We start from the raw sequence: 55,139 nt of genomic DNA, 5'->3' as shown, positions 1-55,139 counted from the left end.
TTCAGAGTTGCAGCTATGTCGGCAACTCGCTCGAGCGCCAAACGCCTCGTTGCACCTCATTCCCCTTTCGGCTTCAACGCCCTTTTAGCTTTCCGGCTGCGTACTGATTCGGCTCGCAATGGCTTTGAATCGGCTCGTCCGCGCGACTCAATGACAGTTCGCATGGCGGCCGCGCACCCGTACATTATTAAAATACAAATGCAAAACAAACATATTCATCATTACAACGGCTATGCCGTTCAACCTTCGGCGCACCGTCTGCCCGATGGCACCTTCTCGTCCAACCTGCTGCTCGAACGCGCTGACAGCGCGCGCGCGGATGGCCTCTACCAGTTCTATTCGCTCGACTACTTCGCCGACGAAGAACAGGCATTGGAGCATTCCGCACGTTGGGCACGCGAGTGGGTCGATACGCGCGGTTGACGCCACGATAAGCGCGCGAAGTCAGAAGCTCTGATCTATTGCCGCTTATCGTCAAAGCACAGGCCAGAACGGCCACGCTTTTCCTGCCCAATTTATCGGCACGCGGATAAAGAATCCGCTTCGACAGCCGTTATGCGAACTATGGCGCGGCCTCGCCCGCGCTCCCTATTTCGCGCTCAACGCACTGTCGAATCCGATAAATGAACCGTCTGACACTAAAACAGAAGTTGTGGGTGCCCCTGCTGCTTTGCTGGGTAGCGCTGCTGATCGTGACCGTCGTCAACGCGCTCGAAGCGCGTAGCGCACAAATGGACGCGCGTCGCTCGGCGCTTGCCGACGTCACGGACATGGCGGCGTCGATCGTCGCGGACTACGCGAAGCAGGCGGACGCCGGCAAGCTTTCCGTCGACGACGCGAAGCAGCAGGCCATTGCCCGCGTGACGGCACAGCGTTATGGCAAATCGGGCTACGTGACGATCGTGCGCAGCGACTCCGTAATGGTCGCTCATCCGATGAGCCCGCAGCTCAACGGCAAGGACATGAGCGGCTTTCGCGACGCCAAGGGCACCGCGCTCTATCACGACATCGCAGCGGCGGGCGGCTCGTCGGCCGGCTCGGGCTACCTGCGTTACTGGTGGCCAAAACCCGGCGAGACCAAACCCAGCGAAAAGATCGGCTACGTGAAGCGCTTTGCGCCGTGGAACTGGGACTTCATCGCCGGCGCCTATATGGACGACATTCAGGCGCAGTTCTACGAGACGCTGCTGCGCTCGGGCGGCATGCTGCTCGTACTCGGCGTGCTCGTGTCGTTCGTCGCGTCGCGCGTGGTGCGCAATGTCTCGCATTCGATTGGCGGCGAGCCGTCCGCGGCGGCGCAGATCGCCATGCGCATCGCTCGCGGCGACCTCGCGACGCCTATCGACTTGCGTCGCGACGATACCTCCAGCCTGCTCTTCTCACTGCGCGAGATGCGCGATCAGCTCGCGGCCACCGTCGCGCGCATCAAGAATTCGGCCGAGACGATCACGGTTGCTTCCAAGGAAATCGCCGCGGGCAATCTGGATCTGTCCAGCCGCACCGAAGAACAGGCGGCGTCGTTGCAGCAAACCGCCGCCAGCATGGATGAACTCACCAAAACTGTCACGCAGAACGCGGACAACGCGGCGACCGCCTCCGAACTCGCGAAAGACGCGTCGAGCATCGCGGCGCGCGGCGGCGAGGTTGTCAACGACGTCGTCGAGAAAATGGCCGGCATTACCGATAGTTCGCGCAAGATCGGCGAGATCATCAGCGTGATCGAGGGCATTGCGTTCCAGACGAACATCCTCGCGCTCAACGCCGCGGTCGAAGCCGCGCGCGCCGGCGAAGAAGGCCGCGGTTTCGCGGTCGTCGCGGGCGAAGTGCGCAATCTCGCGCAGCGCAGCGCGACGGCGGCCAAGGAAATCAAGGTGTTGATCGACCAGTCCGTCGAGCAGGTCGGCGAAGGTTCGACGCTGGCCGGCAAGGCCGGCAGCACGATCGGCGAGGTCGTTGAGGCCGTGGGTCGCGTCACGGCGATCATGAACGAAATTTCGGCGGCGTCGAAGGAGCAAAGCTCGGGCATCGGCGAAGTGAATCTCGCGATTCGGCAGATGGACGACGTCACGCAGCGCAACGCCGCGCTTGTCGAGCAGGCCGCGGCCGCCGCAGGCTCGCTGGACGAGCAGACCGAGCGGCTGCGCGAGGCCGTCGCAGTGTTCAGGGTCGGGCAAGCCGGCTGATCTTTACCGACGACACACGCACGCCCACACGTTTCTCGCACGCATAAAAAAAGGTGCCGCGAACGGCACCTTTTTGTACAACAAGCAGCTTCTGGTGAAGCTTAGAAGCGGTGACGCAGACCGACCGTAGCAGCCGTCTGGTTCTTCGACGACGACGGAGCTTGCGTGATATCGCCGCTGTAGATCGAAGCGACACCGCCGTCGCCCATTGCGTGCTGGTACACGGCTTGAGCGTAGACGTCCGTACGACGCGACAGCGAGTAGTCAGCCTGCAGGCCGATCTGGTGGTAACGAACCGAGGTCGAGCCACCGTTTGCGGCAACGCCATAGCCCTTGCCGTCGGTGAACGTGTACGCCACGCCCAGGCCGAGAGCCGGCGTCAGGTTGTACTTGCCGTTGACTTCGTAGTTGTTAGCGCGCAGCGATTGCTGAACACCTGCAACGTTGTCGATACGCGATTGCGTCCATGCCAGACCGACAGTTGCCGGGCCGAACGAGTACGAACCTGCCGCGCCGAATTCGCGCTGACGGAAGTTGCCCGTCAAGCCTGCGAACGCGCCGTCCGAAGCGCCGCCGTTGCTAGCCGTGCCTGCTGCGTTCGTTGCGCCCGGGTTGTTCTGCTGTGCGTAAGCAGCGCCCAAACGCAGACCTTGCCACTGGTAAGCAGCGCCCAAGCTGTATTCGCGGTTGTTTGCGAATGCGCCAGCCTGGTTCGAGAAGCCGTACGTGCCGCCGAACGTGAAGCCAGCGTAGTTAGCGCTCGAGTACTTGACCGAGTTGTTGACTGCGAAGCCGCCGTTCGTGTTCAGGTTGTCGTTGTTGAACGGGTGCGCGAAGTACGTGCCGCCCCAGCTGCCCGTTGCGGTCAGCGGTGCCAGGTAGTCTTGCGCTGCGTCGTATTGACGGCCCAGCGTGACCGAACCGAATTGCGCGCTCGACAGACCGACGAATGCCTGACGGTTGAACATGCCGTTGTTGTTAGCGAAACGGCCGTTGTTGATGTTAAAGCCGCTTTCCAACGTGAAGATTGCCTTCAGGCCGCCACCCAGGTCTTCCGAACCGCGCAGACCGAAACGGCTCTGATCGATGCCGCCGCTGCCGGCTGCCCACTTCGAGTTGTGAGCAACGTTGCTCGTGTAGGTCACGCCAGCGTCCAGCAGGCCGTACAGGGTAACGCTGCTTTGTGCGTGAGCAACGGATGCGAACGATGCGGCAACCGCAACGACGATGAGACTCTTTTTCATGCGTGGGACTCCTGTTCGATAAATTTTCGTTGGGGAGCGGGACCAGCCTCGGCGGTGCACGGAGGCGCCGCCGCCCTTGACGCCGCCCCGTTCTGGGACGGCCGGGCACCCTTGAAACGAAGCGTGAGTGTAGGGGGTCACCCTAATAGCGGCGCGCGCAATTCACGCAACACGGTCTTGCCCGATCCGCAATAATCGAACGGCCGTTTCCGCTAAGTTATTGTTTTTGGAGAATTAACCGGAATAAGGGACAGGCGGGCCGACTGCCTTCGCCATAAAATATTTGCAACTTTTCAATAACTCAAGTTGCGCAAATGCAACAGGTTGTAATACGCGCGAAGCAATACGGGGAGCAGGCGGGCAATTAACCGCTCGCGGAGTCTGCTTATTAATTAAGCAGCATTGCCAGCGGGTAATGCGCGGTTAGGTTTATTTACGAATTCCGGGAACTAAATCGAATTAATACTGTCTTCTCGCGTGGATTGCCTATTAAAACCGTATCCAGTTCTCGCGCAGAAAATGAAAAGCCGCCCATTAGGCGGCTTATTGCGGTTGCGGAATGACGCCGCACTCACATTATTCGATGCTGATAAGTGAATGATAAGTGAAGCCTTCAGCACGGGCGTTGCCCGGAGGTGAACTGCGGCGCCGACCGCCGCGTGACAAACCCGGTGCTGAAAGCGGACGGCAATGCATCGAACAGCCTTCCATCTACATTAACGGCACGGCCGTTCGCCTTTTCACGAGTAGTTTCCCCAATTCCGTCGGCTGGACTCCGTGATCTAGGAGTCGTCTTCGGGCAGCCCGAGCGCGTCCTCGTCCTCCGGGGAACTGCCGGGCGCCAGCGGATCGGTGTCGGGCGGCGTGTCCGTCAACGGACGTGGCTGCTCTTCCGGCGCATCGAGCGGCTGGTTCGACGGGTCGGCAATGGGGTCGATGGTGGGATCGGTTTGCATGGTCAGCCTCCTGCGGATGGGAACATCTCCCACCCTGAGCCGCGCAACGGCTATTCCCGCTGTGTGCCGCTTCAGCGGCTTGGGCCGAAGCCCTTGATCGTCGATGTAGAAACTGCGCTTGCGCGTAGCGGAAATTTCCCGCGTCGTTGCTGCGGCGACATTCCTTTAAGGACGATCCGCGCCGGACGTCGTCGGATTATCGGCGGCGCCTGTCAGAAAAGGCTCCAGCCCAAACAGCCACGCAAAGCAGAACGTGATGCACGCCAGCAGGCTGAGTTGACGCGACGGCGCACTGTCGACGACGCCGTGCAACGGCGTGACGAGCACGGGCTGGGACTGTGAAAACTCTGTAGCGGTCTGGTCTTGTGGCATGGCGGTTCTCGTTATTTGACTTCTATCTGTGCGCCGAGCTTTAGCAAGGTGCGTGCCGCGCTTGCCACTGTTCCTATTAGCGCTCGAGGTCGGTGTTTACCCGTCAACCGCGTTTTTCGACTTGCACACACGCTCAGTGCAACACAAAATGTAAGCGCTATCATTGCGACGAATCCACCTTCGATGCGGGCGCCACCGCGTTTAAACGCCGCCCGACGACTCGTAATGTAAGCGCTAACACAACATCCGAACGTAGCAACGACTGCGGCAGCAGCAGAGCAGGAAGAGCCGCCAGAACCCCGAACCACCGCGCGCCGCCCGCGAGCACGCGCAAAACATCCACCCGCCCGGCATCGCATCGGCGCGGTCGCCCAGCAAAACCGCAAACATGAAACGGAGACGACGATCATGAGCGCAACCCCGAGCCACGAGCAGGCCCCGCCCACCATCCGCCGCGCGCAGGTCGTGGCGCTCACGCTGCTGATGGTGAGCGGCATCGTCAACTATCTGGATCGCGGGACGCTGGCCGTCGCCAATCCGTTGATCCGTCACGACATGGGCCTGTCGCTCGGGCAAATGGGCCTGCTGCTTTCCGCGTTCTCGTGGAGCTACGCGCTCTTCCAGTTGCCAGTCGGCGGACTCGTCGACCGGATCGGACCGCGCAAGCTGCTCGGCATCGGCCTGATCGTCTGGTCGCTCGCGCAGGTGGCCGGCGGCTTCGTGTCCACCTTCGGCTGGTTCGTGCTTGCGCGGATCGTGCTCGGCATCGGCGAAGCGCCGCAGTTTCCGTCGGCGGCTCGCGTGGTCAGCAACTGGTTTCCGCTGCGCGCACGCGGCAAGCCGACCGGCATCTTCAATTCTGCGTCGCCGCTCGGCACCGCGCTCGCGCCGCTTTGCCTCTCGGTGCTGGTCGTGAATTTTCACTGGCGCTGGGCGTTCATCGTGACCGGCGTCGTGGGGCTGATCGTCGCGGCCGTCTGGTTCGCGCTCTATCGCGACCCGGCGAAAGCGACGATGAGCGAAGCCGAGCGCCTCTATCTGGAAGGCGACGAAGCGGACCGCAAGTCGCAGCCGACCGTCACGTTCGCGGAATGGCGGTCGCTCTTTTCGCACGGCACGACGTGGGGCATGCTGATCGGCTTCTTCGGCTCCGTCTATCTGAACTGGGTCTACCTGACATGGCTGCCCGGCTATCTGACGATGGCGCGTCACATGAGCCTGATGCACACCGGCGTGGCCGCGTCGGTGCCGTTTTTCTGCGGCTTTCTCGGTTCGCTCACGGCCGGCTGGTTCTCCGATCTCATCACGAGCCGCAGCGCGAGCCCGGTCGCGAGCCGCCGTAATTCCGTGGTCATCGCGATGCTCGGCATGGTCGCGTTCACGATTCCGGCCGCGCTCGTGCAGAGCAATACGCTCGCGATTGTGTGCATCTCCGTGGTGATCTTTCTGGCCAACGCGGCGTCCGCCAGTTCGTGGGCGCTCGCGACAGCGGCCGCGCCGCCGAACCGCGTCGGCTCGCTCGGCGCGATCCAGAACTTCGGCGGCTTTCTCGGCGGTGCGCTCGCGCCCATCTTCACCGGCTACATCGCGCAGACCTGGTCGTTCGTGCCCGCGCTATTGACGGCCGCGGGCATCGCGTTCATCGGCGCAATGAGTTACCTGCTGCTGGTGCGCAAACCCATCGCCGACGAACCCGCCGCCAACGAACCGATGCAGGCGCCGGCATGAGCGCGCCGGACTCACGAACCCACTTCAGGAGCATCACACCATGACAAACGCGCAGCAAACTACCTCGTCAATTGAAGGCATCGTCCCGGTGATGCTGACTCCCTTCGACGACTCCGGCGCAATCGACTACCCCGGCCTCGAACGTCTGATCGAGTGGTACATCGCGAACGGATCGGATGCGCTCTTTGCAGTCGCGCAGTCGAGCGAAATGCAGTTCCTCACGCTCGCCGAGCGCGGCGCGCTGGGGCGCTTCGTCGTCGAGAAAGTCGCGGGCAGAATTCCTGTCGTGGTGTCCGGCCACATCAGCGACGATCCGGACGCGCAAGCCGAGGAACTCAACGTAGCCGCGGCCACGGGCGCGCAAGGCGTCGTGCTCGTGACCAACAGACTCGACCCCGCTCGCGAAGGAACGCAGGCATTCGCCGCGAATCTCGAGCGGCTGCTCGCGCGCCTTCCGTCGGACGTGCCGCTCGGTCTCTATGAATGTCCCGCACCCTACCGACGGCTTCTTTCGGATGACGAACTAAAGCTCTGCATCGACACCGGTCGCTTCATCATGCTGAAAGACGTAAGCTGCGATCTGCCGACGGTCAAGCGCCGCGTCGCACTTGCAGAGGGCTCGTCGCTGAAGATCCTCAACGCCAACGCGGCCATTGCGTGGGACGCGATGAAAGCCGGCTCCGCGGGCTTTAACGGCGTGTTCACGAACTTCCATCCTGACCTGTACAAATGGCTGCGCAACGACGCGGCGCAAGATCCCGCACTCGCCGAAGAACTCGCGACGTTCCTCGTGCTGGCTGCCGTCAGCGAATCGCTCGGTTATCCCGCGCTTGCGAAGATGTACCACCAGCGCATCGGCACGTTCGGCTCGATCCGCTGCCGCGTGATCGACTACGACGTGCGCGAACGGTTCTGGGCGCTGGATGCGATCCTCGACAAGATCGTCGCCGGCACCGAGCATTTTCGCGCGCGCATCGCGGCGCTCCGCTAGTACTGCGCGCGCTATGCCGCGCCATGCGTTCCATCGCCGCGATTACGCTGTGCGAAGCGCGGCGGTAAGATGGCAGGCTTCCCGCTTCGCGTTTGCTTTTCGAACTCATGTCCGACACGCCCGAGTCACCCGCTTCCACTGCCCGAACCCAGACGAACCGTGTGCGCCGCGGCACGGGCCGCACGGTGCTGTCGGACGTCGCGAAGCTCGCGGGCGTTTCGACGGCGACCGTATCGCGTGTCTATAACGAGCCCGAGAAAGTATCCGCCGCCGTGCGCGAGCGCGTCGAGCAGGCCGCCGTCACGCTCAACTGGTTTCCCAACGCCGCCGGCCGCGCGCTCGCGTCCACGCGCAGCCACATTGCCGGCATCATCATTCCCACGCTCGACGATCAGGTGTTCGCGTCGCAGGTGAGCGGCATGCAGGCCGCGTTCGCGGCGCGCGGCATTACGCTCGTGCTCGGCTGCTCGAACTACGATCCCGCGCAGGCGCTCGTGCAGGTGCGGGCGATGCTCGCGCGCGGCGCCGAGGCGATGGCCGTGGTCGGCGAAGCGCATCCACCCGAACTCTTCGACGCGTTGCGGCTCTACCGCGTGCCGTATGCGGTGACGTACGCGTATCGCAAGGAAAGCCCGCACGTTTGCATCGGTTTCGATAATTTCGCCGCCTATGTGCAGATGACCGAGCATCTGATTGGCCTCGGTCATCGCTCGTTCGCTGTGTGCATCCAACCGACGCGCGACAACGACCGCGTGCAGGCGCGCGTCGCCGGCATTCGCGCGACGCTCGAACGCCACGGCCTCGCGGTGCGGCCGGAACACATGTGCGAAGGCGAATCCACCATTGCATTCGGGCGCCGCAGTCTGCGCGCGATCTGGGAAGCGCCATGCGAACGTCCGACTGCGATCATCTGCGGCAACGATCACATTGCGCTTGGCGTGCTGCGTGAAGCGCAAGAACTCGGCATTGCGATTCCCGATGAACTCTCGGTGACGGGCTTCGACGACCTCGAAATATCCAAAGCGATTCGCCCGACGCTCACGACAATGCGTGTGGACACCTACGAAATCGGACAGCTCACCGCGCAACATCTGCTCGACGCGCTCGACGGCAAGCGGCCGCAACGCAGCCATGAAGTGCGCGCGCTGCTGCATGTGAGAGAGTCGTCGGGGCCGGCGGCTACGCGCGCGGCCGGCTAAGCACCGCCTGCCGTCACCTCGCCATACGCGCGCTTGAGCCGCGTTACGCCTTCTTCGATGTCGGCGATACCCGGCGCCGCAAACGACAGGCGCAGCGACGCAGCGTCGACGTTGTCCGCGAAAAACGCCTTGCCTGGCACGAACATCACCTTGTTGCCGATCGCACGTTGAAGAAGCGCGGACGCGTCGATGCCGTTGCCGCTCTCACTCAAACGCGCCCACACAAACATGCCGCCTTCGGGCCGATGAAACTCGAGCGCATCGCCGAGTTGCGCGTGCAGTGCGTTGCATAGCGCTTCGCATTTGCGTCCGTACATTGCGGTAATGCGCGGCAGATGCCGTTCGAGCGCGCCGTCGGCGAGATATTCGGCGGCGATGGCTTGCGTCCACGGCGCGCTGCAAAGGTCGACTGTCTGCTTGGCGATCACGCAACGGCGCGTGATTTCCGCGGGTGCAATCGTCCAGCCTACACGCAGGCCGGGCGCAACGATCTTCGAGAGGCTCGCGAAATGAACGACCCAGTCACGCGCGCCGTCGACTTCGGACGCAAGAGAAAGGATGGACGGCACGGCTTCGCCGGAAAAACGCAGGTCGCCGTATGGGTCGTCCTCGACGATAAGGAATCGGTACTGCACCGCCAGCTTCAGCAATGCGATGCGGCGCTCGCGCGTAATCGTTGCGCCAGTGGGGTTCGCAAACGTGGGGACAGTGTAGAGCAGCTTCGGTCGCGCAAACGTACCGGACGCAAGAAGCGTGGCGAGACGGGCGACGTCGAGGCCGTGTGCATCGACGGGAACCGTAACGATTTTTGCCTGCTGAAGCCGAAGTGCCTGAAGCGTCGCCGGATATGCAGGCTGCTCAGTCACCACGACATCGCCAGGACTCACCAGCACGCGAAGCAACAGGTCGAGTCCCTGCTGCGATCCGGTTGTGACCAGCATCTCGTTCGGCTCGCACGATACATTGCGGCGCGCCATCAACTGGATGAGTTGGTGCTTGAGTAAGGGTAGCCCGTCGGTGGGTCCGTATTGAAGACACAGGTTCGCGTCGTGATACGCGCGGCCCGCTGCTTGCTTTAGACCGTCTACATCGAACAGATCGCTCGCGGGATAGCCGCCGGCAAACGAAATCATGCCGGGCTCGCCGAGATACTTGAACAGTTCGCGAATCGGAGAGCCCGAAGGATTCTGGAAAGGCGCGGTGAATTCGTACATGTTGTGATGGGCTCGAAGCGGGCGATCAGACTACGTGGATAAAACGCGCGCTACACCACGTTCTTTTCCACAATAGGACGGTTTTCCAGCAAGCGCTGCCAACTCAACGAAGAGAGATCGAGCGACACATAGCGTCCGTTCAGAATCAGTTCGCTCACACCGCGCCCCGTCGCCGGACCTTGCTGAAGACCATGTCCGCTATAGCCATTGGCAAACACACAGTTTTCGATCTGCGGGTGATAGCCGATGATCGCGTTATGGTCGAACACGTTGTACTCGTAGTAGCCCGACCAGCAGTTCTCGACACGCAGCGCCTCGAACTCCGGTACGCGATGCGCGAGCGTCGGCCAGATGACGTCGTCGAAAAGCGCGTGGTCGACTTCGTCGAGCGGCAGATCGTCCGGATCGTTATCCGCGCCCGGCGATGTGCCGCAAATATAGGTCTTTCCTTCAGGGCGGAAGTACACGCCAGTCGGGTCGATCAGCAGCGGACAAGCTTCGAGCCGCGCCGGCGACGACACGTTGAAAATGCTGCGGCGGCGCGCGAACACCGGAATGTCGATGTCCATCATGCCGGCGATCTTGCGCGCCCACGCGCCCGCCGCATTCACCACCGTATCGCATGCATAGCGCTCGCCATTGCCGGCGATTACGTCAGTGATCTTGCGGCCCTCGCGAACCACGCCTGTTACGTCGGCCGCGACATAGCGCGCGCCGAGCGACTGAGCTTTCTTGCGAAGCGCCTGCACGAGCCCGTAGCCGTCGAACCATCCTTCGCCGCTTTCGCCGAATGCACCCGACACGAGATCTTCGACATTCAGCCACGGGAATCTCGCCTTCAGCGTTTGCCGGTCCATCAGATTGATGTCCGCGCCAAGGCTCGTCTGCAACGCGTGATTCTCGCGCAGCGTTGCATCGCCGGCGGGCGTCGCGAGAAACAGATAGCCGCCTTCATGCAGATCGATCGACGGCCTATTCCGGTCCACTTCGAGAAGCTCGCCGATATTGCGCAGAAATTCGATGCCGTACAGCGACATCTGAATCGATAGCGGCGTGGAAAACTGCTGCCGGATCGAAGCGGCCGATAACGCCGACGACGACCTCGCATAACTCGGATCGCGCTCGATCACGGTCACCGAAACCGTCGGATCGGAAGCGCGCAGGAAGTAAGCGATAGAACTACCGATAACGCCGCCGCCGACAATAACGACTTGAGAACTCAAGACTTGCTCCCGATTGCACACGGCGAGGCGATTTCAAAAAACGCCAGCCGACGCAGAGTAATCGACCTTGCCCGACAGACCCGCAAAAGCGGGGCCGGCTTAAAAAAACGGCCGTCTCGCAACGGCCGTTATATGCAAAGAAACCCGCTTAACCAATATTGAAGTCGATGCCCTGGGCAAGCGGCAGTGCCGACGAATAGTTGACCGTGTTGGTCGCGCGGCGCATATACGCCTTCCACGAGTCGGAGCCCGATTCGCGCCCGCCGCCGGTTTCCTTTTCGCCGCCGAACGCGCCGCCGATTTCCGCGCCGCTCGGTCCGATGTTCACGTTCGCAATACCGCAGTCGCTGCCCGACGCCGACAGGAATCGCTCGGCTTCGCGCAGGTCTGTAGTGAACACGCACGAAGAAAGGCCGTGCACGGCTGCGTTATTGCCGTCGATCGCGTCATTGAATTCGCTGTACTTCAGCACGTAAAGAATCGGCGCGAAGGTTTCCTTCAGTACGATCGGCGTTTGCGAAGGCATCTCGACAATGGCGGGGCGCACATAGAACGCCTTCTCGTTGCCGGCCACCGCGTGGCGCTCGCCGCCGAATACCTTGCCGCCTTCGCTCTTCGCCTGCTCCAGCGCGGCCTGCATGCGGTTGAACGACTGCTCGTCGATCAACGGTCCCATCAGCACGCCCTGCTCCAGCGGATTGCCGATCACGACTTTGCTATAGAGCGTCTTCAGTCGCTCGACGGCCTTGTCGTACACGCTTTCGTGAACGAACAGGCGGCGCAGCGACGTACAGCGCTGACCTGCCGTGCCGACCGCCGAAAAGACGATGCCGCGCAGCGCCAGTTCCAGATCGGCGGTGCCCGAGACGATGCCTGCGTTATTGCCGCCGAGTTCGAGAATCGAGCGGCCGAAGCGGCGCGCCACTTCGACGCCGACCGTGCGGCCCATTTCCGTGCTGCCCGTCGCGCTGACGATATTCGAGCGCGGGTCCGCAACCAGTTTCGCGCCGACATCGCGGCCGCCATTGACGACGCGCGTCAGGCCTTCCGGCGCATCGCCGAATTCCTTCAACGCGTCTTGCAGGATTTTGTCGACGGCAAGCGCGGTGAGCGGCGTTTTCTCGGACGGCTTCCAGATCACCGCATTGCCGCACACGAGCGCAAGCGCCGCATTCCACGACCACACGGCCGCCGGAAAATTGAACGCGGAAATGACGGTGCACACGCCCATTGGATGCCACGTTTCAGCCATGCGATGCCCCGGACGCTCGGACGCGATGGTGAGGCCGTAAAGCTGACGCGACAGGCCGACCGCGAAGTCGCAGATGTCGATCATTTCCTGCACTTCACCGAGGCCTTCCTGAAGAATCTTGCCGGTCTCGAGCGTGATGATGCTGCCGAGCGCATGCTTCTGCTCACGCAGTTTGTTGCCGAGCAGGCGCACCAACTCTCCGCGGCGCGGCGCGGGCACGCTGCGCCAGCTTGCATGAGCCTTCTGCGCGTTGGCCAGCGCGGCGTCGACGTCGGCAACCGTGTTGCTCGCGACGCGGCCGATGAGTTCGCCATTGATCGGCGAGTGAACGGCGATGTCGCCCGCTTCCGCGAGGTGGGAAATGCCGAGTTCGGAGAGAATTGTCGATGCTTTCACGATTGAGACCTCTTTGAATTTCCAATACGAAATTTTGGTACGTTCGGAAACTATACACGCCCCGGTTTTAGGCGGCAACACTAAGCGTGCGGCGTGGGTTGCGCGGCGTGCGCGGGCTGCGAGCCGTCATTTCTGATCGGAAATGGCGCCGTCTGCGGCATCGGTTCGAGCGCCTTCATGACCAACTGCGCGATATGCAGCGTTTGTCGGCCCGCTCCCTGCTCGATCTGCTCCCGACAACTAAAGCCGTTCGTCACGACAATCGCTTCAGCGGGAGCGTTGCGCACAAGCGGCAAGAGCTTGTCTTCGGCGATTTTCATCGACAGTTCGTAGTGGTCGGCACTGAAACCGAACGAGCCGGCCATGCCGCAACAGCCCGCATCGAGCAGCGTCCAGCGCACGCCCAGTTTGTCGAGCAATGCCGTGTCGCCCTTCATGCCGAAGATCGACTTCTGATGGCAATGTCCATGCACGACGACATCCGCGTCGAGCTTTGGCCATTCGAAATCAGTGCGCGCGACAAAGTCGGCGAACAGAAACGTCTGGTCCGACAACCTCTTTGCAACAGGGTCGTCGGGAAGCTGCTTGAGTAGTTCGTCCTTGAAGATGGACAGGCATCCGGGTTCGAGTCCGACTACCGGCACACCGGCTTCGATGTCGTCGGCGAGTTCATTCACGGCGCTGCGGAGCAGAGTGCGCGCTTCGTCCAGCAGCCCATAGTCGTACAACGGCCGGCCGCAGCAAAGGCGCTTGCGCGGCAATACAACGTGATAGCCGATGCGCGTCAGCACCTCGACTGCGGCCGTCGCGATCTCGGGCGAGAAGTGGTCGTTGAACGTGTCGACCCACAAAATGACCTTGCGTGAAGGCTCATTTGCCGCGGCGCTGCCGACCTTCACGCGACGCGCCTCGGTAGCGCGGAACGTGCGCGGTGCAAAGACCGGCAGATGCCGCTCGCGAGCCACGCCCGCGATCCACTTGCTGATGTACGCCAGCGGTTTCGCCGACGTCATCAAATTGGTCACGCGCGCGAAGCGGCTCGCAAGCGGCGCCCACTGACCGATGCGGCCCATGAACATCGCCTGACGCGGCCGACGATGCCGCTCGTAGTAATGCGACAGAAATTCGGCCTTGTACGAGGCCATGTCGGTATGCGTCGGACAATCGGATTTGCAGCCCTTGCACGCGAGGCAGGTGTCGAGCGCCTCTTTTACCTCGGTGCTGTTCCAGCCGTCCTCGATTACTTCGCCCTGAAGCATTTCCCAGAACAGATGCGCGCGGCCACGCGTCGAGAACTTCTCCTCGCGCGTCGCGCGAAAACTCGGGCACATCGTGCCGCCGTCGAGCGAACGGCATTTACCCATGCCGATGCAGCGTTCCACCGCGCGCTGCATACCGTCGCCCTCGCGACTCGCGAACGTGAGCTTCGTTGTCAGCGTGACCGGCTTATAAGCGGGACCCATGCGAAGGTTTTCATCGGCGCGATACGCATGAACCACCTTGCCGGGATTCATGCGATTGAGCGGGTCCCAGATCGCCTTGAATTCCTGCATCGCCTGCAAGATTTCGGGCCCATACATGATGGGCAGAAACTCGGCCTTGGCCTGGCCGTCGCCATGTTCGCCCGATAGCGAGCCGCCGAAATCGACCACCAGTTGCGCCGCCTCGCGCAGAAAGCTTCGCCATTTGCCGACGCCTTCGGCGGTACGAATATCGAACGTGATGCGCGCATGCACGCAGCCGTCGCCGAAGTGACCATACAGGCACGTCTCGTAACCGAAGCGGTCCACGAGCGCCTGAAACTTGCGCAGATAATCGCCGAGCCGCAGCGGATCGACTGCCGCATCTTCCCAGCCGACAATCGGGTCGGGCTTCGACGGATCGATCGACAAAGCGACCGCCGACGCGCCCGTCTCGCGTATCGACCAGATCTTCTGCAGCTTGTGCTTGTCTTCGACGACAAGCCCGCTGATATCCGCGCCCGCCGCGCCTGACTTGAAGTACGCAGCCGCGTCGTTCGCTTGCGTGACCGCATCGGCAACCGTGTCCGCGCCGAATTCGAGCACGACCCATGCGTCGCCGTCCGGCAACAGCGAGATTTCGTCGCGCTTCAAACCGCGCGCCTGCAAGCCGCGAATGATCGCGCGGTCGAGTCCTTCAATCGCGATCGGCGAAAAACGGTTGAAGTGCGGGACGGCATCGGCGGCGGTATAGATGTCGTTGAAACCGAGCACGAGCAGCACACGGCACGCCGGGCTATGCACGAGACGCACCTTCGCTTGCAACGTCACCGCACAGGTGCCCTCGGTGCCCACGAGCGCACGCGCGACGTTAAAGCCGTTTTCCGGCAGCAACTGATCGAGATTGAAGCCGGACACGCGGCGTCTGATTTGCGGAAACTCGCCGCGAATGCGCTCGGCGTAGCGGTCGCGCAAGTCGCGCAACTTCGCGTAGATCTCGCCCTGGCGTCCGCCTGTCGCGATGATGTCGTCCAGTTCCGCGTCGCTGGTCGGGCCGACCCAGAAGCGCGCGCCGTCATACGTCGCAATCTCCAATGCTTCGATATTCTCGACGGTCTTGCCGCCCATCACCGAGTGCGCGCCGCATGAGTTGTTCGCGATCATTCCGCCGAGCGTGCAACGGCTATGCGTGGCAGGGTCCGGCGCAAACGTGAGGCCGTGTTCCTCGGCCGCATCGCGCAGCGTGTCGCAAATCACGCCCGGTTCGACAAGCGCCTTTCTGTTTTGCGCATCGACACTGACGACGCGATTCACATACTTGCTCGTGTCGGCTACCACCGCGACGTTTATGCACTGCCCGTTTTGCGACGTGCCGCCGCCGCGCGTCAGAAACGGCACGTCGTTGCGGCGGCAGACTTCGAGTGCTGCGACGAGATCGTCCACGTCCGCGGGCACGACGACGCCCAACGGAATCTGCCGATAGTTCGACGCATCCGATGCATACAACGCTTTCGAGCCCGCGTCGAAGCGCACTTCGCCTCGCAGCGCGGCGCGCAGATCGGCCTGGACGTGTTCGAGCAGGCGCGTGCTTGCGACGAACGGTGCGGCCGGCAACGGCGCGGCGGGCTTTGATGCATTTGCGGGTGCGTCGCTCATCGCTCCCTCGACCGTTTCGTTCAGCGCATTATCCACTCTACTGCGCCGCGTTCGCGGTCATTTTGAAAATGCCTTGTGCGTTGCCGGCATCGAAACGCAGATCGGTCACCCAGCTACGCGATGCCTGATCGAACGTGCGCTTACGCGTGATGAACTCGTAGAACGAACCCGGAACATCGCGCGTGACGAGCTTGCCGCCGACGGACCTGAACTGACGCTCGACCGTATCGGCGCGATAGGCCGTCTGAAACACGCGGCCGGAGCGCGAACGCTCGACCTCCGGCTTCATCGGCCGGCCCTTGTTCTTCTCTTCGTCCGAAAGCGTGAAGACGTCTTCGACGCGATCCGTCGCGTGATTGAACGCATTGCCTTCGGTTGAAATCCATGCCATTTCCGCCGATTCGCGCAACAGCACTTCGTAGTCCGCCTCGTTCGGCACATCGTGCTGACGCGCAAACGCGCCGACAATCACCGGCAGCAGCTTGTGAGCCGCGTCCATAGGAAGCGAGCCTTCGCGCTCAAGCTCCCAAAGCTGCGAAACGGCGAGCGGCGTCAACGGATCTTTCGACGAACTCACCACATTCGTCACCGCCTGCTGGAATTCCGCGGAGAAGCGCTCGGGATGCAACTCGCTCACGAAGAACTGCGCGATTTCGTCCGGTGCATCTTCGTGCGCGTACGCGCGGCCGGTCATGCCCAGTTTGTCGAGCGGATAACGGCCATTCAGCTTGAAGCCAAGCGGCCGGAGGATGCGGGTAAACGCCGCCTCGCCTGGCGGCAATGCGCCGTTGTTCTCCCAACGCACCGTGCGCAACGCGCCGTGATCGAAGTAGACGGAACCGCCGTTCGCGATTGCCTCGGTCGTGTAAGCGCGGCCATTCGGCGAGCGCTCGAGCAGGTCTTCGAACAGCGCCATGTTCATGGCCTGGGCGAGTTCGGCGCGCGTGACCGTGCCGTCTTCCCAGTCGCTCAGTGCGGTTGGGAATGTCAGCGTCGTAAAGAGCGACTCCGTTTTTTCCGGACCCAGCAGCTTCAATAACAGGCGTTCAACGTTCGAATTGCGCATTGGTTTTTCTCTCACTACGGGCTGGCCCGACATACGTGAACCGCATTATTCAAACTGTTGCGCACCTCGTAAAGCGAGATTAAATTGTCACTTGATGACTTTTCGGAACTAACATGCGCAAGTTCAAGATTCCCAACATGAGTGCGCTGCTCGCCTTCGAAGCCGCCGCGCGGCACGAAAGCTTCACTCATGCGGCAAAGGAACTGTTTCTCACGGAGAGCGCGATCTCACGGCAGATCGCGACGCTCGAATCGAATCTCGGCGTGCGTCTTTTCGTTCGCTCGAAGCAGCGCGTGATGCTGACTCGCGCCGGACGTCTATATGGCACACAGGTGCGCCGCGCGCTGGAGAATCTGGATCGCGACACGCTGTCCATCATTGCGCACGGCAGCGGCGGCGGCTACCTCGAACTCGCGGTGCTTCCCACGTTCGCGTCGCAATGGCTGATTCCGCGAATGAAGGATTTCAACGACCGCAATCCGGACGTTCGAATCAACATGGGCATTCGCACGGACCTGTTCTCGTTCGAGGAGTCGCATTTCGAAGCCGCCATTCACTATGGCAAGCCCACGTGGCCAGGCACGTCGTCGGACTATCTGTTCGGCGAGGAAGTCGTGCCGATATGTGCGCCGTCGTTGCTTGCAAAGCGCGTCCGCAAGCCGCACGAACTGCTGAATTATCCGCTGCTGCATTCCACCACGCGCCCCGATGCCTGGTCGCGCTGGTTCGCGAATCTCGGCGTCGAAGACAACGCCACGATGCAGGGCGTGCGCTACGAACTGCATTCGATGCTGATCAGCGCGGCCGCCGCAGGGCTCGGCATCGCGCTGGTGCCCAAATTTTTCGTCGACGAACAACTGACGCAGTTGGGTCTGGTGATTCCGTTCGCGGCCACGGCGGTCGAAGAATCCGCGTACTACCTGGTCTATCCAACCGAGCTCAGTCACGGCAAACCACTGGAACTGTTCAGGACATGGTTGCTCGAGGAAGCCGCCGCGTACAACGCGCAAAGCCGCTGATGCGCGCGGACCGACTCCCTCACGATCAGCAGTTCCCCTTCTTCGCCTGTCCCGGCGGACAGAAACCATTGCCTGGACCGCCCTGAGGATGGCCTTGCGGCACGACGACAACACCCGGCGAATCGGGCACATAAAGCGCACAGCCGCTCAACAGCGCGGTGCTTGCGGCAAGCAGGTAAATGATTTTTTTCATGAGGTTCCCCGACGAAGGGCTTGCGCGACAAGCGGAAATTCAAGCACGCACGTCGGCGTTTTAAACACGGTTTTCATTGGCGATTCCTCCATCATCGTTGTTGTGCCCTGAAGGATATGGAAACTCTACGTAAAAGAGATCGGCCAATTTGAAACGGACGGTAACTTCGGCCGATTTGACATTCTTTGTCATAACGGGCGAGACTGGGACTCGCGGCTCGCATATCATGCTTTCTGAGTGAGCTAAAACGTAGCATCCGCGCTTTAGCGGCGTGGTTAATAGCCGATCGAATTGGTTATTTGCCGCATTTGGACTAAGGTTTAGTAGCTCTTGGTTACACAACAAGAACGAACGTTGCGAGGTGAGGCATGCACACGCTAATCGACCTGGAGATCGCGCATCTTGCGCGAGTCATGAGTGCATCAATGGCCGGAGATCTCGCGGGGCCCATTCTGCCGGCCGCCTACTGGCGCGAGCGGCTTCATCAACTGCTCGATTCCCAGCACCTGACCAATGCGCAATTGCGTTCTATCGACGTCCTTCTGCTCCAACTGGACGAACTTGAAGCGCAAAGCTCGAATAGCCACGCTCACGGCGTTGCAATCAGCACGAGCTAATAATCCACAATACGCCACAATAAAGCGCGCAAGTTTTCCAAAGGAATTTTGGGCGCGCGGCATTGTCCGTATCGCGGATGCCAACGCGGTGGTTCCGGCGCTTCGTTAACCCGTCGTTAACCTTTAGCCACGTTTTCACAGGAACGAACTAATGAACAAATCCCGTCTATTGCTCGTGTCGATGATGGCCGCGGGTATGCTCGCATCGCCGCTCGCGCTTGCACAGCCGCCGCATGACAAGCCCGGCCACGGCGGAGATCACGGGCAGGGATCGAAGCACGGCAACGGACCGAAGGGTCACGATAGCTACGACAGCCACGGCCATAAGCCGATGCCGCCGGGACACAATCCCGACGGTCCTGGCAACTCGGCGAACGCGCCCGGACATTGGCGCAAGGGTGATCGGCTGCCTCCCGAATACCGCGACCGTCAGTATGTTATCGACGACTGGCGCGGGTATCGGCTCGCGCCGCCGCCGCGCGGTTATTCGTGGGTCGGCATCGGCGGCGACTATCTGATGGTGCAGTTGTCCACCGGCGTCGTTCTGCGAGTCGGACCGTAAGCGGCAACATCATCCGGCCGCTGCATGCGGCCGTTCAACATCCCTTGAGCGTGGCGATGACACATCGCCCGCTCGTCACATTTCGGCGGCAGGCCCGACGCGGTTTAACGCAAACCGAAGCGTCGCAGTGACTGCTCAAACGCTCTCGCCTCGTACCTCGGCCACGCAAGCGGCTATCTTTGCGCAATTCCGTCCAGCTCCTAAAGAATCGTCGCCGCGCCGCCGTTATATCCGTCATGCATACAAGCCACGTTGGCGCGCTTGCAGCGAGCCGCTGTAACTCGTCCGATATGCAGAATTTCAACTCGCGATCCAACATGCGCGGCGCTTTACGTCAGCGCCGCGAGACGTTGTGACGACACGCGCAAGTCCACCGGCACAAGGATTAATTTCGAAAGACAACATCGACAGCAAGCCGTCATACTCTGTCTCTCCTTGGGGCGGAACATTCCGACAGCGGAATCGGAAGTTTCGCCAGACACCAGATCGATGCATGACCGCCGTCGCTTGACGGCACTCTCCGCGTAGCGCCGCACGCGGATCATGTGGAGCGTACTTGTTAAATGAGTTATAGCCCTGTCGTTCCGTTCGCTCACGACAAAGCCGCATCCGGCTCCTTCGTGGGCGGCGCGCCGGCGTTTCGCCAACTGGTTCGAATGATCGATCGCGTCGCGCCCACCGATCATCCGCTGCTGATTTTCGGCCCGACCGGTTCCGGCAAGGAACTCGTGGCACGCCGTGTTCACGCGCACAGCCAGCGCCAGGATCAACCCTTCGTCGACGTCAATTGCGGCGCGATTCCCGAGCATCTCGTCGAAGCCGAACTATTCGGGCACGTCAAAGGCGCGTTCACCGGCGCGGGCGAAAATCGCCAGGGGCTGTTGCAGCAGGTCGGCAAAGGCACGCTGCTGCTCGATGAAATCGGCGAGTTGCCGCTCGCGCTCCAACCGAAACTGCTGCGCGTGCTGGAGACGCGCACTTTCCGTCCGCTTGGATCGACGACCAACCTTCACTTCGGCGGACGCGTGGTGGCCGCAACGCATCGCGACCTGCGCGAGCTCGCACGCGAGGGACTCTTTCGCGAGGATCTGTTCTACCGGCTCGCGGTGTTCGTCCTCGCGGTGCCCGGACTGGAACAGCGCGTCGAAGACATTCCCGCGCTCGTCAACCACTTCGCTTCACAGCACACGCGCCGCCTCGAGTTTTCTCCGACCGCGCTGCGGCGTCTTTCGCAACATCCGTGGCCGGGTCATATCCGGCAATTGCGCAATCTCATCAGCCAGTTGAGCGTGCTTGCCGAAACCACGCAGATCGACGTAGATACGCTCGAGCCGTTTCTCGCCAACGAGGCGAGCGGGCCGGTGTCGCGCGCCAGTCTCGCGGACATGCTGTTGCAACTCGAAGGCCGCGACAAGCTCGGCGCCGCGGAAGATTTGCTGATCGACCGCGCGCTCGAACGCACGAGCGGCAACAAGAGCGCGGCGGCGACGTTGCTCGGCGTGGGCCGCAAGACCATCGAACGGCGTCTGAAGTCGCGCGAAGAACATCACCGCGAAGCGCGCAAATGCCTCGAACATGCGAGAGCGCTGATCGAGGAATCGAAATTCGCCGAAGCGATTCCACCGCTGCGCCGCTGCCTCGATGTGCTGCAAACGCCGAACGAACAGGGCGCCGTGCGCCGCTTGCAGTTCGACGCATATCGCCTGCTTGGGATGAGTTTGCGCAGCGTGCACGGCTGGCTGTATGCGGAAGCCACCGCGTGCTACGCCGCGGCGCTCGCGATCGGCGAAGGCGTTTGCACGCCCGCGGAAATCGCCGCGATCCAGTTCGGCATCTGGACCACGCAGTTGACCACGCTCGAACTGAAGCAGGCGCGCGCGACCGCGCAGAACATGCTGGAGCGCGCGCAAAACGGCGGCGACCGCGTCTCGCTCGACGAAGCGCACGTCGCGATGACCAACACGCTGTTCTGGCTCGGCGACAGCGAGGAAGCGCTTGCGTGTCTTGCGCGCGGCAATCTGCTCGGCGTGGGACGCAACGACGTGCGCACCGGCTCGCAAGGCATCGACCTCGCGAGTCTCGCGCTGACTTTCGAAGGACTCGCCGCGTATCAGATCGGCGCCTTCGCGCAGGCACGCCGCGCGATGGAGATGCTGATTCTGCGCGCGTCGGAGCCGGGCGTGCACGCGCTCGCTCACGTCGTCAATTTGCAGGGCGCCGCGTGGCTCGCCGCGTTGTTCGACGACGTCGAGCGGCTCGGCCGGCTCGCGAGCGAACTCGAATCGGTGTCGATCGCGTACGGCTTTGCGTTCTATCGCGGCGTCGGCCAGGTGCTGCGTGCCTGTCATCTGAGCGCGCTCGGTCAAACCGACGAAGCGGAAACGATCATGCTCGACGGCTACGATAATCACGTCGTCTGCAATGGCGGCGCGCTGTTCTATTCGTTCAAGGCGTGGCATCACGGGGAATTGCTGCTGCGCGCTGGACGTGCAAAGGAATCCGAAGCAATGCTCGCAGCCGCGATCGATGAAACGCTCGCTCGTCAGGAGCGTGTCTATCTCGGCAAGCTGCTGGTCACGCGCGCACGCGCGCAATGGGCGCTCGGCGATGTCAACGCGGCGGAACTGGGCCTGCGCACCGCGCTATCGACCGCGCTCGCGTTCGGCTCGGTGCCCGCGCGCGTGGACGCGGCGCACTACCTCGCGGATCTGCTGCGCTCGACTGATCGCGTGCCGGAAGCGATCGAGACGCTTGAGCGCGGCTTGCGTTCGTTGCCCGCGGACGCCACGCCGCGCGTCACGGGCGCGGCCAAACTGCTTGCCGAACTTCAGCAACAGAGTTCTTTCGATAACTACACTAAAGGAATCGTCAATGGCATTTGACCTACGCCGGGAAGATCTGGAGCCGCTGCTATTGGGCGCGGCTTTTTTCGGGAGTGGCGGGGGCGGCACGATCGAATCCGCGCGGCATCTGGCCGCGCATTTCGTCGCCGGCGACTACTACCCGAGCGACACAGTGAAGGTCGTGTCCGTTGAAGAAGCCACCGAGGGCGCGGCCGTCATGGTCGCGTATCTCGGCGCGCCCGAAGCGATCAATTCGGCGACCTATCCGCTGGGTCCGGTGACGGCCGTGCAGAATGTGCAGGCACGGCTTGCGTCGCAATCGACGAAACTCGCGTACGTCATGCCGCCGGAAAGCGGCGCGCTCGGCTTCACCGTGGCCGCGCTGGTGGCGGCAAAACTGGGCCTCGCGGTGATCGACGCCGACGGCGCGGGCCGCGCTGTGCCTTCTTTGCCGATGCTCACCTTCGCCGCCGCGGAGATCGACCCGCGGCCGGCGTTCCTCGTGAGCCAGGGCGGCCTGTGCGTCGAACTCGACGTGACGCCGCGCAGCGGCAATGCGGGTGCGCCGACTCATCAGCGCGACGTGTCAGCGATTGTCGAGCAGATGATGCGTCCCGTTGTCGCCGATCCGGAATTCGGGCAGTTCGGCGGACTCGCGATGTGGGTCATGAAACCGGCCGACATCGGCCGCGCGACGCCGATCCGCGGCACGCTGACACGCGCGCTCAAACTCGGGCGCGCGTTGCACGCGGGAGGAATCGGCAGTGCGCGGCAAATGACCGACTATCTCGTCGAATATTGCGGCCTTGCGGCGCGTGCCGTGTCGGAGCCGGGCGAACTGGTTTCCGCGGAAGTGGACACGAGCGGCGGCTTCGACGTCGGCAAGATCCGCATTCAGGCCGGGCAGCGTACCTACACGGTGATGTATCAGAACGAGTCGCTGCTCGTATGGGACAGCGAACGTCCGCAGCCGATCGTGCTCGCGCCCGATAGCGTCGCGTATTACGTCGGCGGGGAAGGTCAATCTGTGTTCAGCAACGGCGATCTCGTGAACGCCGATGGCTCGCTGAATCCCGCGATCGGCAAGCGTCCCGTGACGTTGATCGCATGGCGCGCCGAAGCCGAACTGCGCAAGCCCGGTCTGATTCTCGACAGCTTCATGCAGTTGCTGAACTCGCTCAACTACCTCGGCCCGTATGTGCCGCTTGAAGCACTGCAGTCGCTGCAATCCGCGCGCAACGGAGAGGCATCTTGAACTCGCCCATTCGCATCTGCGTGCTCGTGCCCGTCGCCACGTCGCAATACAACGAGCGCATCATGAAGGCCATCGCGCCGGTCGTGCCGCCGGACGTGCATGTCGAGATTCGCAACATCGCCGAAGGGCATCCCGACATCGAGAACCGCACTAACTGGCTGCAAAACGGCATGCCCGTAGTCGAGCTCGCGCAAGCCATCGCCAACGACGGCTTCGACGGCATCTGGCTGACCGACTTCGATATGTGCGGTGTCGAAGCCGCGCGTGAGGTGATCGACATTCCGATCATCGGCGGCTTTCCGGCTTCGGCGTTCACGGCGCTCGCGCTCAGCCAGCGCTTCTCGATCGTCACGATCCTGCAAAGCACGCTGGCGATGCAGCGCGCTCATCCGCAGACCTATGGCATCGAGGATACGTTCGCGTCGATTCGCGCGATCAATTGCCCGGTCGCGCAACTGGAGGATATCGACGTCGTCATCATCCGCACCTTCGAAGCCGCGCTGAAGGCGATCAAGGAGGACGGCGCGCAATCCATTCTGCTGGGCTGCACCGGTTTCGTGGACGTCGCGAGCCGCGTCTCACGAATGTTGAGCGACGAAATGGGCGGCTTCGTGCCGGTCATCGATCCGAATCAGGCGGGCTTCAGCTTCCTCGTCTCGCTGGTGCGCATGCAGTTGCGCCCGAGCCGGCTGACTTACAGCAAGGTCAGCCTGCAGTCGTAGGTCTCGCGTCTGCTTATTCCAGTTCTTTCCAGTTCGTTTCAGTTGGTCCGGCGCGGCGCTTCGTCGCCCCGCCGGATGTCCCCGCCGTGGCCGCTTTGTGGCCGCGTTCTGGCCGTTTTCGGCTTCGCTTTGCGTCCATCGCGCCCTCGCCTTTCGATCCTAACGGACGAAATCGCCGCTCCACGCCCCTTGCATGGCCACCTGGACGAAAACGTCCACTTTTAGGGCTGTACCTGGACGGGTTTGACCAGAATCATCGAGCGAATTTCGCCGATGCCCTACGCACAGCCGCATCGGCGAATGGCACGGTCATTGCTTATACAAATGCTCGTGGCCTTGAGCCCAAAGAAATGCCAACGAATTCGTCCGAAATGCAGGGCGCCTGAGAGACCAGACAAGATTGCGTCGCGCCGCCGCTAACCGAGCGATCGCCGCACATGATCGCGATGATTCGGTTAGTTATACGAACGAGTGTGATGCGCCAATTTCGCCGATAGCAAAAGGTTGTCGGCACCAGATTGAGAGAGGGCTGTGCTGTAGCAGTGACAGTGTCGAAACATCGCGAAGGCATGCTTCCACAGAGAAGCAGCTCGAGTCGCAACGCACTGAATGGCGGAAAATCTTTTGGCTATGTACCAGACGATCCGCTGCGGGGTTGGTCTGGCCGCCGTTGTCTGCGCCTACGGGAGCAGCAACGGCGGCTCGTCCTTTGCAGTAGTCGCAAAGAGCAAGCTGCACGAGCAGTCCACGCCGCGTCAGACCGTTAGCGACGCCGCGAATAGACCAAGGCTGGCCACCCACGGGGGTTCACAATGCATCACCACATTCTGGAAAACGAGCTCCTTCATCTGGAGCGCGTGATCGCATGGGCATCGCAAAAGCCTTTTCCGCCGACCTATTGGCGCGACCGCATCGAACATCTGAAGAGCTCTCCGCAGGCGCCGATGTATCACAAGCGCCTCGATCGTCTGTCGCGTCTCGTCGCTGAGCTGAGCGAATAACCCGGCCTTCAGGCAAGCGTTCTTATCAGCATGTTGCCGGCGACGAAAGGCGGCGCACTCTCACCACTCACTCCTGGCACTGCACGTCCTTGCTCGGCACGACGATCAGGATAGGATACGTGCCGTGATCGAGGTCGACGCGCGCAACCACGGCGGTCAACGAGTTGTCGATCTGGTCGTACACGCTCACCTGTTCGCGGCGAAGCGTCGTAATGCCGGTACACGCGGACGCGCGGCCTTCGTCGGAGATCCGGCATTGAATCGGATGATCGGCGAGGTAGCGATACTGATCGCGCCCGGGCGTCGCAAGGTATTCGCGCACGCTCTGCTCCGAGCCGCCGACGCCTGTCACTTTTCCGATCGCACATTGCAGCGCGCCCGTGTCGCCGCTCGCGGGCGTTTGCGCGTTAGCGGCCGCACTCGCTGCGACGGCCGTCGCAAAGGTGAATGCCAAGGTCAATGCAAAGTGGTATCTCATCGCGCATGTTCGTCTGTCGGATTGAAGTGCTGAATTGTAAAGGCGCCGCGCGCATTGCGTTGCCGGCGTGGAATTTACAAGCCGTTGTAATAACTGAGAAAGCGCGATTCGCGGACGATGTCCGCGCGCTCGGCGGACCGGTTGGCCGAGCGTCGGCATAGCCGATGCTGCGCATACGACAGCCTCACTTCAATCGCAGCACTGCAAGGAGCCACCGATGAGCGAAACACCCGCGCCCAACAAACCCGATCCCCAGCAGTCCGAAGTCAGTCGCGGTACGCCGCCTGCCCGCACGCCCGAGTCGCTCCCGGAAACGGATCTCGAGCCGGACCAGCAGCCCGTGCGCGATATACCCGGCGTGGGTACGCCCGGCAGCCAGTCGCCTGCTCCGTGAGGCCGGTCTACATGGTCTATTGGTCGGAGACCATAGACGACGGCATCGTGCCGCGCTGCGCGTCGTTTCCCGCCGATGCGATGGCGGACGCGTTGGCGTTCACCGAAACGTTGCGACGCCGTCAGTCGCGCGGCGAGTCCGTGTCTTTCGTCACGCTGTGCTCGGAGAATCCGAATTCGGTGGGACGGCCGGGCGTCGCCGATCCGCCGCCAGACTACGCGTGGAAAAAGCGCCGCGTGTGACCGAATCGGCGCGCGGCTCAGAACGTCGTGCGCAGTCCGACCATCACGCTTCGGCCGCCCTCGGGCGCAATGTCCCGGACCACCGAGCTTGCATAGCGAATGTCCTGGTTCGTCAGGTTATCGCCGCGAAGATAGGCGAGCCAGTCCGTCGCGCCGACGCGGAACTTGTAGGTGACGAGCAAGCCGAGCTTCGTATAGCTGGCTGTCGGCAGATCGTTCTCGGGTACGCGGTGCTGTCCCCATGCGTGCTGCAGTTCGGCACGCGCGCCGAACGGTCCGTAGCCGTAGTCGACGGCGAGCGTCGCACGCAACGGCGAAATGCGCGGCAGCGGCTGATCGTTGTCCATGTTGCGCGCATGCGTGTAGTCGCCGGTGAGTTCCACGTCCACCTGATGCGCGCCCTTCTGAAACACGCGCCATTTGCCGTCGAGTTCGATGCCGTAGAACTCCGCGCGAACGCCACGATAGACGGCTTCGTTCAACGCATCGTCGGTGCCGGGCGCGACGACCTGGTCGGAGTCGTCCACGAGGCGCCCTGTGTTGAACTCGGTCAGATAGTTCTTGAAGCGGCTGTAAAACACGCCGACGCTGCCCTTGTTCGGACCGCTCGCAAAACGCAGCGACAGGTCGGTCGACACGGCCTTTTCTTTCTGCGCATCCGGGTTGCCGATCAGATACTGACCGGTCGCGTCGTGCGGACCGTTTGCATACAGCTCATAGAGCGCGGGCGCGCGCTCGGTATAAGCGACATTGCCCGCCACGGACCAGACCGGCGTCAGCTTGTAGAGCGCGCCGAGCGACGCACTGATTGCGTTGAAATCCCGGTCGTGAGCGCTTGCGAACTTGTCGTTGCCGGCTGCCGTCGGCTGCTGTTTGACGTGCTCGTAACGCGCGCCCGCGCTCAGCTTGAACGCGTCGGTCACGTTCCACTCTTCGAGGCCAAAGAGCGCGACGTTGGTTGTTTGCGTCGTCGGAACGAGCGCCTCGTCGCCTAACGCGGAAAACGTGTTCTGGCTGAGCTGAACGCCGATCGCGCCTTCGAACGGACCGATCTTGCGATGACGCGCCTCGATCCGCGCCTCGTAGCCATGATTGCGGAACGTGGTGCTGGTCTCGCCGTTGTCGATCTCCTTGTGCTCGTAGTCCGTGTAGCCGAAATCGAACTTGAGCTGCGAGAACGGCCCGCGCAGATTGCGCACTTCCGACGCAAACGCGACGTGGTCCTGGTGCATGCGCAAACGCACGTCGTCTTCGGCGACCGAGCCGTAGTTCGCCTCGAAGCCGTTGTACGACAGGCCCGCGTAACCGTCGGCCCACGTATAGGCGCCGCCGAGCGCGCCGCCGTGCCAGCGGCCGTCGCTGTTGGGCAGGCTGCCGTAGGCCTCATTGGCATCGGGACCGTCGAGCGCGCGCTGGCGGTCCGAGTGCGCGAAGCCGGGAATGCGCTCCTTGCTGGTCTCGCGATCGAACGCGTCGACGTGAAACGCGAAGCGCCCGTTGCCGCCTTCGACCTGGGCCGTGCCGGCGCGCGCATCGTTTGCGCCGCCGTAGCTGGCATCGACGCCGCCCGTCAGTCCGTTGATCGGCTCGCGCGGAATGCGGTTGTCGATCGTGTTCACCACGCCGCCGATCGCGTTGCCGCCATACAGCAGCGCTGCCGGCCCGCGGACGATCTCGACGCGCTCGATCGTCAACGGCTCCTGCGGCACCGCGTGATCGTAGGACAGCGACGACGCATCCCACGCGGCCACGCCGTTTTGCAGAATGCGGATGCGGTCGCCATCCATGCCGCGGATGATGGGGCGCCCCACCATCGGTCCATATGTCGTGGTCGAGACGCCAGGCAAGCCGTTGAGCGTCTCGCCGAGCGAGTTCGTCTGGCGCCGCGTCAGCGCGTCGCCGTATAGCGCGGTGGCCGGAGCGATCAGGTCGGTTTCGCCCAACGGATTCGCGGTGACGAAGACAGGCGCCAGCGAGCCGCCAGGCGCTTGCGTCGAATTCTGCGTGGGATTGACGTTGCCGGACTGCGCATGAGCCAACGCGGCGAGGAGCCCAAAGGAAAGCGGCGACAGCCGAAGCGCGCGCACGGAAGCGCGTGGAGGTTTTTTGTTCACGGTCTTTTCGAGAATTGTCTTTTTATGTCGGCCGCGCGTTTTCATGAAATGTTATAACGTTGCACTAGAAAGACGCATTTCCGCCGGACTCACACTGGGCGACCCGACTATCGCCGATGCCGACAGGCCATCGCCCGACCGCGCCCAATGTCGTCGGAATGATATAACGTAACGTTTATTACGTAAAGTGACGAAAGCCTCGCACACGCCGAACGAGCGTCGCCGGGACCGCTCAGCGACGCCTCATCAAAACGCGGCAAACCTCACTTCACAGCACACTCAGCCCGCGACCTCGCCAGCGCAACGGCCCGCTCGCAGGCAGCCTGCCGCGCCGCATGATCGACCTCGGGCCCCAACAGCGTCTTCTCGACGACGATAGATTCGACGTCCGTCACGCCCACCGAGCGCAACCAGGCTTCCATGAACGGCCGCTGATAATCGAACGAATGCGCGGGCGTGATCGAGTCGATCGAATAGTCGAGGCCGCGCGCGTAAATCACCACCGCGTTCTTGTCTTTGAGCAGCCCGTTGAGCCCTCGCTCGTCGAAAGAAAACAGCACGTTTCGCTGCGATACGACGTCGATAAAGTGCTTCAGCTTGTAGGGAATCGAGAAATTCCAGAGCGGCACCGAGAACAGCAGCGTGTCCGCGTCGTGCAACCGCTGCGCGAGTTGGCGGATCTGCGACCACGCTTTCTGCTGGCCGTCGGTGAACGGCGTGCCGCTGAGATCGGCATATTTGGCGTCGAGGGCATCGCCGTCGAATTCCGGCAATTCGGTCGACCACAAATCGAGCACGTCGATTCGCGCGTCGCGATGAACTTCCCAGTAAGTGTCCAGATAAACGCGCGCCACTTCGAGCGACGCGGATCGCTTTTTACGCGGCGACGCTTCGACATGCAGCAGAGTCGGCATGAGATTGCTCCACACGGGTTAAGGTGCAGCCATCTCAACATAGTTCGACGCGAAATTTAAACGAAGTATAGTGAGCCGATTCAGTCGCAATCGCACTGAATCCCTGAACCGAGGAGTACGCGCCGTGTTCGATACCGTTTTGTTGCGTTCATTCGTGGCCGTCGTCAAGGAAGGCGGCTTCACGCACGCCGCCGCCCGCCTGAATCTGACGCAGTCCGCGGTGAGCGCGCACGTGCGGCGCCTCGAGAATCAGATCGGCCGCGAACTGCTCGCGCGCACCACACGCTCGGTCGCGCTCACCGCCGATGGCGAATTGCTGCTCGGCTACGCGCGCGCCATCCTCGCGCTCAATCAGGACGCGCAGGCGCAACTGTCGCGTGCGCCGAGCGAAGGCGAAGTCCGCGTCGGCCTGTCGGAAGACCTGTCCAACGTGCGGCTGATGAACGTCATGCAGGCGTTCGCCGTGCGCTACCCGCGCATCGCGTTCAGTGTGCGCGTCGGCATTCCCGCCGATCTGCTGGTCGCGATGGATCACGGCGAACTCGACGTCGTAATCGGCGGACGCTGCGACGGCGGCCGCCCAGGGCAAGTGCTGTGGCGCGAGCCGCTCGTGTGGGCGGGAGCGGAATGGTCTTCGCTGACGCACGGCGCGCCGGTGCCGCTCGCGCTGTTCCCCGAACCGTGCCCTTATCGCGAGGCCGCGCTCGCTGCGCTTGCACGCGGCGGCGTCGAGTATCGGATCGCGCTCGTGGGCTCGAGCGTCGCGGGTCTGCGTGCCGCGGCGCAGGCCGGCTTCGCGGTGACGCCGATAGTTCACACGCAACTGGTGAACGGCTTGCGCGTGATGCCGCCGGATGCCGGCTTGCCCGCGCTGCCGGATGTCGAGTTCACGATGCTCGCGTCGGGGGCTTCCTCGCCAAAGATCGCCGACGAACTCGCCGGCGCGATCGTGGAGGCGTTCGCGCACAAAGCGGAGGCGATAGAAGCGCGGCGCCCGCGGGCCGCGACGTCTGCGGCCACGATTAGCGAATAGCCAGAGCCCAAGCAAAGCGCCGAACCCTCACGTAATCGACGCCCCCAACGCAAACGCCTTCTGAAGAAAATTCGCCGTCTTCGCCGGCGCGGCCTCCATCCGCGAGGCCAGCGACAGCCGGATCGAAATGGCGTTGCCGAGCACGTCGGTATAAGCGACGCCTTCCACGCGTATCTGACAGACGGAAGCCGGCACCAGCGACACCCCGAACTCCGCAGCCACCAGATTCACCACGGACGAAAGCTGCGGCGCCTGTTGCCCGGCGATCGGCTCGAATCCCGCCTCCCGGCACGCTCCGACGATGACGTCGTGCAGCGTCGGACTCGCCTCTCGCGGCAGCATCACGAACGGGTCGTCGGCCAGAGCGGACAGCGGGATTCTGCGTTTCTTCGCGAGACGATGCGTTGCCGGCAAGACGACCTTCATCGGCTCGATGGCGATGTGATGGAACTGCACGCCCGCCGGCGACTGGCTGCCAAGGCGCACGAAGGCGACATCCACGCGGCCGTCGCCGAGATAGGCAAGCAGTTGCGCGGTGTTGCCCTCGGCAAGCGTGAGCGTGACGTTCGGATAATCCTGCCGATAAGCGCGAATCAGCTTCGAGACGACCGGGTTGAACGCAGCGGAGCCCGTAAAGCCGATATTGAATTGCCCGATTTCTCCGCGCCCCGCGCTCTGCGCCTTTTCGACCGCAAGACGCGTGTCGTGCAGGATGCGCTGCGCGTCGGCGGCGAAGGCCTCGCCCGCCTCGGTCAACACGACGCCGTGGCCGGTGCGGCGAAACAGCCGCACGCCGATTTCGTCTTCGAGCGCATGAATCTGCTGGCTGAGCGGCGGCTGGCCGATGCCCAGTCTTTCGGCCGCGCGCGTGACGTTGCGCTCCTCGGCGACCGCGAGAAAGTAGCGGATGTGACGCAGCTCCATGCGATATCTGTAAAAGCTATTTCAGTAAGACGCGATAGATATTGGACAGTATATCAGCGGTGCGACAAAATATCGCCATCGCGCAGTCCGCGTCCTATAAGTCTGTCCCGCAATACATGGGCTTTTATCTTCGACGATGAAGGCAGGACGAGCCGCTCTTCAGGGAGCGCGCGGCGGTATGCGCCGTTGTGTTTATCTAATGAAGCGAAGGGGTCTACTGTGGCTGACACATTAAAAAAACCGAGGCCGGAGTTCCGGAACATCGGTATCGGGCAGATATTGACGGCGTATCGCCTGCCTCTTGCGGGGCGCGTGTCGATTCTGCATCGGCTGAGCGGCGGCCTGCTGTTCGTCGCGTTGCCGTTCCTGCTGTACCTCTTCGACCAGAGCCTGACTTCCGAGCTGAGCTTCGAAGTCTTCAAGGGCTTTCTCTCCAATATCATCGTCAAGCTCATCACGCTGGTGCTCGCGTGGGCCTACCTGTTCCATTTCTGCGCCGGCGTTCGCCACCTGCTGATGGACACCAACCATGAAGCCGTCACCAAAGAGAAAGGCAAGCAGACCTCGATCGTGGTGTTCGTGGTGTCGTCGCTGCTGACCATCGTGTTCGCGCTCAAACTCTTCGGAGCATTCTAAACATGGCAGCCAATAACCGAATCGGCTCGAAGCGTCTGGTCGTCGGCGCCCACTACGGTCTGCGCGACTGGCTCGCGCAACGCATCACCGCCTGCGTGATGGCCCTCTACACGGTGATCCTGCTCGCGTGGTTCTTCGGCGCGCGCGACTTCTCCTATGAAGGCTGGGCGTCGATCTTCGCGACGCAATGGATGAAGCTCGCCACCTTCGTCACGCTGCTCTCGCTCTTCTATCACGCGTGGGTCGGCATCCGCGACATCTGGATGGACTATGTGAAGCCCGTGGGCGTGCGTCTGCTGCTGCAGGCGCTGACGATCGTCTGGCTGCTCGCGTGTGCGGGCTACGCCGCGCAGATTCTCTGGAGAGTGTAAAAGCATGGCTGCAATCAAGAATGCCCTGCCGCGTCGCAAGTTCGACGTGGTTATCGTCGGCGCGGGCGGCTCGGGAATGCGCGCGTCGCTGCAACTGGCGCGCGCGGGTCTGTCGGTGTGCGTGCTCTCGAAAGTGTTCCCCACGCGCTCGCATACGGTCGCCGCGCAAGGCGGCATCGGCGCGTCGCTCGGCAACATGAGCGAGGACAACTGGCACTACCACTTCTACGACACGATCAAGGGCTCCGACTGGCTCGGCGACCAGGACGCGATCGAGTTCATGTGCCGCGAAGCGCCGAACGCCGTGTACGAACTCGAACACTTCGGCATGCCGTTCGACCGTAACGCGGACGGCACGATCTACCAGCGCCCGTTCGGCGGCCACACCGCAAACTATGGCGAGAAGCCCGTGCAGCGCGCGTGCGCGGCGGCTGACCGCACCGGTCACGCGCTGCTGCATACGCTGTATCAGCAGAACGTTGCGGCCAAGACGCAGTTCTTCGTCGAATGGATGGCGCTCGATCTGATCCGCGACGCCGACGGCGACGTGCTCGGCGTGACCGCGCTCGAAATGGAAACGGGCGACGTCTATATCCTCGAAGGCAAGACGACGCTGTTCGCCGCGGGCGGCGCGGGCCGCATCTTCGCGGCATCGACGAATGCGTTCATCAATACCGGCGACGGCCTCGGCATGGCGGCGCGCTCGGGCATCGCGCTGCAGGACATGGAGTTCTGGCAGTTCCACCCGACGGGTGTGGCGGGCGCGGGCGTGCTGATCACCGAAGGCGTGCGCGGCGAAGGCGGCATTCTGCGTAACTCGGACGGCGAGCGCTTCATGGAACGCTACGCGCCGACGCTGAAGGATCTCGCGCCGCGCGACTTCGTTTCGCGCTCGATGGACCAGGAAATCAAGGAAGGCCGCGGCGTCGGTCCGAACAAGGACCACGTGCTGCTGGACCTGTCGCACATCGGCGCCGAGACGATCATGAAGCGTCTGCCGTCGATCCGCGAGATCGCGCTGAAGTTCGCCAACGTCGACTGCATCAAGGAGCCGATCCCCGTTGTGCCGACCATTCACTACCAGATGGGCGGCATTCCGACGAACATCCACGGTCAGGTGGTCGGTACGGCGCGCGGTCACGAGGAGCCGGTGAACGGCTTCTACGCGGTCGGCGAATGCTCGTGCGTGTCGGTGCACGGCGCGAACCGCCTGGGCACGAACTCGCTGCTCGACCTCGTGGTGTTTGGCCGCGCGGCGGGCAATCACATCGTCAAGCACGTGAAGGAAATCAAGGACCACAAGCCGCTGCCGGCCGATGCGGCGGACTTCGCGCTGTCGCGTCTGGCGAAGCTGGAAAGCTCGTCGTCGGGCGAGTATGCGCAGTCGGTGGCGAACGACATCCGCGGCACGATGCAGAAACATGCGGGCGTGTTCCGCACGTCGGCGCTGCTGTCCGAAGGCGTGGAGGCGATCCGCGAAGTGGCGGCGCGTGTCGAGAATATCCACCTGAAGGACAAGTCGAAGGTGTTCAACACCGCGCGCGTCGAGGCGCTGGAAGTGGCGAACCTGATCGAAGTGGCGCGCGCGACGATGGTCTCGGCCGAAGCACGCAAGGAAAGCCGCGGCGCGCATGCGCAGAACGACTTCGAGCATCGCGACGACGAAAACTGGCTGCGCCATACGTTGTGGTTCAGCGAGGGCGACCGCCTCGACTACAAGCCGGTGCACATGCAGCCGCTGACGGTTGAATCGGTGCCGCCCAAGGCGCGGACCTTCTAAGGCACACGCACAAGTCAAAGGACCCACAATATGGCCAAGCGTACATTTGAAATCTACCGCTACGATCCGGATAAGGACGCGGCGCCGCGCATGCAGACGTACGAGATCGAGATCGACTCGCATGAGCGCATGCTGCTCGACGCGCTGGTGAAACTGAAGGCGCTCGACGAAACGCTGTCGTTCCGCCGTTCGTGCCGCGAAGGCGTATGCGGTTCGGACGCGATGAACATCAACGGCAAGAACGGTCTGGCGTGTCTGACGAACCTGAACGATCTGCCGCAGAAGATCGTGCTGCGTCCGCTGCCGGGACTGCCGGTGGTGCGCGACCTGATCTGCGACTTCACGCAGTTCTTCAACCAGTATCACTCGATCAAGCCGTACCTGATCAACGACACGCCGCCGCCGGAGAAGGAGCGTCTGCAGTCGCCGGAAGAACGCGACGAGCTGGATGGTCTGTACGAGTGCATTCTGTGCGCGAGCTGCTCGACGTCGTGCCCGAGCTTCTGGTGGAATCCGGACAAGTTCGTGGGTCCGGCGGGTCTGTTGCAGGCTTATCGTTTTATCGCGGATAGCCGTGATGAGGCGACCGGCGAGCGGCTCGACAACCTCGAAGATCCGTACCGTCTGTTCCGTTGCCACACGATCATGAACTGCGTCGACGTCTGCCCGAAGGGACTGAACCCGACGAAGGCGATTGGCAAGATCAAGGAATTGATGGTTCGCCGCACTGTCTGACACGCACACATCGACGCACGCATCGCTGCGTCGGCTGGAGTCCTGTTCCGGGACTCCAGCATCTTCATTCTTCCCTATGACGTCGCTCGATTGCGTTTACAGATAGCTGCAAACGTAGTCGAGCGTCTCGATCACGTCGATGTCGAAACGGCTTTTGCCCGGCACCGAAAACGACTCCCCCGCGCTATAGGTTTTCCACTCGTCGCTGCCTTCGAGGCGGATGCGGCATTGGCCCGCCTGCACTTCCATCAGTTCCGGCGCGTCGGTGCCGAAGTTCAGCGTGCCCGGCAGGATCACGCCGAGCGTCTTGCGTGAGCCGTCGGCGAACAGAACGGTGTGCGACACGCATTTGCCGTCGAAGTAGACGTTGGCGCGTTTGATAACGGAAACCTGATCGAATTGCGTAGCGGCCGTCATGGCGATGTTCCTGTGAGTCGTCGTGAAAGAATGCGCGTGCGCCGCGTGGCGGCACCGCTGCTAGATGCGTTTTGCGCCGACCATCGACGCAAGCGTGCGGTCGGATGCAAGCCCGCCATGATACAGGCGAGCGCGGCCGTGCAACGACATGCGCATCGCGCCGCGGTTCAGTCGGCCCGGCGCCAGCGGCCAGACTCCTCGCATACGACTACCGGTTGGCCGTCCAGCAACACTTGCTCTGTGTCTGGATGCGAGGCGGCCAATGCAGCAACGTCGAAGTCAATGTGAAGCGCGCGCGCCACATGCGCGTCTTCGATAGGAAGCTCCCACGTCAGGAACATCTGCACGCAATGCTGATCCAGCGTGAAGTCGCTCGCATTAAAACCGCTGCTGTCGCGACGGATTACACCATGAGGCTGGCCGGTGTCGAATATCAGCGCCGTGCCGCGCGTCAACGGAATACGCTGACCTGTGCCCGCGAAATGCACGTCGAAGCCCTGGTCTTCGGTGAGGAAGAGATTGCAGAACGCCGCGCCGCCATACTGCTCGGCGTCGTGGTGATACCTCGCGCCGCGGCACGCCATCAACGCTACGTCGCTCGAGGCCAGCACGCCGGGTAATCCGAGTGAGTGCGTCCAGTCCGACATCGCCTGCACGCAACGCGGGTAGTCCGGCCAACGCACGCGCGTTCGCGCGAAAGGCATCGCCTCGACGTCGCCAGGTTCCAGGTTCATGCGCGACGAGGTTTCTCTTTCCCAATCCATTAACACACGCTGCGGGGGCATGGGTATATCGACGACGCCCGACAGCACGACGTCGCTCACGCGCCGACTGCGAATCGCATCGCCGCTGGAGAAATAGGAGATCAGCATATCTCGCGCGTTAAACTGTTCGGATGACGAATCATCTATGTATCGTAACCATTAGAAGCGATGTTTGCTTCCGACTCAAAGCCAGCGCCAGATGCCTGCCGCGAAGCCCGAAAGCGGAATATGCGCCCACGTAGCGGCAAGCCACACAACCAGGCCACCGAGCAACGTGTGTGCGAAGTGACCGCCCACGAAGGCAAGCGCGGCTGCGATGACTGTGATGCTGGTTTCCATTGAATGGCTCCTGAACGAAGGTTCGAAACGCGGCCGCATTGCCACTACCTGGAAACCAGATGAAGAACAACGCAGTTCGTCGCGCAGTCGCCGCGTGCCTCGTATTGTGCCTGAGTGCCTGTGCACACCATGCAAGGGATCAAATGGCAAGCCTCGCATTGGCTCTCGGCAGATTACTCGTGATCCTTTAAAGTAAGCGCTGAAGTTCACGGCGAAGACGAGTTCAACGAGGATTTTTCTTCCGCTCAACAGCCGCGCTTTGCCACACCTTCTTCGCCCGTCACGGAGACCGCCAAATTGCTCATTCGCCAACTTGTTCCATCCGACGCGCTGACCTTTCAAGCCCTGCGTCTTTCAGGACTGAAGGAGACGCCCACATCGTTCGCGTCGAGCTATGAAGAAGAAGTGCATCGTTCATCCGATGACATCGAAAGGCAGTTAACGAAGCAGGACGACCACGGAGTTTTTGGCGCGTTCCACGACACGCAGCTAATAGGCATTGCAGGACTCGGACGCGAGAACCACACCAAGTTGCGCCACAAGGCGTTCGTCTGGGGCGTCTACGTCGCACCGGAACAAAGAGGCCGCGGTGTCAGCAGAGCCCTCGTCAGCGAGGCGATCCGTTTTGCGCAGTCGGTGCCTGGCATTACGCAAGTCAACATCACGGCCAACGCATGCAACGATGTCGCTATCCGGCTTTATTCATCGCTCGGATTTAAACAGTTCGGACTCGAGCCTGGCTCGATGATTGTCGAAGGAAAGCGGTACGACGAAGTGCATATGTCGTTGCACTTCGAACCACGCTGAGATCTACAACCGCACATAAGGTTGCGACAAGGCCTTCGCCGACCTGATCAGATCTTCAAGCATCGTCGCGCGCTTCTCGGGATCGGTATCGCGGCTCGTCATGAAGCACAGCGCCGCGACGGGAAGACCCGTGCGATCGCGTATCGGCGCGGCCATGCAGAGCCGGAAAGTGTGAGACAAGCCTTCCGTGCAGCAGTACCCCTGTTCGGCGGCGCGCTGCACGTCATGAACGAAATCGTCGAAGTCAATGCGTCTGCCGTTGTCGAGCACGAAGTCATCGTCTGGAATCAGGCTGCGAATTTCGTCGGCACGCAAATGAGCGAGCAGCAGGCGTCCAGACGCCGTCCACGGAATCGGCACCTTCACGCCAATGTCGGAACTGATATTGAACGGCCGCGAGCTGTTCTCCGACAGCACTACCGTGTACTTGTTGCCTTCGAGCATGCACAACTGCGCGGTCTCGTCGTGGGTTCGCACGAGTCCGAGAATCGCCTGGTGCGCGCGGCTGATCAGATCATTGTGAACCGCATAGTCGGCCCCGTAGTAATGCATCTCGCGGCCGAAGAACACGCTGCCGTCGGGCGTTGTCTCGAGCCAGCCCGCTTCCGTGAGCATGGTCACCAGTTCGTAGATGCTCGAGCGCGGCGCGCCCGTCGCTTCGATCAACTCGCGCATCGTCATCGGGCGCCGCGCAATATGCAACTGCTTCAGAATGCCGATCACGCGATCGACTCCCCTGGCCCTGGTTGATTCCGGTGCAGACATTCATTCAACTCCGTCAGCGATAGGGTTCGCACTGTATCTGTTATGTGACGCGAGTCTGGCATGCGGCGGGCGATGCGCCGTGCGGCCCCTCAATGGTCGAGCACGCGATGCAGGAACTGCCGCGTGCGTTCGTTCTGCGGATTCACGAAGATCTGCTCAGGCGCACCTTGCTCCGCGATCACGCCTTTATCCATGAACACGACACGGTCGGCCGTTTTGCGCGCGAAACCCATTTCATGTGTGACGACGACCATCGTCATCCCGTCGCGCGCGAGTCCGCGCATGACTTCCGTTACTTCGCCGACGAGCTCCGGGTCGAGCGCGGACGTGGCTTCGTCGAAGAACATGATGCCCGGTTCGACGGCCAGCGCTCTTGCAATGGCCACACGTTGTTGCTGGCCGCCGGAGAGCTGGCTCGGATAGTGTTCGGCGCGGTCCGCGAGACCTACTCTGTCGAGCGCCTCCATGCCGCGCTTGCGCGCGTCGGCCGCATTCATCTTGCGCGCCTTGATGAGCGCCAGCGTCACGTTGCCGAGCGCGGTCTTATGCGGAAACAGATTGAACTGCTGGAACACCATGCCGACGTGCCCGCGAATCTCCTTCGCGCGACGTGCATCGTGAAGCGGCACGTCGTTCACCCAGACTTCGCCCGCATCGGCTGTTTCAAGGCCGCTCATGATGCGCAGCACCGTGCTCTTGCCAGAACCCGATGCGCCGATCAGCACGAGTACTTCGCCCAGCCGCACGTCGAGATCGATTTCCTTCAGGACCTGCGTGGCGCCGAACGACTTGCCGACGCCCGTGAGTTTGATAATCGGCTTCGACGTAGTGACTGTGGTCATGACAGCAGGCTCCTTCTTCGGTCATGGTGGCGCACCCACTGCGATAGTGGAAAGCACACGATGAAATAAAGCACGGCAACGAGTCCATAAATCTCAACCGGCTTGCCAATCCGGTCGACGATGGCCTGCCCGCCATGCATCAATTCCGACATGCCGATCATGCTCACAATCGACGTGTCCTTGATCAGCGATAAGTACTGGCCGATAAGCGGCGGCATCACGATCTTTCCCGTCTGCGGCAAGATCACCGAGAAGAACGCCTGCGTCTTGCTGAGCCCGAGAATCTGCGCGACTTCCCATTGGCCTTTCGGCACGGCTTCGATGCCCGAGCGGAACACCTCGGCAATGTAGGCGCCCTGATAAACGCTTAAGCCGACGACGCCCGCGGCGAATACATCGATCGCGTAGCCGAAGTAGGACACGCCGAAGTAGATGAACATCAGCGTGATGAGCACCGGCGTGCCGCGAAACAGTTCGGTATAGAGCCGTGCGACGGTCGGCGTGCCCCACGGCCCGAACGAACGCAGCACGGCTGCGAGCAGGCCGATCAACGTTCCGCCGACAATCGCCGCCGCGGACAACAGCAGTGTCGCGAGCAATCCCTGAAAAAGGATGGCGAGGCTCGTCATTAACAATTCGCTCGACATGTTCGGTCTCCGGTTTCAGCGCTCAGGTGCGATCGGCCTGTCGTGCGACAAGAAAGAGTCGCCGCGTGCGTTTCTTCACTTCGAGCGGCGGATGAAAAACGCGCACGCCGATTTGGCCCGCGACCCACGACAGCACATTGCTAAGGAACAGATACGCAATCAGCGTGATCGTGAACGTCTGGATATAGAGCAGCGTGCGAGCATTGATGACAGTCGCCGTGCCGCTCAATTCAGGCAGCGCAATTGCCGACAGAAGCGACGTGCCCAGCAGCAACTGAATCAGGTTGTTGACGATCGCCGGATAAACCGCGCGCGCCGCCTGCGGCAACACAACCTCCATGAAAATCTGCGAGCGTTCGAGCCCGAGAATCGACGCGGCCTCGAGTTGTCCGCGCGGCACCGACTGGATGCCGGCGCGAAATACCTCGGCGAGATAGGCGCCGACGTTCACGCCCAACGCGATCACGCCTGCCGTATAAGCGTTGAGTGTGATGCCGAGTGAAGGCAACCCGAAGAACACGATGAAGATCTGCAATAGCACCGGCGTATTGCGGATCGCCTCGATATAAACACTCGCAATACCTCGCAGCAGCCGCACGCGCGACGCGCTCGCCAGCGCGGTCAGCAAGCCGAGCACCATCGACAGAACGAAGGCCAGCAGCGTGACCTGGAGCGTCAGCCACGACGCGCGAACGAAATCGTTCAAATAACCCGCGAGGGTTATCCATTCATAGCTCATGGTTCCTCCGTCCGTCGAACAACAACTTGCATGCGCGCATTCAGTACTGCGGATTCAGCGGAAAACGCGGCTCTGTTCCGAACCACTTCTTGTAGAGCTGCGCATTCTGTTTCGACGCATTGATGTTGAAGAGGAACAGGTTCAGGTAATTGAGCCACACCTGATCGCCCGCCTTCACGCCGAACGCGTTGTACTCCAGCGGCACAAGCGCTTCGTTGGTGACCGTCAGATTCGAGTCGAGCGATGCCTGATAGGCCAGAAAGTTGTTGTCCTCGATCATCGCGTCCGCCTGCCCCTGCTTCACCGCGAGAATCGCGGCCTGCGAGCTGTCGAACTCCTGAATCTTGACCTGCATGTTCAGCGAGCGCACTTCGTCGCCGTTCGTCGAACCCTTGACTGTCGCAATCGTACGATTGGCCATATCGTTGATCGACTTGATGCCGCTGCTTTTCTTGACCAGCAGCGCCTCGCTCGCCACCACATACGGATTCGTGAAGGCGATTTCCTTCGCACGTTCCAGGTTGCGCGTGAAGTTGCAGAACACCACGTCGACCTTGCTCGTTTGCAGGTTCGGAATGCGGTTCGCGCTCGTCGTGTTGACGACCTCGAGCTTGACGCCCATCTGCTTCGCCAGTTCTTTCGCGAGGTCGACGTCGTAGCCGTCGGGTTGGCCGTCCTTGTTGTAGAAGCCGAACGGCGCGAAGGTCAGGCAGTCGCCGACCCGCAGCGTGCCGCGCTGCAAGACCTGCTTGAGCGTCGAATCGGCTCCGGCGCTTTGTTCCGGCGGCGTCACCTTGGTACAGCCCACGAGCGTGAGCAACGCGGCCGCGGCAAACAAAGAGGCAAGTCGTGCGCTTTCCCTGACAAATCTCATTTTCGATCCCGGTCTGGTGTTGAAGCTTCGTGCGTGGAAGAAACGGCGATCAGCATGGTCTTCGCGGCATGTCCGCTATCGGCGGGACAGAAGTGATCGCGCGGCTGAAGTTGGTCGTCTGATATATCGGAATCGTGTCCGGCACAGCAGATAGTCGCAGTGTTTCATGCGAAAAAAATGCTGGCAATGGGGTATACACCGTCGAGCGCGGTGGTTTTTCGGCGATGGCGGGGAAGGTGGCGATGGCGGACGAGGCGCGAAAGCGCCCGTCCGTTTGCTGCTAGCCGAGGCGGCGATTTATGCGCGCGCGTCCCTGACGGCCGCGCGGAGGGCATCGACGAACATGTCGAGGTCCGCTTCGTTCATGTAGATATGCGGCGACACGCGCAGGCCTTGCAGCTCGCCGACGCAACGGTACTTGACGTGAATCGCGAACGATTCCCGCAATGTACGCTCGACGCGCAGGGCGTCGACGCCTTCGATAGAAAAGAGGCTCACGGCGCCGAGCGTTTCCGTGTCGAGCGGCGTGTGAAAGCGTAAGCCGGCGATGTCCGCGGCGCGTGCTGCCCAGTAACGGGTCAGCGCGCTGAGCCGTGCATGAATGTTGGCGGCGCCGATCGCCTGATGGAAGCGAATCGCCGGTTCGATGCCCGCTTGCAAGAAAAAGCCGCTGACCCACCAGGTTCAGCGGCTTTTTTGTCTTGGAACGCCGGTAATGCGCCCGAACAGGCGCATTACGCATCTAAAACGGCCAACCGGTTTAGATGCGGGCGCTTTTTCGGAATGGGTTGCTACACCGCACTGTTACCTTTCTCCGGAGAACATGTCATGAAGCACCCTTACCTGACCACCCGCAGCGGTTCGTCGCACTTCTATTTTCGCCGCAAGATTCCGCTCGACCTGCAGCCCCTGCTCGAACTCAAGGAGTTCTGGCGCAGTCTTGAGACGACCTGCAGGCAGACGGCCATCACGCGCCTGCCCACCGCCGCGCTCGAATATGAACAACTGCTGGCTCCCGCACGCGCCGCAGCGAACGCTACCCCCGATGCCGACTGGCTGCCGCGCTCCCTGCGCGCAGCAGGCGGCAATCAACCCGCGCCTTACCACCCTACCATCCAGCCGCCCGGAACCCTGCATCTGGCGGCAGTGCAGATTCCCCGACTGGTTGAGCGCTACAAGGCCAATGCCCTCATCAACGACGACGAGACGCGCCCGACCTGTTTCGCGCCCAGCCATCCGGACGCCGGTCCCAACGACGGCTACGACGACGAAGCGCACAGGAAACTGCTGCTCGAAGCACGCAAGTTATTGCGGCGAGCGCGCGCTGCGGACGATTTCTCGGCCATCCTTGAGTCGGTCGAAGAACATCTTGCGTGGGAGCGCGCGTGGCTGCCTGCGGCCTCGGAAGAGTTCGCCACTCTGCTGAGAGCGATGGCCGACGCCCAGTTGGCGGTCGTCGACGAGGAACTGCGACGAATCGACGGAGACATCGGCGCGACACCCGAACTGCTCCCGCTCGTCGATGAAAACGACACCTGGAGTGCCGCTGTGAACAAATGGATTGAGGAAGCGGCGCCCCAACCCAAGACCGCCGACGAGGTCCGAGCGCAGGTTGCTCGCTTCGAGCGACTGATAGGCATCATGCCGCTTACTGCCCTGACGCGCGAACACGTTGCACAGTTCAAGACCGCCTGTCTGCAGCAGGAACGCGTGAGCAAGAGCCGTGTGAACACCATCCTTGCGCTGCTCTCCCCGATAATCAACACAGCAATCAAAAAGATGCTGACCAAGCTTGCTGTGAATCCGTTTGCGGGAGCGAAATTCAGCAAGAAGGCTGTTCGCCGGGATGCTGACCCAAATGCCCAGCGCGATGCCTTCAGGATTCACGAGCTCAACCAGCTGTTTGCGTCCCGGGTGTACGTTGAAAACTATCGCCCTTGCAAAGGCGGCGGAGAAGCCGCGTACTGGCTACCCCTGCTCGGGTCGCATTCGGGCGCACGCCTGGAAGACCTCTGCCAGCTCCGCACGCGGGACGTGGTGCAGCGTGCCGGCGTGTGGTGCCTGCACCTGCATGACCTCAAGCGCGAACACCGGACGGGAGATGCTGGCATCAAGCGACACGTGCCTATCCACCGGACACTGCTTGAACTCGGCTGGCTCGCCTACGTCGGACGGCAGGACCGCGACGGCCTGCTCTTTCCCGAACTGAAGCTGAACAAATATGCTCAGCTCGGTGCGGTTTGGTGCAGCTGGTTTAGCGGTTACCTCGATGACGATGCGGGCCTTGATGACCCACGCCTCGACTTCCACAGCTTCCGCCATACGTTTAAGGCCTTTGCGCAGCTGTCCGGCATCGAAAATTCGGTAATCGAGGAGCTGGTCGGACACGCACCCGACAGCCAGTACGGTCTCAATGAAGCGGGCGAGAAACGGCTTCCCTTCCAGGTGCTTGTCGAAGCCATGCACAAACTCGAATTTCCTGGCCTCGAACTTGGCCATCTGTTGAATCGAGATGCGGCGGCACCGCTGGCCTAAGCGTACCGGGCGCCTCCAGCAACCACTTTGCGAGAGCCAGGTGTTGCTGGAGACAGCACCACCGCGCAAACCCGTGCCGAAGGAGCCTTAAGGCCTACGCAAAACCAACCTGGCACCCTCGCAGCGATAGCGGTTTTCCTCACGTGTACCAAAATCGACGCGGTCAATGGCGACCAGGGAGCGTGGTCGCACCCCGAGCGGAGGCGCGCACATGGAGGAAAGCAGAGGGGACCGCGCTATGCTGGCAGTGAAGTCCCCGTCGTCGCCACTTCCGCAACGCGCATCGCGCTTGGATTCGTCCTGGAGCGACGTGACGATGCGCTCAACACATCTTCGAAATACACTATACTTGGTGTCCACGTCCGGCTGGCACACAAGATGGAGCGTTTTCGTGGCCTTTGGTTAGTGCATCGTGCCGCCGGACTTCCCGCAAATGCATTCGCGCACGCGTCCTGTCTGCGCGTCGGTAGGACACGTATGAGCAGCTTATTCGAAGCGGCGAGAAGTGGGGACACCGCATTTTTTGCCGAAGGTCGACTTCAGTTCCGCCCGGTAGACCGCGTGTCGAATGCGACGAACCTGGTCGTGCGGGGGCGCGTCCAGATTCAGGTCAGAACCGGCAGCGTTATCGCAGTCGTGAAACTTCTCACGGACCGGGGCTTTTCGGTCGAATCTGCGTGTGCCTGGCTTGCCCGACAGCTTGGACTCCCGACTCCCGAAGCCTTCTGGGTCTGGGTTGAGAAGAACCGGCTGACCGATGGCTGGCCATACGGCGACACGCCGGTCAAACGCTGCTTCGCCACGGAATATGTTGCTAACGCTCAGCCGGTGCTACTCGACCGGCTCTCCGACCAGGTCCTCGCGGCACACATTAAAATTGATGATGTGCTGCTTGCGAGAATGGCGATGTACGATGCTCTGATTGGGAACGATGACCGACACGACGACAACCTGGTGTGGGCTCCACCCGTTGGCGCGTTACTCATCGACCACGAGAAAGCGATGGGAGGTGAAAATATGAACCTTTTCTCGACGATGCCCCGTCCAGGGCCCAACTATCTGTTGCGCCGATTGAGCATGCTGCCACGCGCCCGACGCCACGCCCTTCGTCCGACCGTAAATTCATTCTGCGCGGAGTGCATCAATGCGGTCGAGCGCATCCCGCTGGAACAAATCGCGTCCACGGCGTTGCTCGCGGAGCAGATGGAGCGCTATCTCGCACTCAGCGTCGACCGTCTGCATGAAGAAGTGTCCCAGGCTCTTGGACTTTCTGAGCTTTTCAACATCAGGCGCAATGACGTTGGCACTTCACCTCAATGACTACCTTTGAGCAACTTACCTTTCTATCGCCGGGCGACATGTGCACGGGAAGCGCACGTCTCGTATATCTCCAGATTGAGACGTCCGGCGAGCGGATTGCAATCGCCGTCCTCGGCGAATTCGCGAGTGGAGCCCCTTTCGCGCGGGTCGTCACGCGCAAGGTCCTGAAGTGCCTGCCTGACGATTTGGGCATCACCCTCCATTCTTTCGGTGCGCTTATCGTCGCGGACTATCTCGACTGGAGCGTACACAAGGGTCGCCCCGCCCAATGGGTCAGCCCACTGAGCGGTATTCAGACGGGCAAGGCCTTCGAAGTCGATGCAGAGGATGAGGAAGGTGTCGTTCAGGCAGCGCTGGAAAGATGCTCACTCTTCCATCGCAGGCCGGCTAATGTGAGTTCTTCATCCGACGATGACATTCGCGTGGTTCGACCAGCCTTTGAAAACCGGTTCGCTCAATCGGTCAAAAAGGAAGTCCTCACCCGCAAGCCGTCGCTGCACGCCGGCTTTAACCGGACATTCAGTTTGTCGAAATCGTCGACGGGCTTCGCGATTGATTACGTCGGTCAGGCATATGCGACGTGTTATGCCGCTATCGACCCGAAAAGCAAGAGCGCAGTACGTCTTCGAGCACCGTCGGCGGCGCTGTGGAGACTGGCCCGCGCACGAGATAGCTTTGGATTTATCACGCCGGACAAATTTGAGTTGACGGCCTGGGTCCCTTCCGCTGACTTGCCCATCTACTCAGACAGAGAGTACGAACTCGTTTCAGACATGGTCGACGAACTCCGGATGCAAGCGTCGAAAGAGGACCTCAGCGTCTTCCCTATTCACGATGCACGCTCAGCGTCCAAGCGACTTCTCGGTTACGAATCCTTGTCAGTTGTCGCGTGAGTCTGAGCACCCGTCATTGAATGTTGCGGTAAGGGCCAACTCTCTTTGTCATGTTTCAATCGTCACTGCGGACCGGCTTTTACCTTCCCGGTCTGAAGAGGCGAGCGCCTCGGGCTGAAACTCAGAGCAAACATGGGCAGAGAAGGGCTGGCGCCCTTCGCGCATGACTCTCAGCAGGAGCGACGTGTGCCCTCGCTCCCCTCCCCTCGCTCCCCTCAATACGCGCGCATCCCGTCGATAGAAAAGACGACACGCTTTTTTTGTCGAAGCCAGGCTCATGTCGATGCCCCGGCGTGACCACCCAAGAAACGTCTCTGATGGTCAACTTCCGCAATCCATGTCAAACACCCTAGAGGGAAATAGAGCGTCTCGCGATAAGCGAGAATTGTCTCTAATTTTCATGGGGTTACACAATCGACTCCGGCGCATCCTGACGTGAATCCGTACGCATTCTGACGTGGTTGGATAGCCTCAGGACATGTCATATTGCAAACGTCAGCTCGAGGCAGGCGATGAGTCCTGTCGAGCAAACATCGTCCACACGCCAGGCGACGTCACCCGGCTTGACGAGGCCTCCGGCGGCTTCAGGGAGGGATGTCGCGGTTGCTCCGGTAGCCAGGGAAGCGAAGTCTCTTCCGCTTTGCTCAGCGCATGTCGCGAAAACTGTACAGCACCCTTTGCAGTGAGCTTTACCGTCCAGGCGCCCAGCTCAGCTATTTCTGTCACGGCCTTCTTCAACTCGCGCGAGCGGCGCCGGGCGGCGATTGCAGCAGGTGTCTCTGATTGAGGACGATGCCCGGTCCGTGGGCTCACGGGTATATGCGCGCCCGCATCAGCCCAGACATATCGAGCAAGCTTATCAATGTGAAATGCCATCGTCGTACCGGCGCGAACCCGGAGCGACAACGCGCAATGCAGCGCCCGCGCACACTCCGACTTCAACGACAGCCGCTCATCCACGCAGACGACGGAGAAGTGACCGCCAAACAAGACCTCCGTAAGTCTCCAGTTCAGCAGCACGGTGACCCCCGTGCCGTTTCCGACCTGCCAGTTCAACAGTCGACTCTGAAATTCGCTGCCGTCGTCAATTTTCGACCATACAGTCACTTCGCACAGCCGTTTCAGTTCTGCACGCCGCTGCTCGGCTGCGCTGCCGCCTGCACCCCGACCCAGACGACGACAAAGCTCGTAGAAACTCACCGTGAGCTTGGCCGTGCGTGGCCGCCGTACTTCGCCTACCTGATACAGGTCCGACTCAATCTGACGTGTCTCATCGCCGGGCTCAACCGCTTTCTGCTCCGCCGCGAGCTCGAGCAAAACAAGCAGCAATGTCTGCTCGGGAATACCTAGCTGCTCGGGGCCACGCCACCGCCAGCCAATACCGTTGAAATCGAAACGGACGTCAAGTCTCGGACGGAAACCTCTGAATACAGGCTGAAAAAGGGCGGCCGACGCGAACGCTGGGTCATAGCGCACGATGCGTTCAACAGACATTCGTCGCTCCGGTATGCCGAGAAGTCGCTCGCCTGCCCTTCGACGCATCGCTCGCGACAGTACGTCGCTTCCCCCCTATCGACCCGGCGACAGCCAACGCCCCCGTTGTTGCATCCCTTCGAAGGATAAGCGGTTCGAAACCCTTTGAGCCGTAATTTGCTTTCGCGATGTCGAGGCGGACGAAGTTGCGCCGATGCGGCTCCGCGATACCCAGATAGCCGGCTGTCGATTCTGTGACGGCGGAGAGATTCGCCTGCCAGCGGATACTGTCAGTGAGTGCCGATGAGCCACGCGATGCACTCGCGTGCTCGCCAGCGCCTGCCAGCACAGAACTTCGATTCGCGTGATGCGACAGAAGCACCGCGGCACCTGACTGCGCCGCAATCCGCTCGAACGCTCCGACCACATTTGTCATATGCGAAGAATCATTTTCCTCACCCGAGTGAAAACGTCTGAGCGGGTCAACTATCAGCAGCCTCGCACTCTTCGCCATCTCGGCAACCTTCGACAGCGCATCCTCAACCACGTGCCCGTCAGCAACCAGCCCGAGTCGTTTGGCACCGGCCAGTGGATACACGAGAAGGTGCCGACTCAACCGCTCGACAAGCGCATCGCAGGCTCCTGCATCCTTGAACTCGGCCATCTCCTGGATGCCGTGTAGCGCTGCCTGCAGCCGCCACTGCATCACATCACGCGACTCTTCAGCGAGCAGAAACACGACCGGTGCGCCTGTGCCCGAGAGCTTGTGGGGTGTAAGTATGCCTCCGCCGACGGGTTTCCCGGCAGCAATGTCGCAGGCGATTTGCATCAGGAGCATTGTTTTTCCGACGCCGCCGGGTCCGATAAGCGCGCCCACTGTTCCAGCCAACAAGCCAGGCAACACGTGGTCAAGCGGGGGCGGCGGCTCACTTAACGCTTTGCGAATGTCGAGCCGATGGTCAAGCAGATTCATTCGCCCCTCCTCCTACGACATGGTCCGCGAGCCACGCTTGCACGTCGCATTCGCGCCAGCGCAACATGCGCGTACCCGGAATGTGTAAGCGAGGCGGAACTGCCATCGGGTTGCGGCGTATATCTTTGCGGATTGTTTGCGGGCTACGGCCAAGCAGAGCGGCCAAGTCTTCGAGTTCGAGTAGTTTCATGTGCTTCCGATGAGAGTTTTCTGACCACGAGCGGGCGACAGCGGCCCTGGCGTGCCTGTACGCGACACTGGTCGACGTATCGGGACATATAGGGCCGCGGTTTTATGTCTTCAGCGCTAATTGCGCGATGCCCGGGTGAAGCGCCGTTTTAGACGAGTGGAGGGAGTAGCTCGTCGCTTTTTGAACGCTTGCGCTCGTTGATGCCTTCGAGGTATGTCGGCTGGATGCCGTTTCGGCTGGCGACGCCGGCGACTGAGTGAGCACCCACTCCATCGCCCGGCTGGATAGTCCTCCGGCCACTCTCTTGCCAGCAACACCACCGCTGCACGCAGCACCAACTCGGGCGTTGCTCCGGGCGGACTTCTGGGAGCGCGTTTGCTACTACAACTTCCTTCAGGAATTCGTGCCGGCGTCGCGCGTCGCACCTCCTGCCGAATTTTGGGAACAAGGCAAGGCGCCCTTCGTGAAAGTGCTCGCGACAGTGCGGCCGGACGTTGTCATTGCTTTCAGTAAGCGCCTCGGCCGGATTCTGATACCGCTGTGTGACGAGGTGCCCTTGGCAAGGGTGCACCATCCCTCGACTGGCTTTGCCTATGCGAGGTGGAACTCAGTTATTACTGAAGCCTTGGATGAAGCACATGCGCGGCGCCGTTCGTTGGGCGTTGGCGTTGGCGTTGGCGTTGGCGTTGGCGTTGGCGTTGGCGTTGGCGTTGGCGTTGGCGTTGGCAGCCTAAGTCAAAACCCAGATTACTTGGCAGGGCATCGGGCATCGCGAAAGGAAAGTGCAGCGCATGGGCCCTATCCGCGGGCATGCCTTAGATATCTATAAGCCAACCGGCAATGGACGTCGCCAACACGTACTCGTTTTAGGTCGCGTGCAATCTAAAACGCCGCGCGCGAGCACATCGCTATAGATAAGGTCCACATGATGTGGCAACTCACAACCAAGGAACCGACATGTACGTGATTGACTATGTCCTCGTGCCCGCAACGCAACATGCAGGCACCGAAATCAAACGCTTTTGCTGGGCTGCAAGGACGCACGATGCCGCAGGTGACAGGGAAATCAAATTTCACGGCACATCTACTATTCATTCGGACGCTGGCGAATTTTTCGCAGACGCATACGCTACACCGTCGACTGACGACTATTTCCGAAGCCCTGAATGGCACGCGACCGCAGCGTCACTGGAGCACCAGGTCGCCTTGCATGTGACAGAAAATATCCGCGACTGGCTTGACGGAAAGACTCTCGACCTGCACGACCGGATTCACACCGTCGATGACGCAGACTTCGAGGAATATGCAATGTGATTTCGCGCCCCGGAGACGGGGCTTGTTTCTGCGCAGTTGTCGATGTAATTGGGTGCGCCGCTAGCAGCACTGCAGGCAGTTGCGGTTGCCGCGAAAGGATGGCGCAGGCAGGAAAAAGCGAGAGCGCCGCACCGCTCCACATTTCAGACACTCACAAACGGGGCTTCGCGTACCGCCCCGAATGTATGCCTTTAACGATTCAGCCGCCGCCATCCCATGCTTCCGCACAATGTGGACAAATGCTGCAATCTGGCGAAATCGGTGACGGTGTAACGCAAGCAATTCGCGGGCGGTTCATGTTGCCACGGTGGAATAGTTTTATTTACGCTCTCCGTAAAAGGGTTTTATTTACGGGCACCAGGACCCACGAACGCCATATCTGGCGGGGCGTAAACTAAAGTAATCAACGAAAGGCGCAGGAGCGATTCCAGCGCCTTATTTTTTGCAAGCCCATCTTTGAAAATACGACCTTCGCGGATTTCGGACTGGGAGCCGGACAGCAGTCTGCATCGGCGTGAGGGTCGACCGCAGAGTTAAAGCACCGCCGACGAAGGGTTCGATTCGGCCCTTATCAGCCGATGCTTTCTTCTCGCAACGGCTGCGCCGAACCTCCCAAGTTGCTCGAACTACCACTTCCTGCAGCCAATGTGTCTCCGGCAGCATCGGATAGCGGCGCAGAGGCATCTGCGTTGCGCTTCGAGTCGGCTAGTGTCGTTCAATGCGGACTCGCTTCTCCGCCGACTAGGACCCGCACTTTCACACCAAGGCACCGAGGCGGCCAGACCGCGGCGGCAGGCTCGAAGGCCGGGGGCCAAGCCGCGGTCGACCGCCAACTGGCTTCACAGGTGGGAATTGGCGAATACGACCGGCGCCAAGTCTGGCGGCAATCGAGGAAACGCAGCTCCGACCGGTGGCAAGAAATAACAGGCCCTTTTCCAAGTCAAGGCTCCAGCAGCACCCACTCCACCGCCCCGGCCGGATACTCCTCCGGCCACTCTCTTGCCAGCAACTCCACCGCATCCCGCATCTGCATTGGCATCCCGGTCTCACCGGAACTTGTCCCCACGCTCCCCGCACTCATTGCCGCCAAAACGGCCTGCGCGCAAGCCAGCCGGTCGAGCGCACGCCGCAGCCGTACGAAACTGGCGTCAGAAATCTGCTGGTGCCTTGCCGCGACGCCTACGTCTGTCTCGATATCTGATAGCAGGCATCCGAACAAATCGGTCAGGGCACGTGTGACGTGAGCGAGCGCTGACTTACCAGCGAGCGGTTCGGAGCTTCAGTTTCTTGTTTCATGGTCCTTGACGACACCGAGTCTATCCGGGTGCATGCGTCGCACTAAAGAATCCGCGGCCCCGGCCGTTATCGGATACCGATTCGGGTGAAATAGCCTGTATCTTGGCTGACGGGCACGGCGACGCAGTTCGGCGATGGTGGCATCTCGCCGCAATCTTAGCGCGCCAGCCCCAGCTTCAATCGTTCCGCCGCCTGAGCCGGAAAGTCCTGCGGCGACTTCTGCTGCTAGCTGTTCGACGGGTTGCAGGCATTTCAGCTAACTAGGCCGCTCCAGTAAAACTACGCGTCCAAGCAGCCGTATAGCGGGCGGGTTTACCGTCGACCTTTTGAATAGCCGCCACCGAAACCAAATGAATTTGCGGCGTCTCGCGAGCGATTGCTTCGCGCTGTCATCATTTCGACGTCGGTCAGGTAGATGAGCACAAGCACTTCTCCTTCACGGCCCCGAGCACTGTGCTCCACGACTTCATAGTCGTCCGCGCCGTCATCGTCGAACCATACTTCAGCGGGCTGTTTCCCGTGCAACTCCCTGCCGTGCTGCAAGACGTCGTAAGCAAGACTGTCTTCGTCTAGGCGGCGCTTGAGAAACCACTTCTTGGGGACATCCGGCGCCCGAGACAGCCAGCGCAGGTCGTTGCCGCGATAACAGGCAGCGATAATCGGTAGCGTATCGATTTGTGCAATTCGAATGCACGTTGCGGTGCGGCTCGTTTGGAAAATTTCAGCGAATTCGTTGATGTGCTTGAACCCAGGGCGTCCAATGCTCTTAACCATTGGCTGCAGCAGCGGGCGCGGCATCAAAAGATGAGCTGCATACTCGTCTGCGTGCTTCTCTTGCTCACTGTTCGACGCGAGATTGTCACCCGGGTCGTCAACGCGACAGCGAAATGACTTGCCGCGATGCATTTCCCAATGACCTAGTTCGTGACCGATGGAAAAGCGTTCCCGTCCGACAACGTTTGACGGTCGAATGGTCGCAATGCCCCTATTTCCAACTCCGACAAGAGTCGCCTCGCAACCCTCCAAGTCGTCAAACTCAACTTCGAGACCGGCGTCGTAGGCGAAAGCCCTAACATCCAACTCCTCAGCCGACGTAATGCCGAACTCTGCTATGAGATTTTCAGCGCGCTCACCCGGGCTCATTGACCGCCATCCTCGCTTGAATCGCGGGAAGCCTCTAACCGCTTGAGCTGAACGTAGATTCGTCGCAAGTCGGACTCGGTCATCTCATCCAGACCTCGCGCTGCTAACGTATATCGGCCGTCGTTCGACGCTTGCCGTATATAGGCTTTGATGTCATCCAATTTGACTTCGGGCTGGACGGATGAAACCCCGACACGAGCCGACGCTATGGCCTCCTTGGCCGCAGCCAGCCGCTGTTTCCCAGCGGCAGCCTTCGCAGCTTTCAATAGCCTCAAACCATTCGCCTTGGCCGCATCCCCGTTTCTTCCTTCAAGGATGTCTTCGTCGGACATGTCTAAGAGTTCTCGCTCTAAAGCATCAGCAAGATTGTCGAATGGCTCGCCTTTCCTCTTTGCATTCATCTGTTCACCCCTGCTTATCGTGAGGTGCGAGCCGACGCAGCAAGCGCTTCCTCGCCGCGTCAAAGCGCTTCTTGTCCCAACCCAGCACGGCGGCCGCTTCCGCGCCGCGTGTTCCATCAATCCACACCATAAATAACAAACCAGCTTCCTCGTCGTCGGAAAGTTCCGCTTCAATCTGTTCGACCAACTGCCGCGCGATAAATACGTCCTCCGGGGTTTCCAGAGTCGTTGCGACTGCGTACGGCTGAATCTGCCCCTCTTCGGGAGACTCGTCGGTCGTCGACACGACCGCGAACGTGTCAATCGGACCTTTGGTCTCTTTCTTCAGCTCGTTCGAAGAAATGCTCCTCATTGCGCCGAACAAGGCCTTGAGCGGTTCGAGGCCCCTCGGCCACCTGCGACGCATGTTGACAAACTTCTCAATGGCCATTTGCAGCAGGTCGTTGCCGTCGCACCCGGCAAGGCTTCTCGACAGGAAGCCGGCATAAATCTCCGCCCGCGTCCAGTCTGCCCCGCTGAGCTTCTGCAGCTCTTCCTCGACCTCGCGTTTGCTCAGTCGGCTCTCGTTCTCCACGGTATCGGACATCCCCGTACCCGCTCCTGAAATGTGACTCTTCAACCGCCTTCGGTGGACGCGATAAAAATATTTTTCTGTCAGCGTCCACGGACGGCTTCTCGAGAGTCTTGTTCAGTAAGGGCACAAGCGCATGGTGCGCCGCGCCCACACTGTATAAGGACAATCGACCGATGGTAAATCGCAAAACTCGTAATATCAACAGGGACTTGGTGCATCTGCGCGCCGGTGAGCAATATCTTCTTGGACTGCCGCTCAACACGATTCAGTCGCAGCGCCTGGAACGCGCCCGCCTCGGCACGCATCCGGAAAGCGGCACCCGCGTGTTGCCCCCGGCAACCGGCGGCGCGGCCAGCCGGCGCAACGCGAATGGTTTCGACATCATTCACCGCGACCAGCCGAAGGAAACGCGGTATCGCCAAATCAGCTGGGCCTGGGTGGAACACCACGGCCGCGACACCGTCGAGAAGACGGGTGTGAAGGACGTGCCGTATCTGCGCTACCCCCGCACCGCTGTTCCTCCATATGCCGTCGAACTTCAGGTTCAGACGCGTTCCGACGGCGTGTCGTTCGTGGTGGCTGGCCCATTCACCGTCGGCAGCGAACTCGACGCGGTCGCCACCAATACCGCCAACGTCTTCTGCGAGCAGTTCGGTGGCTTCGAAGTGCTGACCTTGGCTCTCGGCGCGTGGGGCGCGGCACCCGTTCGCCGCTTGAACTGGGAACTGCTGCCGCCGGGACGCAATCCTTGGCTCAGCGCAAAACCGGCTCTAGACCGTATCGTCGCGAGCGCACCGGCAGGCAATCGGAATGTTATTGCGGCACGGTTTGCCGCCATCGGTGGCCACGAGCCTGATTTCGTCGCGGTAGGGTCGGCCGGATTCGACGGCTACGCGGTGTTCGGGTTTCCGCGTCAACGCTTCTGCCTGCTCGAGAGCCGTCAGGTGAACAACGCCACCTACGTGCTTTCGGACACGGACTGGGAGCGCATTTCGCAAATGTCGAAAGCGGAAATCCTCTCTGCCGAGGCCCACCAGCGGCGCCTCATCCATACGCGCAACTGGTTTGACGAACTCGAACTGATGTTTGGTAGTCCCGGGCGTCGCGCTGCATGACGGCTCGCTAACACGCACATTTACACAACCGTAGGTGGCGAGAGCGTCGCAGCTTCAATACGGCGCCTCGCCGGAAGTTAAAGGAAATCTAGATGGCAAATCCGCGCGAATGCGACGACCAGCAGAAGTTGCTTCTTGAAATCATCAAGCGGTTTGACTCGTACATCAACTCGAGCAACTCGAAGATTGCAATCATCCTGTCCTACTGCATGGCGTACATCGGCGGACTGGGTTTCAAGCTCGTCGATGTCTCGGACAAGCGGACTCACGACGACGTGTGGTGGGGCCTGCTTCTTGTCTCGCTGCTGTCCGTTGTCGTCACGCTATGGGCTGCGCGGTACGCCTACCTCGCCTTGCATCCGCAGCTTCCGTCCGGCCGCGCTGCGCACGAAGTACCGTCAGCCATCTTTTTCGGCGAAGTTGCACAGCATCCGGGCGGCCGGGACGGCTACGCAGCGTCGTTGCGCGCCATGACCGACGAAGAAGTGGTGGAAGACCTGTCTGGTCAAGCTCATACGCTCGCCGGTATTGCTTCACGAAAGTATGCGCTGCTCGCCAAGGCGACGAACTGCCTCGTCTGGGCACAGATACCCCTGTTCGGCGTGATTCTAGTTGTTCTTCTAACAGCATTGCAAAAGCAGCCATCTTGAGAGGGCAGAAACATGGCAAACCGAGAAATTGAACAGTTCAGGAAGAGCTTCGACAACATCTTCGAGCAGGTTAGTCATCGTCAGCTACTCGCGAAATCCGCCTGGGCGCTGGATAGCATGAACGAGGGCTACGAGGTACGCGCGGACTCGGCGCTGCCGGCGCTTCAAGAGGAATACGCCATCCAGCTTCCTATTCGTCGCTGGTTCGGTAAGCAGCCGCAGGTCAACGACGGCCGCATCGGCTGCCATCCCGACTTCGCTCATCTAGAAGGCACGGACGAAATTGAGTACCACC

54 protein-coding genes (1 of these 54 only partly in view) are annotated in these 55,139 nt (G+C 61.3%); 27 read left to right on the top strand and 27 right to left on the bottom strand.

Translation table 11 applies throughout. The features are described 5' to 3' along the window. Positions 1-198 precede the first annotated feature (198 nt). Together CUJ91_RS18715 and CUJ91_RS18710 are read left to right on the top strand one after the other, a co-directional pair. Positions 199-423 (top strand): hypothetical protein, encoded by a 225-nt coding sequence (locus tag CUJ91_RS18715; protein ID WP_029971551.1) that lies wholly within the window; start codon positions 199-201, stop codon positions 421-423. Between the two features lie 200 nt (positions 424-623). Continuing rightward, positions 624-2,183, top strand: coding sequence for a methyl-accepting chemotaxis protein (locus tag CUJ91_RS18710; RefSeq protein ID WP_114156827.1), 1,560 nt, complete (start codon positions 624-626; stop codon positions 2,181-2,183). Positions 2,184-2,284: 101 nt separating this feature from the next. Here the strand turns inward: CUJ91_RS18710 and CUJ91_RS18705 are convergent, their stop codons facing one another. The 3 genes from CUJ91_RS18705 to CUJ91_RS18700 all read right to left on the bottom strand — a co-directional run bounded on the left by CUJ91_RS18705 (position 2,285) and on the right by CUJ91_RS18700 (position 4,755). Continuing rightward, on the bottom strand, positions 2,285-3,427 hold the full coding sequence (locus CUJ91_RS18705; protein ID WP_006047700.1) for a porin: 1,143 nt from the start codon (positions 3,425-3,427) through the stop codon (positions 2,285-2,287). A gap of 782 nt (positions 3,428-4,209) precedes the next feature. After that, entirely contained in the window at positions 4,210-4,383 is a 174-nt protein-coding gene (locus CUJ91_RS34445) for a hypothetical protein (RefSeq protein ID WP_165919888.1), read from the bottom strand. A gap of 165 nt (positions 4,384-4,548) precedes the next feature. Then, positions 4,549-4,755: a hypothetical protein gene (locus CUJ91_RS18700; RefSeq protein ID WP_029971549.1), complete on the bottom strand. Its 207-nt coding sequence runs from the start codon at positions 4,753-4,755 to the stop codon at positions 4,549-4,551. A 408-nt stretch (positions 4,756-5,163) separates the two neighbouring features. On the opposite strand from CUJ91_RS18700, the gene CUJ91_RS18695 reads away from it, so the two are divergent. The 3 genes from CUJ91_RS18695 to CUJ91_RS18685 all read left to right on the top strand — a co-directional run bounded on the left by CUJ91_RS18695 (position 5,164) and on the right by CUJ91_RS18685 (position 8,673). Then, positions 5,164-6,483, top strand: a complete 1,320-nt coding sequence (locus CUJ91_RS18695; RefSeq protein ID WP_114156826.1) for an MFS transporter — start codon at positions 5,164-5,166, stop codon at positions 6,481-6,483. A gap of 40 nt (positions 6,484-6,523) precedes the next feature. Continuing rightward, on the top strand, positions 6,524-7,474 hold the full coding sequence (locus CUJ91_RS18690) for a dihydrodipicolinate synthase family protein (RefSeq protein ID WP_053859648.1): 951 nt from the start codon (positions 6,524-6,526) through the stop codon (positions 7,472-7,474). A gap of 107 nt (positions 7,475-7,581) precedes the next feature. Further along, on the top strand, positions 7,582-8,673 hold the full coding sequence (locus tag CUJ91_RS18685) for a LacI family DNA-binding transcriptional regulator (RefSeq protein WP_006047695.1): 1,092 nt from the start codon (positions 7,582-7,584) through the stop codon (positions 8,671-8,673). Here CUJ91_RS18685 and CUJ91_RS18680 read toward each other — a convergent pair. The 5 genes from CUJ91_RS18680 to CUJ91_RS18660 all read right to left on the bottom strand — a co-directional run bounded on the left by CUJ91_RS18680 (position 8,670) and on the right by CUJ91_RS18660 (position 16,940). Beyond that, positions 8,670-9,887, bottom strand: a complete 1,218-nt coding sequence (locus CUJ91_RS18680; protein ID WP_114156825.1) for an aminotransferase-like domain-containing protein — start codon at positions 9,885-9,887, stop codon at positions 8,670-8,672. The genes CUJ91_RS18685 and CUJ91_RS18680 overlap by 4 nt on opposite strands. A 50-nt stretch (positions 9,888-9,937) precedes the next feature. Then, positions 9,938-11,110, bottom strand: coding sequence for an NAD(P)/FAD-dependent oxidoreductase (locus tag CUJ91_RS18675; RefSeq protein WP_114156824.1), 1,173 nt, complete (start codon positions 11,108-11,110; stop codon positions 9,938-9,940). Between the two features lie 148 nt (positions 11,111-11,258). After that, the gene (gene amaB / locus CUJ91_RS18670; protein ID WP_107710924.1) at positions 11,259-12,758 is read right to left on the bottom strand and encodes an L-piperidine-6-carboxylate dehydrogenase; all 1,500 of its coding nucleotides are present in this window, start codon (positions 12,756-12,758) and stop codon (positions 11,259-11,261) included. An 80-nt stretch (positions 12,759-12,838) separates the two neighbouring features. After that, positions 12,839-15,874, bottom strand: coding sequence for an FAD-binding and (Fe-S)-binding domain-containing protein (locus tag CUJ91_RS18665; RefSeq protein WP_114157990.1), 3,036 nt, complete (start codon positions 15,872-15,874; stop codon positions 12,839-12,841). 37 nt (positions 15,875-15,911) lie between these two features. Then, positions 15,912-16,940 carry a DUF1338 domain-containing protein gene (locus CUJ91_RS18660; protein ID WP_114156823.1) on the bottom strand — a complete coding sequence of 343 codons (1,029 nt, stop codon included), beginning with the start codon at positions 16,938-16,940 and terminating at the stop codon, positions 15,912-15,914. A 113-nt stretch (positions 16,941-17,053) separates the two neighbouring features. On the opposite strand from CUJ91_RS18660, the gene CUJ91_RS18655 reads away from it, so the two are divergent. Next, on the top strand, positions 17,054-17,959 hold the full coding sequence (locus CUJ91_RS18655; protein WP_114156822.1) for a LysR family transcriptional regulator: 906 nt from the start codon (positions 17,054-17,056) through the stop codon (positions 17,957-17,959). 25 nt (positions 17,960-17,984) lie between these two features. Here CUJ91_RS18655 and CUJ91_RS34440 read toward each other — a convergent pair whose 3' ends face one another. Next, entirely contained in the window at positions 17,985-18,152 is a 168-nt protein-coding gene (locus tag CUJ91_RS34440) for a hypothetical protein (RefSeq protein WP_114156821.1), read from the bottom strand. Positions 18,153-18,520: 368 nt separating this feature from the next. Between CUJ91_RS34440 and CUJ91_RS18645 the strand changes: the two genes are divergently transcribed. The 6 genes from CUJ91_RS18645 (at position 18,521) to CUJ91_RS18620 (ending at position 25,152) form a co-directional block, all read left to right on the top strand. Beyond that, positions 18,521-18,769 carry a hypothetical protein gene (locus tag CUJ91_RS18645; RefSeq protein ID WP_006047687.1) on the top strand — a complete coding sequence of 83 codons (249 nt, stop codon included), beginning with the start codon at positions 18,521-18,523 and terminating at the stop codon, positions 18,767-18,769. Positions 18,770-18,920: 151 nt separating this feature from the next. Further along, entirely contained in the window at positions 18,921-19,331 is a 411-nt protein-coding gene (locus CUJ91_RS18640) for an RcnB family protein (protein ID WP_114156820.1), read from the top strand. Between the two features lie 563 nt (positions 19,332-19,894). Then, entirely contained in the window at positions 19,895-22,213 is a 2,319-nt protein-coding gene (locus CUJ91_RS18635; RefSeq protein WP_006047685.1) for a sigma-54-dependent transcriptional regulator, read from the top strand. Further along, positions 22,203-23,429: a DUF917 domain-containing protein gene (locus tag CUJ91_RS18630; protein ID WP_114156819.1), complete on the top strand. Its 1,227-nt coding sequence runs from the start codon at positions 22,203-22,205 to the stop codon at positions 23,427-23,429. The genes CUJ91_RS18635 and CUJ91_RS18630 overlap by 11 nt, the downstream gene beginning before the upstream one ends. Further along, the gene (locus tag CUJ91_RS18625; RefSeq protein WP_006047683.1) at positions 23,426-24,151 is read left to right on the top strand and encodes an aspartate/glutamate racemase family protein; all 726 of its coding nucleotides are present in this window, start codon (positions 23,426-23,428) and stop codon (positions 24,149-24,151) included. The genes CUJ91_RS18630 and CUJ91_RS18625 overlap by 4 nt, the downstream gene beginning before the upstream one ends. 812 nt (positions 24,152-24,963) lie before the next feature. Beyond that, on the top strand, positions 24,964-25,152 hold the full coding sequence (locus CUJ91_RS18620) for a hypothetical protein (protein WP_006047682.1): 189 nt from the start codon (positions 24,964-24,966) through the stop codon (positions 25,150-25,152). Positions 25,153-25,219: 67 nt separating this feature from the next. Here the strand turns inward: CUJ91_RS18620 and CUJ91_RS18615 are convergent, their stop codons facing one another. Further along, on the bottom strand, positions 25,220-25,630 hold the full coding sequence (locus CUJ91_RS18615; protein WP_114156818.1) for a hypothetical protein: 411 nt from the start codon (positions 25,628-25,630) through the stop codon (positions 25,220-25,222). Between the two features lie 217 nt (positions 25,631-25,847). Between CUJ91_RS18615 and CUJ91_RS34435 the strand changes: the two genes are divergently transcribed. Together CUJ91_RS34435 and CUJ91_RS18610 are read left to right on the top strand one after the other, a co-directional pair. After that, positions 25,848-26,024, top strand: coding sequence for a hypothetical protein (locus CUJ91_RS34435; protein WP_006047680.1), 177 nt, complete (start codon positions 25,848-25,850; stop codon positions 26,022-26,024). An 11-nt stretch (positions 26,025-26,035) separates the two neighbouring features. Beyond that, positions 26,036-26,266 carry a hypothetical protein gene (locus CUJ91_RS18610; RefSeq protein ID WP_006047679.1) on the top strand — a complete coding sequence of 77 codons (231 nt, stop codon included), beginning with the start codon at positions 26,036-26,038 and terminating at the stop codon, positions 26,264-26,266. Positions 26,267-26,283: 17 nt separating this feature from the next. Here CUJ91_RS18610 and CUJ91_RS18605 read toward each other — a convergent pair whose 3' ends face one another. Together CUJ91_RS18605 and CUJ91_RS18600 are read right to left on the bottom strand one after the other, a co-directional pair. Next, the gene (locus CUJ91_RS18605) at positions 26,284-28,380 is read right to left on the bottom strand and encodes a TonB-dependent receptor (protein WP_107710918.1); all 2,097 of its coding nucleotides are present in this window, start codon (positions 28,378-28,380) and stop codon (positions 26,284-26,286) included. A gap of 263 nt (positions 28,381-28,643) precedes the next feature. After that, a complete protein-coding gene (locus CUJ91_RS18600; RefSeq protein WP_006047677.1) occupies positions 28,644-29,294 on the bottom strand; it encodes an FMN-dependent NADH-azoreductase in 651 nt (216 codons plus the stop codon). Between the two features lie 124 nt (positions 29,295-29,418). On the opposite strand from CUJ91_RS18600, the gene CUJ91_RS18595 reads away from it, so the two are divergent. Beyond that, the gene (locus CUJ91_RS18595; RefSeq protein WP_114156817.1) at positions 29,419-30,327 is read left to right on the top strand and encodes a LysR substrate-binding domain-containing protein; all 909 of its coding nucleotides are present in this window, start codon (positions 29,419-29,421) and stop codon (positions 30,325-30,327) included. 27 nt (positions 30,328-30,354) lie between these two features. Here CUJ91_RS18595 and CUJ91_RS18590 read toward each other — a convergent pair whose 3' ends face one another. Next, entirely contained in the window at positions 30,355-31,251 is an 897-nt protein-coding gene (locus CUJ91_RS18590; protein ID WP_006047675.1) for a LysR family transcriptional regulator, read from the bottom strand. Between the two features lie 219 nt (positions 31,252-31,470). Between CUJ91_RS18590 and sdhC the strand changes: the two genes are divergently transcribed. Genes sdhC through CUJ91_RS18570 form a run of 4 tightly spaced genes read left to right on the top strand, consistent with a single transcriptional unit; the run spans position 31,471 to position 34,773 of the window. Next, positions 31,471-31,887 (top strand): succinate dehydrogenase, cytochrome b556 subunit, encoded by a 417-nt coding sequence (gene sdhC / locus CUJ91_RS18585; RefSeq protein ID WP_006047674.1) that lies wholly within the window; start codon positions 31,471-31,473, stop codon positions 31,885-31,887. A gap of 2 nt (positions 31,888-31,889) precedes the next feature. Further along, the gene (gene sdhD, locus CUJ91_RS18580; RefSeq protein ID WP_006047558.1) at positions 31,890-32,258 is read left to right on the top strand and encodes a succinate dehydrogenase, hydrophobic membrane anchor protein; all 369 of its coding nucleotides are present in this window, start codon (positions 31,890-31,892) and stop codon (positions 32,256-32,258) included. Between the two features lie 4 nt (positions 32,259-32,262). Further along, positions 32,263-34,038 carry a succinate dehydrogenase flavoprotein subunit gene (gene sdhA / locus CUJ91_RS18575; protein ID WP_114156816.1) on the top strand — a complete coding sequence of 592 codons (1,776 nt, stop codon included), beginning with the start codon at positions 32,263-32,265 and terminating at the stop codon, positions 34,036-34,038. 30 nt (positions 34,039-34,068) lie between these two features. Beyond that, positions 34,069-34,773, top strand: a complete 705-nt coding sequence (locus tag CUJ91_RS18570) for a succinate dehydrogenase iron-sulfur subunit (protein WP_114156815.1) — start codon at positions 34,069-34,071, stop codon at positions 34,771-34,773. A 96-nt stretch (positions 34,774-34,869) separates the two neighbouring features. Here CUJ91_RS18570 and ppnP read toward each other — a convergent pair whose 3' ends face one another. From ppnP to CUJ91_RS34880, 3 genes are all read right to left on the bottom strand, one after another. Further along, complete coding sequence (gene ppnP / locus CUJ91_RS18565) at positions 34,870-35,190, bottom strand: pyrimidine/purine nucleoside phosphorylase (RefSeq protein WP_025602071.1); 321 nt, start codon at positions 35,188-35,190, stop codon at positions 34,870-34,872. A gap of 167 nt (positions 35,191-35,357) precedes the next feature. Next, positions 35,358-36,062 carry a hypothetical protein gene (locus tag CUJ91_RS18560; protein WP_114156814.1) on the bottom strand — a complete coding sequence of 235 codons (705 nt, stop codon included), beginning with the start codon at positions 36,060-36,062 and terminating at the stop codon, positions 35,358-35,360. Between the two features lie 75 nt (positions 36,063-36,137). Then, entirely contained in the window at positions 36,138-36,293 is a 156-nt protein-coding gene (locus CUJ91_RS34880) for a hypothetical protein (protein ID WP_244231059.1), read from the bottom strand. A gap of 297 nt (positions 36,294-36,590) precedes the next feature. On the opposite strand from CUJ91_RS34880, the gene CUJ91_RS18550 reads away from it, so the two are divergent. Continuing rightward, positions 36,591-37,100: a GNAT family N-acetyltransferase gene (locus CUJ91_RS18550; RefSeq protein ID WP_107710480.1), complete on the top strand. Its 510-nt coding sequence runs from the start codon at positions 36,591-36,593 to the stop codon at positions 37,098-37,100. 3 nt (positions 37,101-37,103) lie between these two features. Here CUJ91_RS18550 and CUJ91_RS18545 read toward each other — a convergent pair whose 3' ends face one another. The 6 genes from CUJ91_RS18545 to CUJ91_RS18520 all read right to left on the bottom strand — a co-directional run bounded on the left by CUJ91_RS18545 (position 37,104) and on the right by CUJ91_RS18520 (position 41,627). Then, on the bottom strand, positions 37,104-37,865 hold the full coding sequence (locus CUJ91_RS18545; RefSeq protein WP_029971455.1) for an IclR family transcriptional regulator: 762 nt from the start codon (positions 37,863-37,865) through the stop codon (positions 37,104-37,106). 89 nt (positions 37,866-37,954) lie between these two features. After that, positions 37,955-38,707, bottom strand: a complete 753-nt coding sequence (locus CUJ91_RS18540) for an amino acid ABC transporter ATP-binding protein (protein ID WP_114156813.1) — start codon at positions 38,705-38,707, stop codon at positions 37,955-37,957. Then, a complete protein-coding gene (locus CUJ91_RS18535; RefSeq protein WP_006047668.1) occupies positions 38,704-39,354 on the bottom strand; it encodes an amino acid ABC transporter permease in 651 nt (216 codons plus the stop codon). The genes CUJ91_RS18540 and CUJ91_RS18535 overlap by 4 nt, the downstream gene beginning before the upstream one ends. A 22-nt stretch (positions 39,355-39,376) precedes the next feature. Beyond that, the gene (locus tag CUJ91_RS18530; protein WP_006047667.1) at positions 39,377-40,093 is read right to left on the bottom strand and encodes an amino acid ABC transporter permease; all 717 of its coding nucleotides are present in this window, start codon (positions 40,091-40,093) and stop codon (positions 39,377-39,379) included. A 40-nt stretch (positions 40,094-40,133) separates the two neighbouring features. After that, entirely contained in the window at positions 40,134-40,967 is an 834-nt protein-coding gene (locus CUJ91_RS18525; protein WP_053859662.1) for an ABC transporter substrate-binding protein, read from the bottom strand. Positions 40,968-41,264: 297 nt separating this feature from the next. Then, entirely contained in the window at positions 41,265-41,627 is a 363-nt protein-coding gene (locus CUJ91_RS18520; protein WP_114156812.1) for an aminotransferase class V-fold PLP-dependent enzyme, read from the bottom strand. 168 nt (positions 41,628-41,795) lie between these two features. Between CUJ91_RS18520 and CUJ91_RS18515 the strand changes: the two genes are divergently transcribed. From CUJ91_RS18515 to CUJ91_RS18505, 3 genes are all read left to right on the top strand, one after another. Continuing rightward, on the top strand, positions 41,796-43,502 hold the full coding sequence (locus tag CUJ91_RS18515) for a site-specific integrase (RefSeq protein ID WP_161966586.1): 1,707 nt from the start codon (positions 41,796-41,798) through the stop codon (positions 43,500-43,502). A gap of 477 nt (positions 43,503-43,979) precedes the next feature. Then, complete coding sequence (locus CUJ91_RS18510; protein ID WP_114156811.1) at positions 43,980-44,822, top strand: HipA family kinase; 843 nt, start codon at positions 43,980-43,982, stop codon at positions 44,820-44,822. Continuing rightward, positions 44,819-45,715, top strand: coding sequence for a hypothetical protein (locus CUJ91_RS18505; RefSeq protein WP_114156810.1), 897 nt, complete (start codon positions 44,819-44,821; stop codon positions 45,713-45,715). Before CUJ91_RS18510 ends, CUJ91_RS18505 begins: the two co-directional genes overlap by 4 nt. A gap of 495 nt (positions 45,716-46,210) precedes the next feature. On the opposite strand, the gene repC is transcribed toward CUJ91_RS18505, so the two are convergent. Together repC and CUJ91_RS18495 are read right to left on the bottom strand one after the other, a co-directional pair. Further along, entirely contained in the window at positions 46,211-47,209 is a 999-nt protein-coding gene (gene repC, locus CUJ91_RS18500) for a replication protein C, IncQ-type (protein WP_161966585.1), read from the bottom strand. Continuing rightward, the gene (locus CUJ91_RS18495; RefSeq protein WP_114156808.1) at positions 47,199-48,161 is read right to left on the bottom strand and encodes a helicase RepA family protein; all 963 of its coding nucleotides are present in this window, start codon (positions 48,159-48,161) and stop codon (positions 47,199-47,201) included. The genes repC and CUJ91_RS18495 overlap by 11 nt, the downstream gene beginning before the upstream one ends. 1,147 nt (positions 48,162-49,308) lie before the next feature. Here CUJ91_RS18495 and CUJ91_RS18480 point away from each other — a divergent pair. After that, positions 49,309-49,665 (top strand): hypothetical protein, encoded by a 357-nt coding sequence (locus CUJ91_RS18480; protein ID WP_114156806.1) that lies wholly within the window; start codon positions 49,309-49,311, stop codon positions 49,663-49,665. Positions 49,666-51,273: 1,608 nt separating this feature from the next. Here the strand turns inward: CUJ91_RS18480 and CUJ91_RS18470 are convergent. From CUJ91_RS18470 to CUJ91_RS18460, 3 genes are read right to left on the bottom strand one after another with little or no spacing between them, the layout of a single operon-like run. Next, on the bottom strand, positions 51,274-52,104 hold the full coding sequence (locus CUJ91_RS18470) for an ImmA/IrrE family metallo-endopeptidase (protein ID WP_114156804.1): 831 nt from the start codon (positions 52,102-52,104) through the stop codon (positions 51,274-51,276). After that, positions 52,101-52,505, bottom strand: coding sequence for a hypothetical protein (locus CUJ91_RS18465; RefSeq protein ID WP_114156803.1), 405 nt, complete (start codon positions 52,503-52,505; stop codon positions 52,101-52,103). The genes CUJ91_RS18470 and CUJ91_RS18465 overlap by 4 nt, the downstream gene beginning before the upstream one ends. Positions 52,506-52,509: 4 nt before the next feature. Then, positions 52,510-53,091, bottom strand: a complete 582-nt coding sequence (locus CUJ91_RS18460) for a hypothetical protein (protein ID WP_114156802.1) — start codon at positions 53,089-53,091, stop codon at positions 52,510-52,512. A 161-nt stretch (positions 53,092-53,252) separates the two neighbouring features. On the opposite strand from CUJ91_RS18460, the gene CUJ91_RS18455 reads away from it, so the two are divergent. The 3 genes from CUJ91_RS18455 to CUJ91_RS18445 all read left to right on the top strand — a co-directional run. Continuing rightward, complete coding sequence (locus CUJ91_RS18455; RefSeq protein ID WP_114156801.1) at positions 53,253-54,194, top strand: hypothetical protein; 942 nt, start codon at positions 53,253-53,255, stop codon at positions 54,192-54,194. Positions 54,195-54,286: 92 nt separating this feature from the next. After that, positions 54,287-54,844 carry a Pycsar system effector family protein gene (locus CUJ91_RS34430; protein ID WP_114156800.1) on the top strand — a complete coding sequence of 186 codons (558 nt, stop codon included), beginning with the start codon at positions 54,287-54,289 and terminating at the stop codon, positions 54,842-54,844. Positions 54,845-54,856: 12 nt separating this feature from the next. After that, positions 54,857-55,139, top strand: the start of a protein-coding gene (locus tag CUJ91_RS18445) for a nucleotide-binding domain-containing protein (RefSeq protein WP_114156799.1). It continues 1,076 nt past the right edge of the window; 283 of the gene's 1,359 nt are visible here — the first part of the coding sequence; it begins with the start codon at positions 54,857-54,859; its stop codon lies beyond the right edge, outside the window.

The organism is Paraburkholderia graminis (assembly GCF_003330785.1).
Taxonomy (GTDB): domain Bacteria; phylum Pseudomonadota; class Gammaproteobacteria; order Burkholderiales; family Burkholderiaceae; genus Paraburkholderia; species Paraburkholderia graminis.
This window is presented reverse-complemented; position numbering and strand designations above follow the sequence as displayed.

What these genes read in the sequence shown, in the direction of transcription:
- CUJ91_RS18715 (WP_029971551.1), top strand. Translation starts at nt 199, where the DNA reads ATGCAAAACAAACATATTCATCATTACAACGGCTATGCCGTTCAACCT.
- CUJ91_RS18710 (WP_114156827.1), top strand. Translation starts at nt 624, where the DNA reads ATGAACCGTCTGACACTAAAACAGAAGTTGTGGGTGCCCCTGCTGCTT.
- CUJ91_RS18705 (WP_006047700.1), bottom strand. Translation starts at nt 3,427, where the DNA reads ATGAAAAAGAGTCTCATCGTCGTTGCGGTTGCCGCATCGTTCGCATCC.
- CUJ91_RS34445 (WP_165919888.1), bottom strand. Translation starts at nt 4,383, where the DNA reads ATGCAAACCGATCCCACCATCGACCCCATTGCCGACCCGTCGAACCAG.
- CUJ91_RS18700 (WP_029971549.1), bottom strand. Translation starts at nt 4,755, where the DNA reads ATGCCACAAGACCAGACCGCTACAGAGTTTTCACAGTCCCAGCCCGTG.
- CUJ91_RS18695 (WP_114156826.1), top strand. Translation starts at nt 5,164, where the DNA reads ATGAGCGCAACCCCGAGCCACGAGCAGGCCCCGCCCACCATCCGCCGC.
- CUJ91_RS18690 (WP_053859648.1), top strand. Translation starts at nt 6,524, where the DNA reads ATGACAAACGCGCAGCAAACTACCTCGTCAATTGAAGGCATCGTCCCG.
- CUJ91_RS18685 (WP_006047695.1), top strand. Translation starts at nt 7,582, where the DNA reads ATGTCCGACACGCCCGAGTCACCCGCTTCCACTGCCCGAACCCAGACG.
- CUJ91_RS18680 (WP_114156825.1), bottom strand. Translation starts at nt 9,887, where the DNA reads ATGTACGAATTCACCGCGCCTTTCCAGAATCCTTCGGGCTCTCCGATT.
- CUJ91_RS18665 (WP_114157990.1), bottom strand. Translation starts at nt 15,874, where the DNA reads ATGAGCGACGCACCCGCAAATGCATCAAAGCCCGCCGCGCCGTTGCCG.
- CUJ91_RS18660 (WP_114156823.1), bottom strand. Translation starts at nt 16,940, where the DNA reads ATGCGCAATTCGAACGTTGAACGCCTGTTATTGAAGCTGCTGGGTCCG.
- CUJ91_RS18655 (WP_114156822.1), top strand. Translation starts at nt 17,054, where the DNA reads ATGCGCAAGTTCAAGATTCCCAACATGAGTGCGCTGCTCGCCTTCGAA.
- CUJ91_RS34440 (WP_114156821.1), bottom strand. Translation starts at nt 18,152, where the DNA reads ATGAAAAAAATCATTTACCTGCTTGCCGCAAGCACCGCGCTGTTGAGC.
- CUJ91_RS18645 (WP_006047687.1), top strand. Translation starts at nt 18,521, where the DNA reads ATGCACACGCTAATCGACCTGGAGATCGCGCATCTTGCGCGAGTCATG.
- CUJ91_RS18640 (WP_114156820.1), top strand. Translation starts at nt 18,921, where the DNA reads ATGAACAAATCCCGTCTATTGCTCGTGTCGATGATGGCCGCGGGTATG.
- CUJ91_RS18635 (WP_006047685.1), top strand. Translation starts at nt 19,895, where the DNA reads ATGAGTTATAGCCCTGTCGTTCCGTTCGCTCACGACAAAGCCGCATCC.
- CUJ91_RS18630 (WP_114156819.1), top strand. Translation starts at nt 22,203, where the DNA reads ATGGCATTTGACCTACGCCGGGAAGATCTGGAGCCGCTGCTATTGGGC.
- CUJ91_RS18620 (WP_006047682.1), top strand. Translation starts at nt 24,964, where the DNA reads ATGCATCACCACATTCTGGAAAACGAGCTCCTTCATCTGGAGCGCGTG.
- CUJ91_RS18615 (WP_114156818.1), bottom strand. Translation starts at nt 25,630, where the DNA reads ATGAGATACCACTTTGCATTGACCTTGGCATTCACCTTTGCGACGGCC.
- CUJ91_RS34435 (WP_006047680.1), top strand. Translation starts at nt 25,848, where the DNA reads ATGAGCGAAACACCCGCGCCCAACAAACCCGATCCCCAGCAGTCCGAA.
- CUJ91_RS18610 (WP_006047679.1), top strand. Translation starts at nt 26,036, where the DNA reads ATGGTCTATTGGTCGGAGACCATAGACGACGGCATCGTGCCGCGCTGC.
- CUJ91_RS18600 (WP_006047677.1), bottom strand. Translation starts at nt 29,294, where the DNA reads ATGCCGACTCTGCTGCATGTCGAAGCGTCGCCGCGTAAAAAGCGATCC.
- CUJ91_RS18590 (WP_006047675.1), bottom strand. Translation starts at nt 31,251, where the DNA reads ATGGAGCTGCGTCACATCCGCTACTTTCTCGCGGTCGCCGAGGAGCGC.
- sdhD (WP_006047558.1), top strand. Translation starts at nt 31,890, where the DNA reads ATGGCAGCCAATAACCGAATCGGCTCGAAGCGTCTGGTCGTCGGCGCC.
- sdhA (WP_114156816.1), top strand. Translation starts at nt 32,263, where the DNA reads ATGGCTGCAATCAAGAATGCCCTGCCGCGTCGCAAGTTCGACGTGGTT.
- CUJ91_RS18570 (WP_114156815.1), top strand. Translation starts at nt 34,069, where the DNA reads ATGGCCAAGCGTACATTTGAAATCTACCGCTACGATCCGGATAAGGAC.
- ppnP (WP_025602071.1), bottom strand. Translation starts at nt 35,190, where the DNA reads ATGACGGCCGCTACGCAATTCGATCAGGTTTCCGTTATCAAACGCGCC.
- CUJ91_RS18560 (WP_114156814.1), bottom strand. Translation starts at nt 36,062, where the DNA reads ATGCTGATCTCCTATTTCTCCAGCGGCGATGCGATTCGCAGTCGGCGC.
- CUJ91_RS34880 (WP_244231059.1), bottom strand. Translation starts at nt 36,293, where the DNA reads ATGGAAACCAGCATCACAGTCATCGCAGCCGCGCTTGCCTTCGTGGGC.
- CUJ91_RS18545 (WP_029971455.1), bottom strand. Translation starts at nt 37,865, where the DNA reads ATGTCTGCACCGGAATCAACCAGGGCCAGGGGAGTCGATCGCGTGATC.
- CUJ91_RS18540 (WP_114156813.1), bottom strand. Translation starts at nt 38,707, where the DNA reads ATGACCACAGTCACTACGTCGAAGCCGATTATCAAACTCACGGGCGTC.
- CUJ91_RS18535 (WP_006047668.1), bottom strand. Translation starts at nt 39,354, where the DNA reads ATGTCGAGCGAATTGTTAATGACGAGCCTCGCCATCCTTTTTCAGGGA.
- CUJ91_RS18530 (WP_006047667.1), bottom strand. Translation starts at nt 40,093, where the DNA reads ATGAGCTATGAATGGATAACCCTCGCGGGTTATTTGAACGATTTCGTT.
- CUJ91_RS18525 (WP_053859662.1), bottom strand. Translation starts at nt 40,967, where the DNA reads ATGAGATTTGTCAGGGAAAGCGCACGACTTGCCTCTTTGTTTGCCGCG.
- CUJ91_RS18515 (WP_161966586.1), top strand. Translation starts at nt 41,796, where the DNA reads ATGAAGCACCCTTACCTGACCACCCGCAGCGGTTCGTCGCACTTCTAT.
- CUJ91_RS18510 (WP_114156811.1), top strand. Translation starts at nt 43,980, where the DNA reads ATGAGCAGCTTATTCGAAGCGGCGAGAAGTGGGGACACCGCATTTTTT.
- CUJ91_RS18505 (WP_114156810.1), top strand. Translation starts at nt 44,819, where the DNA reads ATGACTACCTTTGAGCAACTTACCTTTCTATCGCCGGGCGACATGTGC.
- repC (WP_161966585.1), bottom strand. Translation starts at nt 47,209, where the DNA reads ATGTCTGTTGAACGCATCGTGCGCTATGACCCAGCGTTCGCGTCGGCC.
- CUJ91_RS18495 (WP_114156808.1), bottom strand. Translation starts at nt 48,161, where the DNA reads ATGAATCTGCTTGACCATCGGCTCGACATTCGCAAAGCGTTAAGTGAG.
- CUJ91_RS18480 (WP_114156806.1), top strand. Translation starts at nt 49,309, where the DNA reads ATGTACGTGATTGACTATGTCCTCGTGCCCGCAACGCAACATGCAGGC.
- CUJ91_RS18470 (WP_114156804.1), bottom strand. Translation starts at nt 52,104, where the DNA reads ATGAGCCCGGGTGAGCGCGCTGAAAATCTCATAGCAGAGTTCGGCATT.
- CUJ91_RS18465 (WP_114156803.1), bottom strand. Translation starts at nt 52,505, where the DNA reads ATGAATGCAAAGAGGAAAGGCGAGCCATTCGACAATCTTGCTGATGCT.
- CUJ91_RS18460 (WP_114156802.1), bottom strand. Translation starts at nt 53,091, where the DNA reads ATGTCCGATACCGTGGAGAACGAGAGCCGACTGAGCAAACGCGAGGTC.
- CUJ91_RS18455 (WP_114156801.1), top strand. Translation starts at nt 53,253, where the DNA reads ATGGTAAATCGCAAAACTCGTAATATCAACAGGGACTTGGTGCATCTG.
- CUJ91_RS34430 (WP_114156800.1), top strand. Translation starts at nt 54,287, where the DNA reads ATGGCAAATCCGCGCGAATGCGACGACCAGCAGAAGTTGCTTCTTGAA.